The sequence below is a fragment of the Nonomuraea sp. NPDC050202 genome, from assembly GCF_040656115.1.
GTDB lineage: Bacteria > Actinomycetota > Actinomycetes > Streptosporangiales > Streptosporangiaceae > Nonomuraea.
This window is the reverse complement of the sequence record NZ_JBFALF010000044.1, coordinates 1-57,671: the sequence shown is the minus strand read 5'-3', so window position 1 is coordinate 57,671 and position 57,671 is coordinate 1. Positions and strand designations below refer to the sequence as shown.

Annotated in this window: 36 protein-coding genes and 3 pseudogenes (1 of these 39 running past the window's edge); 23 read left to right on the top strand and 16 right to left on the bottom strand. The window is 66.0% G+C overall.

Going from position 1 to position 57,671, the window contains the following annotated elements:
- Window positions 1–2,249, top strand: the 3' portion of a protein-coding gene (locus AB0I79_RS54435) for an RICIN domain-containing protein (protein ID WP_357892275.1). Its footprint begins 85 nt before the window's first position; only the last 2,249 of its 2,334 coding nucleotides appear in the window; its start codon lies beyond the left edge, outside the window; the stop codon is at window positions 2,247–2,249.
- 545 nt (window positions 2,250–2,794) lie between these two features.
- On the opposite strand, the gene AB0I79_RS54430 is transcribed toward AB0I79_RS54435, so the two are convergent.
- From AB0I79_RS54430 to AB0I79_RS54410, 5 genes are all read right to left on the bottom strand, one after another.
- The gene (locus AB0I79_RS54430; RefSeq protein ID WP_357892272.1) at window positions 2,795–3,892 is read right to left on the bottom strand and encodes a LacI family DNA-binding transcriptional regulator; all 1,098 of its coding nucleotides are present in this window, start codon (window positions 3,890–3,892) and stop codon (window positions 2,795–2,797) included.
- A 289-nt stretch (window positions 3,893–4,181) separates the two neighbouring features.
- The gene (locus AB0I79_RS54425) at window positions 4,182–5,159 is read right to left on the bottom strand and encodes a LacI family DNA-binding transcriptional regulator (RefSeq protein ID WP_357892268.1); all 978 of its coding nucleotides are present in this window, start codon (window positions 5,157–5,159) and stop codon (window positions 4,182–4,184) included.
- Window positions 5,160–5,242: 83 nt separating this feature from the next.
- Complete coding sequence (locus tag AB0I79_RS54420) at window positions 5,243–6,055, bottom strand: ATP-binding cassette domain-containing protein (protein WP_357892265.1); 813 nt, start codon at window positions 6,053–6,055, stop codon at window positions 5,243–5,245.
- On the bottom strand, window positions 6,052–7,059 hold the full coding sequence (locus AB0I79_RS54415) for an ABC transporter permease (RefSeq protein ID WP_357892262.1): 1,008 nt from the start codon (window positions 7,057–7,059) through the stop codon (window positions 6,052–6,054). The genes AB0I79_RS54420 and AB0I79_RS54415 overlap by 4 nt, the downstream gene beginning before the upstream one ends.
- 74 nt (window positions 7,060–7,133) lie before the next feature.
- Window positions 7,134–8,246: a sugar ABC transporter substrate-binding protein gene (locus tag AB0I79_RS54410; protein WP_357892259.1), complete on the bottom strand. Its 1,113-nt coding sequence runs from the start codon at window positions 8,244–8,246 to the stop codon at window positions 7,134–7,136.
- A 68-nt stretch (window positions 8,247–8,314) separates the two neighbouring features.
- On the opposite strand from AB0I79_RS54410, the gene AB0I79_RS54405 reads away from it, so the two are divergent.
- From AB0I79_RS54405 to AB0I79_RS54390, 4 genes are all read left to right on the top strand, one after another.
- Window positions 8,315–9,271, top strand: coding sequence for a carbohydrate kinase (locus AB0I79_RS54405; RefSeq protein WP_357892256.1), 957 nt, complete (start codon window positions 8,315–8,317; stop codon window positions 9,269–9,271).
- Window positions 9,272–9,844: 573 nt separating this feature from the next.
- Window positions 9,845–11,806, top strand: coding sequence for a ricin-type beta-trefoil lectin domain protein (locus tag AB0I79_RS54400; RefSeq protein WP_357892253.1), 1,962 nt, complete (start codon window positions 9,845–9,847; stop codon window positions 11,804–11,806).
- Between the two features lie 1,166 nt (window positions 11,807–12,972).
- Complete coding sequence (locus AB0I79_RS54395; RefSeq protein ID WP_357892250.1) at window positions 12,973–13,626, top strand: integrase core domain-containing protein; 654 nt, start codon at window positions 12,973–12,975, stop codon at window positions 13,624–13,626.
- A 1,258-nt stretch (window positions 13,627–14,884) separates the two neighbouring features.
- Window positions 14,885–17,146, top strand: coding sequence for a tetratricopeptide repeat protein (locus tag AB0I79_RS54390; protein ID WP_357892247.1), 2,262 nt, complete (start codon window positions 14,885–14,887; stop codon window positions 17,144–17,146).
- A gap of 177 nt (window positions 17,147–17,323) precedes the next feature.
- On the opposite strand, the gene AB0I79_RS54385 is transcribed toward AB0I79_RS54390, so the two are convergent.
- From AB0I79_RS54385 to AB0I79_RS54375, 3 genes are all read right to left on the bottom strand, one after another.
- On the bottom strand, window positions 17,324–18,460 hold the full coding sequence (locus AB0I79_RS54385; protein WP_357892244.1) for a hypothetical protein: 1,137 nt from the start codon (window positions 18,458–18,460) through the stop codon (window positions 17,324–17,326).
- Window positions 18,461–18,699: 239 nt separating this feature from the next.
- Complete coding sequence (locus tag AB0I79_RS54380; protein ID WP_357892241.1) at window positions 18,700–19,932, bottom strand: IS256 family transposase; 1,233 nt, start codon at window positions 19,930–19,932, stop codon at window positions 18,700–18,702.
- 965 nt (window positions 19,933–20,897) lie between these two features.
- Window positions 20,898–21,032, bottom strand: coding sequence for a hypothetical protein (locus AB0I79_RS54375; protein WP_357892238.1), 135 nt, complete (start codon window positions 21,030–21,032; stop codon window positions 20,898–20,900).
- A gap of 77 nt (window positions 21,033–21,109) precedes the next feature.
- Here AB0I79_RS54375 and AB0I79_RS54370 point away from each other — a divergent pair, with 77 nt between their 5' ends.
- From AB0I79_RS54370 to AB0I79_RS54350, 5 genes are all read left to right on the top strand, one after another.
- Window positions 21,110–21,346 carry a helix-turn-helix domain-containing protein gene (locus AB0I79_RS54370; protein WP_357892235.1) on the top strand — a complete coding sequence of 79 codons (237 nt, stop codon included), beginning with the start codon at window positions 21,110–21,112 and terminating at the stop codon, window positions 21,344–21,346.
- Entirely contained in the window at window positions 21,339–22,907 is a 1,569-nt protein-coding gene (locus AB0I79_RS54365) for a tyrosine-type recombinase/integrase (RefSeq protein WP_357892232.1), read from the top strand. Before AB0I79_RS54370 ends, AB0I79_RS54365 begins: the two co-directional genes overlap by 8 nt.
- A 1,129-nt stretch (window positions 22,908–24,036) precedes the next feature.
- Window positions 24,037–24,798 carry a hypothetical protein gene (locus AB0I79_RS54360; RefSeq protein WP_357892229.1) on the top strand — a complete coding sequence of 254 codons (762 nt, stop codon included), beginning with the start codon at window positions 24,037–24,039 and terminating at the stop codon, window positions 24,796–24,798.
- The gene (locus AB0I79_RS54355) at window positions 24,795–25,163 is read left to right on the top strand and encodes an integrase core domain-containing protein (protein ID WP_357892227.1); all 369 of its coding nucleotides are present in this window, start codon (window positions 24,795–24,797) and stop codon (window positions 25,161–25,163) included. Before AB0I79_RS54360 ends, AB0I79_RS54355 begins: the two co-directional genes overlap by 4 nt.
- Window positions 25,164–25,213: 50 nt before the next feature.
- Window positions 25,214–25,825: a hypothetical protein gene (locus AB0I79_RS54350; protein ID WP_357892224.1), complete on the top strand. Its 612-nt coding sequence runs from the start codon at window positions 25,214–25,216 to the stop codon at window positions 25,823–25,825.
- Window positions 25,826–25,980: 155 nt separating this feature from the next.
- Here AB0I79_RS54350 and AB0I79_RS54345 read toward each other — a convergent pair whose 3' ends face one another.
- The 3 genes from AB0I79_RS54345 to AB0I79_RS54335 all read right to left on the bottom strand — a co-directional run bounded on the left by AB0I79_RS54345 (window position 25,981) and on the right by AB0I79_RS54335 (window position 34,144).
- The gene (locus AB0I79_RS54345) at window positions 25,981–26,835 is read right to left on the bottom strand and encodes a hypothetical protein (protein WP_357892221.1); all 855 of its coding nucleotides are present in this window, start codon (window positions 26,833–26,835) and stop codon (window positions 25,981–25,983) included.
- Window positions 26,836–26,928: 93 nt separating this feature from the next.
- Window positions 26,929–32,619 (bottom strand): LamG-like jellyroll fold domain-containing protein, encoded by a 5,691-nt coding sequence (locus AB0I79_RS54340; RefSeq protein ID WP_357892219.1) that lies wholly within the window; start codon window positions 32,617–32,619, stop codon window positions 26,929–26,931.
- Between the two features lie 685 nt (window positions 32,620–33,304).
- Complete coding sequence (locus tag AB0I79_RS54335) at window positions 33,305–34,144, bottom strand: IS5 family transposase (RefSeq protein WP_357892216.1); 840 nt, start codon at window positions 34,142–34,144, stop codon at window positions 33,305–33,307.
- A gap of 503 nt (window positions 34,145–34,647) precedes the next feature.
- Here AB0I79_RS54335 and AB0I79_RS54330 point away from each other — a divergent pair.
- Window positions 34,648–35,432 (top strand): annotated as a pseudogene (locus AB0I79_RS54330) (IS5 family transposase).
- 273 nt (window positions 35,433–35,705) lie between these two features.
- Here AB0I79_RS54330 and AB0I79_RS54325 read toward each other — a convergent pair.
- Entirely contained in the window at window positions 35,706–37,883 is a 2,178-nt protein-coding gene (locus AB0I79_RS54325; protein ID WP_357892214.1) for a peptidase domain-containing ABC transporter, read from the bottom strand.
- Between the two features lie 225 nt (window positions 37,884–38,108).
- Window positions 38,109–39,131, bottom strand: a complete 1,023-nt coding sequence (locus AB0I79_RS54320) for an MFS transporter (protein WP_357892211.1) — start codon at window positions 39,129–39,131, stop codon at window positions 38,109–38,111.
- Window positions 39,132–39,619: 488 nt separating this feature from the next.
- On the opposite strand from AB0I79_RS54320, the gene AB0I79_RS54315 reads away from it, so the two are divergent.
- The 6 genes from AB0I79_RS54315 (at window position 39,620) to AB0I79_RS54290 (ending at window position 46,982) form a co-directional block, all read left to right on the top strand.
- Entirely contained in the window at window positions 39,620–39,982 is a 363-nt protein-coding gene (locus AB0I79_RS54315) for a hypothetical protein (RefSeq protein ID WP_357892208.1), read from the top strand.
- A 447-nt stretch (window positions 39,983–40,429) separates the two neighbouring features.
- Complete coding sequence (locus tag AB0I79_RS54310; RefSeq protein ID WP_357892205.1) at window positions 40,430–40,720, top strand: hypothetical protein; 291 nt, start codon at window positions 40,430–40,432, stop codon at window positions 40,718–40,720.
- Window positions 40,717–41,415, top strand: a complete 699-nt coding sequence (locus tag AB0I79_RS54305; RefSeq protein ID WP_357892202.1) for an NUDIX domain-containing protein — start codon at window positions 40,717–40,719, stop codon at window positions 41,413–41,415. Before AB0I79_RS54310 ends, AB0I79_RS54305 begins: the two co-directional genes overlap by 4 nt.
- Window positions 41,408–41,818, top strand: a complete 411-nt coding sequence (locus AB0I79_RS54300; protein WP_357892199.1) for an ATP-binding protein — start codon at window positions 41,408–41,410, stop codon at window positions 41,816–41,818. Before AB0I79_RS54305 ends, AB0I79_RS54300 begins: the two co-directional genes overlap by 8 nt.
- Window positions 41,819–41,900: 82 nt before the next feature.
- A complete protein-coding gene (locus AB0I79_RS54295; protein ID WP_357892196.1) occupies window positions 41,901–43,610 on the top strand; it encodes a hypothetical protein in 1,710 nt (569 codons plus the stop codon).
- Window positions 43,611–43,733: 123 nt separating this feature from the next.
- Entirely contained in the window at window positions 43,734–46,982 is a 3,249-nt protein-coding gene (locus AB0I79_RS54290) for a BTAD domain-containing putative transcriptional regulator (protein ID WP_357892193.1), read from the top strand.
- Window positions 46,983–47,215: 233 nt separating this feature from the next.
- Here AB0I79_RS54290 and AB0I79_RS54285 read toward each other — a convergent pair whose 3' ends face one another.
- Window positions 47,216–48,115 (bottom strand): SDR family oxidoreductase, encoded by a 900-nt coding sequence (locus AB0I79_RS54285; RefSeq protein WP_357892190.1) that lies wholly within the window; start codon window positions 48,113–48,115, stop codon window positions 47,216–47,218.
- 161 nt (window positions 48,116–48,276) lie between these two features.
- Between AB0I79_RS54285 and AB0I79_RS54280 the strand changes: the two are divergent.
- The 5 genes and pseudogenes from AB0I79_RS54280 to AB0I79_RS54260 all read left to right on the top strand — a co-directional run.
- Window positions 48,277–49,353 (top strand): annotated as a pseudogene (locus AB0I79_RS54280) (polyketide synthase); the annotation flags it as partial.
- Between the two features lie 136 nt (window positions 49,354–49,489).
- Complete coding sequence (locus tag AB0I79_RS54275) at window positions 49,490–53,575, top strand: type I polyketide synthase (protein WP_357892187.1); 4,086 nt, start codon at window positions 49,490–49,492, stop codon at window positions 53,573–53,575.
- A 286-nt stretch (window positions 53,576–53,861) separates the two neighbouring features.
- Entirely contained in the window at window positions 53,862–54,023 is a 162-nt protein-coding gene (locus tag AB0I79_RS54270; RefSeq protein ID WP_357892183.1) for a hypothetical protein, read from the top strand.
- Between the two features lie 65 nt (window positions 54,024–54,088).
- Window positions 54,089–55,066 carry an MvdC/MvdD family ATP grasp protein gene (locus AB0I79_RS54265; RefSeq protein ID WP_357892180.1) on the top strand — a complete coding sequence of 326 codons (978 nt, stop codon included), beginning with the start codon at window positions 54,089–54,091 and terminating at the stop codon, window positions 55,064–55,066.
- The gene (locus AB0I79_RS54260; protein WP_357892176.1) at window positions 55,063–56,034 is read left to right on the top strand and encodes a hypothetical protein; all 972 of its coding nucleotides are present in this window, start codon (window positions 55,063–55,065) and stop codon (window positions 56,032–56,034) included. Before AB0I79_RS54265 ends, AB0I79_RS54260 begins: the two co-directional genes overlap by 4 nt.
- 96 nt (window positions 56,035–56,130) lie before the next feature.
- On the opposite strand, the gene AB0I79_RS54255 is transcribed toward AB0I79_RS54260, so the two are convergent.
- Window positions 56,131–56,430, bottom strand: coding sequence for a hypothetical protein (locus tag AB0I79_RS54255; protein WP_357892172.1), 300 nt, complete (start codon window positions 56,428–56,430; stop codon window positions 56,131–56,133).
- Window positions 56,431–56,710: 280 nt separating this feature from the next.
- Between AB0I79_RS54255 and AB0I79_RS54250 the strand changes: the two genes are divergently transcribed.
- The gene (locus tag AB0I79_RS54250) at window positions 56,711–57,106 is read left to right on the top strand and encodes a helix-turn-helix domain-containing protein (protein ID WP_357892169.1); all 396 of its coding nucleotides are present in this window, start codon (window positions 56,711–56,713) and stop codon (window positions 57,104–57,106) included.
- Between the two features lie 187 nt (window positions 57,107–57,293).
- Here the strand turns inward: AB0I79_RS54250 and AB0I79_RS54245 are convergent.
- Window positions 57,294–57,671: pseudogene (locus AB0I79_RS54245) on the bottom strand (DeoR family transcriptional regulator); the annotation flags it as partial.

Sequence of the window (57,671 nt, the reverse complement as noted above, 5' to 3'; positions counted from 1 at the left end):
ACGCCACTGAGGCGCAGGCCGCCGTCGTCTCCCTGCGTTCGGGAAACTACGAGCTCGTCCTCACCTCCGGCGCGACCCCGCAACCGGTGGCGATACGCGATGTCACCAGCGGCGCGACGGTGCTCGCCGAACAGCAGCCGCTCCAAGTGATCGTCAAGAACGGCGACACACCAACCGACGCAAGCGGCCAGTACACGTCTGTCACACTCACCGACGGGCAACTGGTCGGCACCGGGGAAGTCCGCAGCCGCAACGGCAGCGTCTTCAGGTTCAGGGACGCCTACGCAGCCGCCTCCGCCGGCGGCTTCGGCGTGACCCGCACGGTCACCGTCGCGACCGCCAACGGCGCCGACCAGGGCTTCAACTCCCGCTTCACCATCGGTTCGACCAGCCCGCGCGCCATCCAGGACTACCAGTTCCTGGCTCCGGGCATCTGGTACGACCGCAACAGGAACGTCCCCGCCGGGGCGCTGGCCAGCACCTACAACGACAACTACTTCTACTTCCGCGAGATGCGGATGCCGCTGCCGTTCGTGATGATGCACGACCCCAACGGAGGCCTGGACGTGAGCCTGGCCCACCAGAACCCGCGCCCGGCCTCGCCGGTGGACGAGGGATCCGGCCAGTGGCTGGTCAACGGAGGCATCACCCACGCCGCCCTGGGCGCCCAGAAGATCCCCTCCACCAAGCTGGCCATCGTCTACCCCGGCATGGAAGGGGAGAAGAACTACGTCAACCGGGGCGCCGCGTGGGTGCGCCGCAGCAACCCGGTGACCACCGGGTTCACCCAGACCTACGAATTCCGGATCCGGGCCCATCGGACCGCGGACTTCGGGGCGGCGGTTCGTGACTCGTGGCGTTATCACTGGGACATGGCCAATCCGCAGGTCACCAAGGTCCCGGTCCAGCAGGTCTACCGCTCGTCCATCGACGTGCTGGCCTCCTACCAGTCGAATTGGGGCGGGGCGCCCGGGCTGCCGTTCAGCGCGCGCCTGCCGGGCGGTGAGGTGCACGAGGTCAGCTACCAGATGGGCTTCGTCGGCCAGCAGATCCCGGCGGCGTACCTGATGCTGCGCGACGGATACCTCAACAACCGTCCGGACAACGTCACCAAGGGGCGGCAGATCCTGGACTTCTGGGCGGCCAACTCCTCGGCACCGTCAGGTCTGCCGAGAACCTGGTACGACGTCAACCCGCCCGGCTGGCGCAGCTTCTACCCGACCTACCTGCGGATCGCCACCGACGGCATGGAGGGCATGCTCAAGGCGTCCCGGTTCATGCGCGGACGCGGCACGCCGGTCGCCTCCTGGGAGTCCTACGCAAGGCGATTCGGTGACTGGCTGGTCACCCACCAGAACGCGGACGGGTCCTATTACCGGTCCTACAACCTCGCGGGCACCGCGCCGGACAATCAGGCCAAGTACAACTCGCACAACGCGATCCCGTTCCTGCTGGAGCTGGCCGACCACACCGGCGACAGCCGCTATCGCGCCGCGGCGTTGCGGACCGCGGAGTTCGCGTGGCAGACCGTGCACCTGCCGGCGACCTACGTCGGCGGCACACCGGACAACCCCAACGTGACGGACAAGGAAGCCGCCTCGCTCGCCCTGCGCGCCTTCCAGTCCCTCTACGATCACACCCGCGACCAGCGATGGCTGCAGGCCGCCACGCGCGCCGCGGACTTCGCCGAGACATGGCAGTACGCCTGGAACTACCCGGTACAGTCCAGCCGCCCGGCCTACGCGCGCTATGGCGTACGAGGGCAGAGCATCATCGCCACCGGACACTCGGGGATGGACACCTGGCAGTCGGGGATGCTCTACGACTACTACCGCCTCTACCGGGCCACCGACGACCCCCACTACCTGCAACAGGCCCGGCTGCTGGCCAACGAGACCAAGCTGACCACCCAATATCCCGGCAACGCGCTGGGGTACGCCCGGGACGGGCTGGTCGAGGAGGCCATCGGCCTGTCCGACATGCGCTACGGCGGCGTCAACCTCTGGCTGCCGTGGAACTCCGTCGCGCACGCCGAGTCGCTGGCCCAGCTACAGGACACCTACGGGAACATGGACATCGACGCCCTGTCGAACGACCCCGACCCAGAACCCGCCTACGCGCGGATCCGCAACCGACACAGCAACCTGTGCCTGGACGACTACAACCGGGTGACCACGCCCGGAGCCGAAGTACGCCAATGGACCTGCAACGGCCTGGCCACCCAGCAATGGAGCATCATCGAGACCTGACCGGTAACGCCCGCGGAACCGATCAGCGGCCGGGACCCGAGCGGCGCTTCGCACGAAGATCGAAGGCGTGCGCTCTCTTCCCTGATCGTCCTGATCGTGTGTCATCGAGGCGGCAGCGAGCGCCGTCGCCGGGTAACGAGCGCAGGTGAGGGCCTGGGGCAGACCGAGCACGTCCTTGGGGATCGCTTGCCGCAGGCGCGGCAATCGGTCCAGGACGTACTCGGCCGGCTCGGCCGGCAGGTCGGTGAGCGAACAGAGCACGCACCGACGCACGGAAGCGCTTGCCGAGAGCCACCTGCCCATCCCCGGAGTGGCCCGTGGCGATGAGGCCCTCCCCGCGTACGCCATACTTGGCGTACGCCTCTCGATGGGCCTTCACCTTGTAGTTCCAGGCATGGGGCAGGGTCTCAGCGAAGCTGCTCGTTCAGCTGATTCGACCCACTTCTCGTCGCCGGTCGCCTGATGCAGGCGCAGGAACGCCCCGAGCGTGAGCGCGGCAGCCTCTGTCGACCCTGTCGCCCCCTCCTTAGTGGACCGAGGCCTCATCAGCGACCGGAAGCGGCGTCGAGTGGAGTGACGGTGGGGTCGGCTTCGAGCGGGGGCGAGACGGCCTCGGCGCCGCCAGGAGATCGCTGTCGCCCGACCGTTGACTCGCGCACCTCAAGGGTGAAGTCGGCGTAGATCTCCCGCTGTCCGGCCGGCCCTGTGCCGCCGACCCTCTCGGCCAACAAGTCCACGGCGGTGCGGGCAATCTGCAGCCGTCCGGGCTCGACCGACGTCAGGGGCGGCATGGAGAATCTGGTTTCCTCGATGTTGTCGAACCCGACCACCGCGACATCCTCCGGAACCCGTCGGCCACTCCAGAGCAGCACGTGCAGGGCGCCCAGGGCAAGGGTGTCGTTGAAGCCGAACACAGCGTCGAACCGGATGTCGGCGTCGAGCAGTCGCTGCATCGCCTGTGCGCCCTCGGTGCGATGCCACCAGGGCCCGGGCGACGTGATCAGAGTGTCGTCCCGCTCGATGCCTGCGGCCTCGAGGGCGGCGAGGTAGCCGTTGAGTCGCACCGTTGCGGTGCCCATCTGCTCGCCGGGAAAGGCCCCGATGACCGCGATGCGCCGGCGTCCGAGGTCGAGCAGGTGCTGGGTGGCCGCACGCGACGCCTCCACGTTGTTCATGGTCACGTGATCGACCGGGCCGTGCGGGATCCGCTCGCCGAGCAGGACCAAGGGGAAATCCACGCGGAGGTGGTCGGCGTCGTCCGGACCGAGCGCGAGGGGAGAGAAGATCACACCGTCGACGAGGTGGCGTCGCGCTCCGGACAGCACCTCGAGCTCTCGTTCTCGTACGCCTCCGGTCGGCTCTATCACCACCGTCCAGCCCTTGGTGGCTGCGGCCTCGATGACCGCGTCGGAGAGTTGGGCGAAGTAGGGCAAGCTGAGCTCGGGAATGGCGAGCGCGATGATGCCGGTGCGGCCGGCCCGCAGATTCCGTGCTGAGATGTTCATCTGGTAGCCGAGTTCATCGATCGCGGCCATAACCCTCGCCCGGGTCGACTCCTTGATGTACGGGTAGCCGTTGAGCACGTTGGACACCGTCTTGGCCGAGACTCCTGCGCGCCGCGCAACATCTTGCATGGTGGCCATTGGCCCCTCCGCTTCCTGTCTGTGGCATCGACAGCGTTACCACTTCGTACCGGTGCGTTGCTGGCGCTTTCTACATCGATGTAGATCGTATCCCTTACATCGACGTAGAAGGCGGATCAGGATCGCCCCGCCAGTGGGACACATCCGAACGCGCCACGGCCATGCGGGCCGGCGCTCTGTGAGTCAACGCAGAAGGTGAGGGGCTCGTGGGAATGACGCGCGTCCTGCGCCTGGCGCTCGCCGCGACAGTAGGCGTGAGCCTTCTGTCTTCCTTACAGCCACGACGAGGTCACGGGGGCAGTTCTCCAGAGCCGCGGACGATCAGCCGCGTCGGCACCACCACCGTCTTCGCCTTGGAACGCTCGCCGTCCAGCCGGGCCATCAGCAGTTCGGCGGCGGCGTGCCCGATGGCCACTGCGTCCTGCGCGATCACGGTCAGAGCGGGCTCGAGCACCTCGGCGAGCGGCAGGTCGTCGAACCCGACGAGGGCCACATCCCGGCGGCCGAGCCTCGACATGCCCAGCACCGCACCCGTCGCGGCGAAGTTGTTGGCCGCGAACACAGCCGTCGCCGGGTCCTTCCGGGTGAGCAACCGGGTGACGGCCGCGGCGGCGGCCTCGTAGTCGTGCCCGGTCTCCACCAGTCGCCGGTCGAACGGGATCCCGGCGTCGGCCAGCGCGTCCCGGTAGCCTTGAAGGCGCTCCTTGCGGGTGTGCAGGGTGGGCGAGTCGCCGATGAAGGCGATCCTGCGGTGCCCGTGCGCGATGAGGTGCGCCACTCCAGATCGCGCACCCTCTCGGTGGGAACTGGCCACGCAGTCAGTGGTGAGCCCCCGTGCGGGCCGGTCGATGAAGACCAGCGGCAGGCCCGCGGACCGTTGGACGCGCAACGAGCGATGGTCGCTGTCGGACGACGGCACGATGAGCAGGCCGGCCACCCGCCTGGCCAGGAACGTGGTGACCAGCGACCCCTCGCCGTCGGCCGTCTCCTCCGACGACCCGACGATGAGGGTGAGCCCGCGTTTGCGCATCGCGCTCTCGATCCCGCCCGCGACCGTGCCGAAGAACGGGTTGCCCAGGTCAGGGATGATCAGGCCGACGGTGGAGTCAGGACCGCCGGTGCGCATGTTCCGCGCCATCAGATTGGGCTGGTAACCCAGCCTGCTCATGGCGTCCAGCACCCGCGCCCGCGTCTGCGCCGACACAGATCCTTCCTCGTTGATGACCCGGGAGACGGTCTTCGCGGTGACGCCTACCTCCCGGGCCACGTCGCTCAGGGTCGCGCGGCGCGCCTGGGACATGGACCACCGTTCTTCGCTCATTACACGACAAACCAGGTAAATGGTACCGATCAAGAACTGCTGATCGCCTCCGCCGCGTCCTCGTCCACCACCACCGCCTTGCCGTCGGAGATCCGCATCGCGCCGGTCATGATGGAAACGACCTCGGCCATGCTGTGGTCGCCAGGCTTGATCTGTGCGACGCGCCTGCCCAGCCGCTGGACGTGGATACGGTCGGCGATCTCGAAGACGTGCGGCATGTTGTGGCTGATCAGCACCACCGGCAGGCCGCGGTCGCGGACCCGCCTGATCATGTCGAGCACCTGGCCGGACTCCTTCACGCCGAGCGCGGCCGTGGGCTCGTCCATGACCACCACGTGCGAGGCCCAGGCCACCGCCCTGGCCACGGCGACGCCCTGCCGCTGACCTCCGGACAACGACTCCACCGGCTGCGTCAGCGAGCGCAGGCCGATCTTGAGCGCGGCCATGTGCTCGGCCGACTCCTCCCGCATGCGCTTCTTGTCCAGCATGCGGAAGACCTGGCCGAGCAGGCCGGGCTTGCGCACCTCCCGGCCCAGGAACATGTTCGTGGCGATGTCCAGGGAGGCCGCGACGGCGAGGTCCTGGTAGACGGTCTCGATGCCCTGCCTGCGCGCGTCGAGCGGGTCGCGGAAGCGCACGGGCTCGCCGTCGAGGCGGATCTCGCCTTCGTCCGGCTGGAGCGCGCCGGTCAGTGCCTTGATCAGGCTGGTCTTGCCGGCGCCGTTGTCGCCGATGACGGCCAGCACCTCGCCCGGCATCAGGTCGAAGTCCGCACCGTCCAGCGCGGTGACGTGTCCGTAGCGCTTGACCAGGCCGCGAGCCTGCAGAACTGGAGTGGTCATCGGGTCCTCCGGCGGGAGAGCTGGTCGACGGTGACGGCGAGGATCACCAGCACGCCGGTGATGAGCGTCTGGTAGATGGACGGCACGCCCATGAGCTGCAGGCCATTGCGGAACACGCCGACGATGAGCGCGCCGACCAGGGTGCCCAGTATCAGTCCGCGCCCGCCGAACAGGCTGGTGCCCCCGAGCACGACCGCCGTGATGCTGTCCAGGTTGTCGGTCTGACCGGCCTGCGGGTCCCCGACTCCGGTACGGGAGACCAGCAGCAACGCGGCGATGCCGTACACGAGCCCGGCCAGGGTGTAGACGCCGATGGTGAGCCGCTGCGTGCGGATGCCGGTCAGCCTGGCCACCTCCGGGCTGTTGCCCAGCGCGTAGACGTGCCGGCCCCACGCCGTCGAGCCGAGCAGGTACGCGAACAGCAGGAACACCGCGATCGTCAGCACCGAGCCGTAAGTCACGGCGGTGCCCCCGAGCTGGAAGGTACGCCCGAGGAAGGTCAGCTCGTCCGGCAGGCCGGTGACGGTCTGGTCCTGGGAGTAGATGTGGGTGAGCGCGAAGACCACGTTCAGCATGCCGAGCGTCACGATGAAAGGCGGCAGCGAGATCCGCGTCACCAGCAGACCGTTGGCCAGCCCGAACGCGGCACAGACCGCGAGGCCCGCGACGATCGCCAGAACCGGCGGCAGGCCGCTGCCGACGGCCAGCTTCGTCATCACGATGCCGCCGAACGCCATGATGGCGCCGTTGGACAGGTCGATTCCGGCGGTCAGGATGATCAGCGTCTGCCCGATGGCGAGCATGCCGACCACCATCACCTGCTGGATGATCAGCGAGAAGTTGCCTCCGCTGAGGAACTGCTCGGTGTTGAACGAGAAGAAGACGCAGGCCAAAAGCAGTGCGGCCAGCGGCCCCGCGGTCGGTGTGGCGAGCAGCCTGCGTGCCGCCGACGGCTCGGCGGCCTTGGGCGACTGCGCCCTGGTGGGGACGGTGGGTACGGTCATCGGAATCCTTGGTGAGTGGTCACGGCCGGGCCTGGGAACGCCGGGAATGTCACGCGACCCGGTCTGCTCCTGCGTCAGCCCCAGCAGTTGGCCAGGCCGAAGGCGGTGTCCTTGCCGTCGACTCCGGTCGCGGCCTTGTCGGTGATGAGCGTGACGCCGGTGTCGGTGTAGCCGGAGGGCTTGCTGCCGCCCTTCGCGTAGTCGATGGTGGCCTGCACGCCCTGCTCGGCCATCTTCAGCGGGTACTGCTGCGAGGTCGCGGCGATCTGTCCGCTCTGCACCGCCTTGGTGCCGGTGCAGCCGCCGTCCACCGACACGATCAGCACGTCCTTCTCACGGCCCTTGGCCTTCAACGCGGTGTACGCGCCCAACGCGGCCGGTTCGTTGATGGTGTAAACGACGTTGATGTCGGGGGCCTTCTGCAGGCAGTTTTCCATCGCGGTCTGGCCCTTGGCCTGGTCACCGCCGGTGTCCTGGGAGCAGACGATGGACGGGTCGCCTTCCGCGATGCCGTAGCCCTTCAGAAAGCCGTCGTGGCGCAGCTGTCCGACCGCGACACCTGGGGCTAGGTCCAGCGTGGCGATCTTGGCGGGCTTGCCGGCCATGGTGGCCTTGGCGTACTGGCCGATCAGCTCGCCGGCCTTGAAGTTGTCGGTGGCGAACAACGCGTCGGTGGCGTCCTGCGGCTCGGTCGGGCTGTCGAGCGCGATGACCAGCACACCCGCGTCCCGGGCCTTCTTGATCGCTGGAACGATGGCCTTGGAATCGCTGGGCGTGATGAGGATGCCCTTCACCCCGGCGGCGACCATGTTCTCGATAGCGGTGATCTGGCCGGCGTTGTCGCCGTCGAACTTGCCCGCCGCGGTCATCAGCTCGGCGCCCTGCGCCTTGGCCGCCTTCTCGGCGCCTTCCTTCATCTTGACGAAGAAGGGGTTGGTCTCTGTCTTGGTGATGAGCCCGACCTTCACCGCGCCCGTGGCGGCGGATGAAGGGGCGGAGGCTCCGTCGCCACTCCCCCCGCAGGCCGTCAATGCCATGGCGGCGACGGCGAGCGCACCGACGATCCGAGTGCTACGAGACATGAATACTCCCTGGTCCTTCGGGGGGCGGGGGATGTCAACGTTGTCATATGTCAACGTTGACATCCGCTGGGAAGTGATGATGAACTCTCGGCGACGAAACGTCAATGCCTACTACGGGTAACAAGCGCGCAACGTTGCCGAGCGCCTTCCCCTGCACTGTGAAAGGCCCCGCCATGCCCGAATCTCAGATCGCCGTGCTCGGTGAGTGCGTCGCCGACGCCTTCACCACCGGGAGCCCGGAGGAGGGCGAACTGGCCTTACGAGTGCTGCCCGGCGGTGGCCCGGCCAACACCGCGGTGGCGCTGGCCAGGCTCGGAACCCCGACAAGGTTCCTTGGACGGATCTCCGGCGATGTGTTCGGCGGGTTGTTCCGCGCCCGGCTCGGCGCGTCCGGGGTGAACCTGAGCGGATGCGTGCCCGCGTCCGAGCCCAGCACCCTCGCCGTGGCCACGCTCGACGCCGAAGGGCAGGCGAGGTACTCCTTCCACGCCGACGGCACGGCCGACTGGCAGTGGCGGCGGGAGGAACTGGATCCGGCGCGGCTGGGGGGAGCGTCCTGCCTGCACGCTGGATCGCTGACCCTCGTACGACCGCCGGGAGCCGCGCGGGTGGAGGAGTTCCTGGAGGCGGCCGGCCGGATGGCCACGATCTCCATCGACCCGAACGTACGGGCGGCGCTGGTGGATCCGGCCGTTTACCAGGAGCGGATGCTCCGCTGGTGTGCTCTGGCCGATGTGGTCAAGCTCAGTGACGACGATCTGGCGCACATCCATCCAGATCAGGATGTGCAGCGGGTCTGCGACACCTGGCACGGGGCGGGGGTGCGGCTGGTGGTGGTGACCCGGGGCTCGCTTGGGGCACTCGTGTCGGTGGACGGCGCACGGGCCGAGGTACCCGCGTCCGCCGCGGACGTGGTGGACACCGTGGGCGCCGGAGACTCGTTCACGGCGGGCGTGTTGCACCTGCTGGGCGAGCGTGGGCTGCTCGGCGGGCGGCTGGACGCGCTCGACCTGGAGGCTGCGGTGGACGCTGCGCTCTTCGCGGCCAGGGTCGCGGCGCGCACCTGCTCGGTCGCGGGGGCCAACCCGCCCTGGGCGCACGAACTGAGCAGAGAGGACCTGGCCGTGTAACTGGCACTGACGCAGCGGGTGCGCCGCCGGATCGTTCACGCCTTGTTCCATGGGGCAGGCATGGCAACGATGGCCGGTATCGCACATCAGGGCTGGGTTTCGGCCAACGGAGTCCCAGTTGCCGGTTTGTTACAGCGGCAAGCCATTGACGTATCGTCCCGTCGAGTCCATCATCACTGCAACCGATGTCAACGTTGACATATGTCATCGTTGACATATGGCCCTCCCTTGGACAAAGGAGTACTTCCATGCCTCCTAGCAGTCCGGATCACCGGCCCGATCGCCGCCTGCGCGGCCGTGGCCGCCAGGGCTCGGACCGTTAAGATCTCGACCCGCCTGATCGGCCGCGGCTCTGGGAGAACCGCTGCCCGCCGCCCAGCAGAGCGCGGTCGGCTGCTCGTCTTCCCATCCTCACCGCTGGATGATCTGGCAGTCGAAAGACCTGCCGGTATCACCAGCACCCGTTGGCGCACCTGCACGCCAAGTTGCGCCCTACCTCGTTCCCCAAGCCGCAAGGGGCGCCATAACGCGCACGTGTCACAGGTGAGCAACCACGCCCTGTCCAGCGGCCACGTGGGGCGCGTGCCCCGCGATCGAGGCCGCGATTCCCTCCCGTCGTCAACGAAAGGTGTGCTCGTGATGCGGATACTCGCTCGACCAAAACGCCATGTCGTTTCGGCGATCCTCGCCTTCGCGATGGCCGTGGCCGGCCTCGTCACCATCCCCGCCGGGACGGCGCAGGCAGGAGAGGTCGCCGACTATCCCGAGTACCCGTACGCCCCCACCGACTACAACGAACCGTTCCGCGGCCAGTTCCACTTCAGCTCGCAAGGTGGCTGGATGAACGACGTGAACGCGCCGCTGTACTACCGCGGCCTGTATCACCTGTTCTACCAGCACAACCCGCACGGCCTGAACTGGGACACCATGCACTGGGGGCACGCGACCAGCCCCGACCTCGTGCACTGGACGCAACAGCCGATCGCCCTGGAACCGGGAGTGCACAACGCCACCCTGTGGTCGGGCGGCGGCTGGGTCGACACCCGCAACGCGACCGGCCTGAAGAACGGGGATCACGACCCGATCCTGCTGTTCACCAACACCAACGGCGTCTCCATCGCCTACAGCACGGACGGAGGCCACCGCTTCCAGATGTACAACGGCGGGGCGAAGGTCATCTCGACGCCGTACGAGAGCCGTGACCCCAAGGTCTTCTGGGACGCCGCACGGAACCGCTGGGGCCTGGTGCTCTGGGGCAACGACAACGGCAACACCCTGAAGTTCTACAGCTCGACGAACCTGCTCTCGTGGACGTATCGGGGTGACTACCGCGCCGACTGGGCGTTCGAGTGCCCGGACATCTACCAGTTACCCGTCGACGGCAACACCGGCAATCAACGATGGGTCCTGAACGACGCCCAGGGCGAATACGTGATCGGCACCCTCAACAACAACGGGGTGTTCGTCCCGGACCCCGGATTCCCCGCGCCACAGCGCCTGGACCAGGGACGCGCCGCCTTCGACGGCTCGGTCTACGCAGGCCTCACCTTCACCAACCTGCCGACCGACCGGGTCGTCCAGATGTTCTGGCAACCCGGCAACCGCGGCTCCACATGGACCGGCAACGCGTCCTTCCCCGCACAGCTCTCACTGCGCAGCTTCCCCGAAGGTCTGCGGGTGACCCGCCTACCCGTCAGCGAGATCTCCACGATCCGCCAGCCGGCACAGACATGGGGCGCCCGGACGATCACACCGAGCGACACCACGGATCCGCTGAACGGCATCACCGCGGACACCTACGAGCTGATCTCGGAATGGGACCTCACCGGAGCCACGGCGTCGGAGTTCGGCTTCCGGCTGCACCAGCGCGCGGACGGGACCAGTGACCGCACCATCGCCTACAACCGGCCCCTGCAGCAGATGGAATGGAAGCCGCTCGCGCCGGTCGACAACCGGATCAAAATGCGCGTACTGGTGGACCGCGGGCAGGTCGAAGCGTTCGGCAACGACGGGAGGCTCTCCTACACGGAGAACACCAACTTCGACTCATCGCCCGGCAGCTTGGGCATCTCCGCCTACGCGCTCGACGGCAACGTCAGGTTGGTGTCGCTGACCCTTCACCGACTCAACAAGGCCTGGACGCCCGCGCCGGGCGGAACGGGCGAGATGCGCTGGAACGGGACGAACAAATGCATCGACATGGACCCGGCGTCCGTCAACGCCGCAGCCGTCCGCATCTGGGACTGCTGGGGCGGACCGAACCAGCAGTGGACGCACAACGTGAACGGGTCACTCAGCATCGGAGGAATGTGTCTCGACCAGCCCGCTGAAGTCATCGGCAACGGAGCTCCCCTCCAGGTATGGGCATGTAACGGGTTGGCCCAGCAACGCTGGACCCGGGTTGGACATACATATCGCAACGCCTGGTCCGGCCGGTGCATAGATCTCCCCTTCGGCGACACCGCCAACGGCCGTCGGCTCCAGGCATGGGATTGCGTCGGCGGCATCAACCAGTCGTGGGGCTTTCCGATATAGGTCGGCTGCATTCAAGAGGTCGTGACGGAGGATGTGCGGGGACGCACCTCGGCAGACTCCACCACTCCAGGACGACGCCGCTCCTCTCGCCCATGCGGTGCACAACTCGTCCATGGTGTCTGGCCTGGGCTTCTAATCCTTAGCTCTCGTGTTCCTACGCCTCTTTATCTGCTGACAGTCCGGTTGTTCGGCTGGTTGACGCTTCTCGCGCGGGGTGACACTCCAAGGGAGGTGGAGATCTTGGTGCTGCGGCATGAGGTCGCCGTCCCGCGTCGCAGGTCTCTCGGCCACGACCGGACTGGGCTGACCGGGCGCTGCTTGGCGGCACTGACGCGACTGCTGCCCACACGGCTTCGCCTTCATCGGATCGTGGCACTGGGCACGTTGCTGGCCCGGCACCGCTGGCCGGTCAGCCAACACTGGACTAACCCAAACACAGACGGACGTCCACCGATCCCGGATGAACTACGCGCTCTGGTGATCCGGTTGGCCAGAGAGAATCCCGATGGGGGCATCGGCGGATCCGGGGTGAACTGCTCGGCCTCGGCCATCGGATCGGCGAATGCACCATCCGCCGAATCCTCGCCGCATTGGCGACAGTTCCTCTGCGCCTGCCGATAACCACATCCGCCCAGGTCATAACTCTGCGATGGCTTCGCGTGGCGACGCGAGCTCCAGCCACCAGGAAGGGCAAGCGAGTACGGCATGATGATCGGCTGTGCTCCTTCGCCTGGCCTACCTCACCGTCACGAACACGTTCGCCGCGCTGCGGTTGCTGCCAGGGGCGATCGGGACAAGGACATCGAGATCCTCGCCCTGCGCCACCAGATCATTGCCCTCGAACGCCAACTTGACGCCGACACCAGAGTCAGATTCCCTCCCAAGGACCGGGCCTTTTCTCGCCGCGCTCCTGATTTCACTGCCGTGCGAGGTCCTGCGCCGGCTGCGGCTCCTCGTCCGCCCGGACACGGTCCTGCGCTGGCACCGCGATCTGATGAAACGACGTCACGCCCGAACCTGCCGACCGAAGTGGCCTGGCCGTCCACCCACCGTCCAGTCCATCCGCGCTCTCATCCTGCGTCTGGTCCAGGAGAACCCCGGCTGGGGTTACCGGCGGGTGCACGGTGAACTCTCCACACTCGGTATCAAGGTCGCGCCGTCCCACGGTGTGGGAGATCCTCAAGCAGGAAGGTCTTGATCCGGCGCCCGAGCGGGCTTCCATCACCTGGGCCGACTTCCTGCGCTCGCAAGCCGACGCCCTGCTGGGTGCCGATTTCTTCGAGACAATCACCTTGAACGGGCAGCGCCAGTACATCCTGACCGTCATCGAACACGCCACCAGGCGCGTCCGCGTGCTCGGCACCACCGCGCACCCGAGCGCGAGCTGGGTCACCCAGGCGATGAAGAATCTGGTGATGGACCTGGACGATGCGGGCTGCCGGGCGCGCTTTCTGCTCCGAGACAGGGATGGAAAGTTCCCGGCCCTCACGGATGCGATTCTCGCCGAGGCCGGCATCAAGACGGTGCTCACCGGTATCCGGATGCCGCGGATGAACTCGATCATGGAGCGGTGGGTGCAGTCGTGTCGCCATGAGCTTCTCGACCGCTGCCTCGTATGGAACGAACGGCACCTGCGACACGCCCTGCGCGAGTATGAACGGTTCTACAACCAGCACCGGGCCCACCAAGCCCTGAACCAAGCCGCCCCACTGCGTCCCGCCCCGGACGCGATCACGGATCCCGAGCGAATCACCGACCTGAACATACGTAGGAGAGACCGGCTCGGCGGCGTCCTCCACGAGTACTCACCTGCCGCTTGACCTGCATGGGTGGAATTTTCGGCAGGCGCACTGCCGGGTCGCGCTCCTGCGCTCGTAGAGGCCGGCAAAACTGCACGCTTCCGGTACGTCCCGCGGCAGCGGGGTCACATGCGGTATCGACGCCCGGGAGAGCGGATGGCTGTGTTTGAATCACAATTACAATGGCCTGCCACAGAGTCCTCGAGGGGCCCGGCTTCTACAGAGCACCCGCATCTGAAGAGCGGGAATGCCTTTCGCTCCTCCCGCCATGGATATCGGTCTGAACAGGTGAAAAAGGCACTCAAGCGATACAGGACTGGAAGTCATTGTTGAGGAGATGATACGCACTGATCGGGAACCATATCACCCTTAACAAGACATACTGGACGCTGAACGGCTCCCGCTATCCTAAAGCGGGTGCCGCAGGTTCGAATCCTGCCAGGGGCACTCACCTAGATCGGCATTTCAAGCCCCTGACCTGCGGTTTCTCAGCCGCAGGTCTTTTGTTTTGCGCCCTTGATAGGCAGCAGGCGGTGCCCGCATGCAGCCGTAAGACCATGATCAGGGGACATGCGCGGGATGATCTTGATGACGTTTCCCCAGGTCGGACCGCATTTTAGGCCCGCCACGTTCGCCGGTACCCGCTTCCAGCCGCGCGGCACGGGGCGAACACAGCCAGCCTGATCGTGCCGAATACGTGCGTAACCTCCGCTTAAGTCCACACTCACCGGCCCAGCACGCGGGCCGCTCCGGCGACAATGGCGGTCGCCAGCACCCAGCCAGCCGCGATCAGCCCGTAAGAGAGCCACTGCGTCGCTCCTACCGGGTTGAACGCCGACTGCTGGCCCAGATCGAAGCCCCGAGGGAGCCGATGGACACGCGGTCGCGTGTCAGGCAAGGACCATCCTCATTACGCGGTCCGCGCCCGTCAGGCGCAGGTTTGCATCCAGCCGAGCGCCGACCAGTCGGATCTCGCCAGCGGCCGCGAACTCCTTCCATGCACCAGACGCCGCCGTTCACGGCCAGTCCCCCCACCGCTCAGTGTCGCGCCGATGCGGCGGTCCAGTCTGGCGCTGTTCAGCCTGAGGCTGGCACCGATGTGGGCGTTCATCAGGTGCATACCGCCGTCGACTCGCAGCCGGTCAGCGACCCCGCAGGGCTGCTGGAGGAGGTCCGTCGTCGGAAATGTTCTGTCTGAGAGCGGCCTCGTCGATACGGTGATGTTAACTACACACAACCATCCCCTGGTTCGGTGAGGTGTAGCGGGATGCCACGCTGGATGAAACTCACGCTTGCCGCCGGGGCACCAAGCGTGCTCGGCGGCGCGATCTGGTTCTTCGGCGAACTGAGTGGCGTGGATCTTGATCGTGTAGGCATCCTGGTTGGTCTGGCGGGTGGTCCTGTCGGTTTTGTCCTGGGCTGGTGGATCTCGGCAGATGGTGAGCGGCAGAGGTCGGCGGCATCGGCGGAGCCGCTTGTGAACTCCCTCCCAACGCCAGCCGCTGCACAGACGAGTTCTGTGCCAGTGGAGATTGGGGACGTGCCGAGGGAGCCTAAGGCGTTTCAGCGACGCCCGAAGTTGTACGCCAAGATCGAGGAGATCTTTGAGGCAGGGCGGGCCGCCATGGTGTGCTCGTTGGCAGGCGCGAAGGGCGTGGGTAAAACCCATCTCGCCGCGGAGTATGCCAGGAGCAGGATGCGACAGGGCGGGCCCGTTGCATGGCTCAACGCGGAGACTGCTGAGCAGCTCCGGAGCAGTCTTGACCTGATGGCGGACGCCATCGGGGTGCGTAACGAAGATGACGATGCGGACATGGTTGCCCGCAAGATCAAGCGATGGCTGGCAGAGCGCCAAGAGCCGTACCTCGTGGTCTTCGACAACGCCGAGGACCCTGACGCCATAGCGCCACTCCTGCCCGCCAGAGGTGCCGTCCAGGTGCTGATCACCACGAACGACCACGCCTTCGAAAGGCTGGCCGTGCCCGTAGAAGTCGATCGGTTCACCAGTGCCGAGGCCTTGGCTTACCTCAAGGAGCGAGTCAGACGTACAGATGTCGCCGGCGCGAGACGGCTTGTCGCCGACCTTGATCGGCTCCCCCTCGCCTTGTCGATCGCTTCCGCCCAGCTCATGGGTCCGCCCTCGATAACCTACGACGCTTACCGAGATGCCCTACGCGACACCCCACTGGAGCAAATTCTCGATCGGCCCGCAGGCGAAAGGTACCCGAGGGGCGTGGCGCAGGCTGTTCTGCACGCTCTCGCCGGGATCTCCCCTGACGCCGAAAGACTGCTGGGGGAATTGTCGGTGATCTCCCCGTCGGGCGTAGCGACGGATCTGCTTGGAGCTGACGCGGTGCCGGCGCTTCGGGAACTGGGTCAAAAATCTCTGATAGCTGTCAGTCGTGACGGGAGGACGGCCGTTGCCCACCGGCTCGTTCAACGCGTGGTCCGTGAAAGAGCGACACAACGAGGTGTGCTCAGCACTCTGGTCGAAGGCGCAGCAGCACGGCTACACCGCGCATCCCTTGAAGTGCCGCAAGCCGAATCAGACGCGCCCATCCTCACCGACCACGCAAGAGCACTTCGGGAGCATCTCAACAGTCTGACGATCGGAGAATCCATATCTGAGGACAGCTTCCGCACTGTGGAGTTGAGCATCGCGACCCTTCGAGAGGTGGTAGCCAACAATCTCAATGAGAGGTCCGATGGGTTGGCGGCAATGCCGCTCGCAGAGGAGGTCGTCAGCATCCGGGTCCGCATTCTGGGCAACGACCATCCCGATACTTTGTACGCGCGGTGGTCTCTCGGTGCCGCGATGCGACTCGCGGGAAGGTCAGCTGAGGCGATTGAGTTGCTGCAGGAGACCGCAAGGGCGTGCCATGAGGTCCTTGGCGAGAGCGAGGACGAAGGGCTCACGCTGATTGTCCAGAACAACCTGGCGCTGGCGTACCAGGCGGCAGGGCGAATGGCAGAGGCGGTCGATATGTTCGAGCGGAACTTGGCTGCGGCGGAACGTGCCGGCATGGAGGGCATTACCCTCTTCGCTTTGAGAAATCTTGCGATTGCCTGGGCGAGCACCGGGCGAGCGGCAGAAGGAGTGGAATTGATCGAGGTGGCGTTACCCAGGACGGAACAGTATAGGGGGACACGCCATCCCGATACTCTCATTGCAGGTCGTGAAGCGGCATGGGTGTACAGGCTTGCGGGTCGGCCGGAAGAGGCTGTCTCTCTCATCACCAAAGTGTTAGAAGATCAGCGCCATCTACAAGGTGCTGATCATCCACAAACATTGATATCGCAGGGCGAGATGGCGCGCTGCCTTGAGGCGGCGGGACGGAGTTCTGAAGCTCACGATCTTCACGAGAAGACGCTTGAAGATATGAAGGCCACGATGGGCCCGGACCACCCATTGACGGCGAGGGCCGTAGAAGACCTCGATCGTGCGCGTCGCCTGAGACCTCAAGATCCCAACACCAAATCAGCGGACGAGGCGGCGTCAGCAGACGGACGCGGCCGCGAGAGTGAGGCTTTTCCAACCTGATCATGCTGGCCAGGAGGAGCGGAGTCGGGACCGGTTGGCATGAGACGAGGCTCTCGGCGAGAAAGCAGTTGACCAAGATCCGCAGCCTCTACCGGAGAGCCTTAATTGCTGTTGATTGGAGATCGTCTTGTCAAACGTCTATCGCGCGGGGGTCGGTAGCGGATCAACATGCGCCCCCTACCGGCCGCTTGTTAAAGCTCTGTCAATGCGGTGCAGGTAGGAAAATTGGTTGTCACGCCATCCTGCGTGGGTGCGATTAGTGGCAACGTTGACCCCGATGCCGGCAAGCACACCGAGCAGCCACTCCCATTCTTGGGATGCGTACGCAGCTGCGGCACCGCCTATGGCGACCATGACGGAGACGGAGCGGCGCATCCACTCCATCCCAACTGCGCGCCCGGCTTTGTCCATGTCTCGCTGCGCCTGGTCGAGCTCGAGGCGCGTGTCAAGCAACAGGTCCGCGAGGGTGCCGACCTCGCTGCCGTCTTCTGACTGGACAGGCTGCCGGTAGATTTCTCGGATGAGACGGTGCAGAGCGACGATGAGACGAAGGCGCTCGTCGTTGTAGCGGTTCCGAAAAGCGATCACGGCGTCGGTGGAGGCGCTTGGGCCTGGGGACGGCAGCAAACGTCCTACTTCGAACAGGAGTGCTTCGGTGCGGTTGGCCGTGCTTGAAGACCCGTCTGACGAGCTGGATCCCCTAGTTTCACCATGCACGAAGCGCCAGACCTCGGCGCGATCAGTGTGGGGGACAAGATTCGTGACCCTGCCCCGATCCCTCACGAGGTCCATGCCCACGTCCGCTTGGGCCGCGATCAGCTCAGCCTGCATGCCGAGGAGACATGTCTGCAGCGCTGAAGACACCACCAGACGCGGGATACCGGTGGCATCGTGCCAGCGGGCAAGTCCATCCTCCACGAGCGCATCGACTAGGACCGTAGACAATTTCATCGGCCACAGCAGCGCAGCCTCGCCGTCGGTCACCGTGCGAGGCGGCAGCAGGTCGTCGAGCGGCACGGACCGGCGCAACTCTCGAAGGACCTCAGCAGTGCGCGCTGGCTCGTCGTATGCGTCGCCGTCGCTTCCAAGGTGGCGATGACGGCCGCTGAACAGATCTCGAATCATCATCCGGTGGGAGCGGAAGGTGACGGGCCGGTACAGGCCCGCGTCGTCGACCTGCCTCAGCGGACGGTGCAAGTAGCGCTCGTAGGCCGTCTCGGGAACGATGGTAGCGATCTCATCCCAGTACAGGATGGCGTGGTGAAGCACGGCCAGCGGCGGGTTTATGAGTGGGTAGTACAGCATTCCAGCCATCGAGTTTCTCCCCTCAAACGACTCGAAGTGGTTCCCCCGCTAACGACATCGGCGCAGTGATCACACCCGCGTGCGCGATCTCGTGGTCGGCAGGGCTACGGTAGCCGAAACGTGTGTATCAGCGGTACAGGTTGTACCTGTGCCCATCAGACGAGGACCAGCGTGATCCCCACTGGACATCTGGTCATGTCCCGCGGAGTGGTGTAGTTCGGTTCTCGCGTGAGGCTCTGCTGGTTCGACTATGCCGTCATGAGTTCGGTGTGCGCCACCTCCTGTGGATTGGTGGTGGGTGGGGTGAGCAGGGCCATGGAGCTTTCGGACAAGTAGCGACGGTCGGCGACTTGCCATTCGTCGTGGGCTTCGACCAGCACCGCACCGGCCAGGCGGAGCAGCGCTTCTGGGTTGGGGAAGACGCCGACGACGTCGGTGCGGCGTTTGATCTCTTTATTCAGCCGTTCGAGAGGGTTGGTCGACCAGATCTTCTTCCAGTGCCCGGGCGGGAACGCGGCGAAGGCCAGAATGTCGTCGGCGGCCTCGTGCAGCATCGCCTGCACCTTGGGGAACTGGCGGCCGAGCATGCCCGCGATCACGCCGAGTTGGTCGCGCACCATGTCCGGGGTGGGCTGGGCGAAGATGGTGCGGATGGCGGCGGCGACCATCTCGGCCGACCCCTTCGGGACGGTCGCCAGGACATTTCGCAGGAAGTGCACGCGACACCTCTGCCAGGCCGCGCCGAGCAGCACTGCGCCGATGGAGGCGACCAGGCCGGCGTGCGCGTCGGAGATGACCAGCTGCACTCCGGCCAGGCCGCGCGCCTTGAGCGAGCGCAGGAACGCGGTCCAGAAGGCGCCGTCTTCGCTGTCACCCACGGCGAAGCCGATGACTTCGCGGCGGCCGTCGGCGCTGACGCCGGTGGCCACGATGACGGCCTGGGAGACCACCCGCCGGTTCACTCGCGCCTTGCAGTAGGTGGCGTCCAGGAACAGGTAGGGGAACCTCTGCTCGGCGAGCGAGCGGTCGCGGAAGGCGGATACTTCCTCGTCCAGGTCGGCGCAGATCCGTGAGACCTCGCTCTTGGAGATGCCGGTGTCGGCGCCGAGGGCTTTGACCAGGTCGTCGACCTTGCGGGTGGACACGCCGTGCAGGTAGGCCTCCATCACCACGGCGAACAAGGCCTGGTCCACGCGGCGGCGGCGTTCCAGCAGCGAGGGGAAGAACGAGCCGGTGCGCAGCTTGGGAACCTGCAGCTCCAGACCACCCGCGGTGGTGGTCAGCGTGCGGGGGCGGTGCCCGTTGCGCTGCGCCACCCGGGTCGGGGTGCGCTCGTTCGGGGCGGCGCCGATCACCGCGGTCAGCTCGGCCTCGATGAGGGCTTGGTAGATGGTCTCGGCGGCGTGCCGGATACGTTCGCTCGCCTCGGAGTTCTTCAGTACCGAAAGGACTTCTAACAGGGCAGACTGGTCCAGGGCCATCGTGTGCTTCTCCTCTGCGTGTCACTTGGCGGTTTCACACAGAGACTCACGCGATGGCCCTCTGTCGTTAAAGGCGACGCGCCGATGAGGGCCGGTTCTACACCACTCGGCGGGACGTGACCGAGGCAAGCTTCGTAGCCCTTACTTTGGCTCACGGATGGGGCATCGCCCTGCGTATATCGGCCGTGCGGCAGTCACTTGAGTCAACGCACCCGCATCTGAAGAGCGGTACCGCCGTGCAAGGCGCCCGCCGCGAGTATCGCTTTCACCAGTGCAAACACCCGCCCAGCGATGGACAGTGGGGAGGTCCTTGCTGAGGAGCCAATACAGGCCGAGCAACCATCACATATGGCCCATTAACAGAGAAACCGAACGCCGTTCGACTCGAGCTCTCCTAATGCGAGCCCTCTTATTAGAGGTCAATGGCGCTGCAAGTCGGACGCTCAACACGACGTGGACCAGGGGTGATCGAGGTCGTGACTCGCCTCCAGGTGTCAGTGAGTCAGACGCGTAGTCTCGCGCGGTAGCGGAGCGCATGGGCAGCAGCCTGGCCCGGAAGAAGTACACCCGGGTTACGGAGCGCGATCTTGCCTGTTCTTTGCCTGCCTTCATGTCCGAATTCGCGCCTGGAGGCAGGTATTTAGAAGGCGACAGGGACCAGGTGGCTCGGATGAGCGGGCCACATCGCCATGACAGGACCCAACCACATCACCCTTCGACGTCCGTCGTCCACTACGCCCATCAGACTCGACAGTCTCAGCGAGAAGGGGCCCTGGCATACGCCGCCGAGCGGCTTGTCTGGGCTGCCTCAACACGACCAAGGATCTGCTGAGCACCTCGCACCAGTGGCCGGCACCAGATCGGGCTCGCACTTGCTTGTCCGCCGTACACAACCCTTCCCGAACGCGCAACCTCCCAATCCACGTCGGCACCCCCGAAGGGCTGTCCAGCGGTGTCACGGCGCCTCACAGCGTCGCGCGATGCGTCGCTTCCGTAGCGGCGATCGAGTCGGGCTTGAGTGCTGGCGCCGAGGTGGGTGTCGATACGTCGTGCCCGGCACGGCGCTCGGGGCGGTCGGCGATGGCGCGCATCACGCTCACCCGACTTCCTGCACCGCGGTGGCCGTGCCAGGCGGGCTCACGGCAGTCACGCGTCCTTCCCAGCCGGGAGATCGGCGATGAGGCGCGCGCTGACGTGGGCCGAGATCCAGCAACTGCCGGCTGTGGTCGACGTGGTCACCGCGGGACGGGCGCTCGGATTGGGACGCACCACGGCCTACCAACTCGCCAGGGACGGCCAGTTCCCCTGCCGGATCATCCGCATCGGCAAGAGATACCTGGTGCCCACCGCCGCCCTGCTCGCGCTGCTCGGCGAGCACACCCTCATCGAGGAGGACAGGACAACCGATGGCTGAAGGCAGCACGTTCAAACGCTGCTCCTGCCGTAACGGCGACGGCAAGGAACTCGGGCAGAAGTGCCCCAAGCTGCGCCGCCCCGGCGGCGGCTGGAACCACCGGCACGGCATCTGGCACTACCAGATCGAATTGCCTCCCCGCCCTGACGGGAAGCGCCGTGGCCCGCTCCGGCGAGGTGGCTTCACCAGCCAAGACGATGCCGAGGCCGAACTCGCCCAGGTACGGGTCCTGCTGGCGTTGGCCGGGCCGGGCGAGCCCGCTACCCGCACTCAGATCGCCGATCTGATTAAGCGCACGCTGGCCGAAACCAAGACGCTGCCCGACATGGAGGCGGTCCGCCGCAAGATCAAAACCGGGCTGGACCTGACCCAGGAGATCACCGTCGAGCAGTGGCTGGAGGAGTTTCTCCAGCGCAAGCGGAAGATCGAGGAGAGCACCCGCCGCTCCTACGAGGGCCACATCCGCCTCTACCTGATCCCCTACCTCGGCCGGCTGGCGTTGGATCGGCTCAAGGTCAGCGACATCGCGGTGATGTTCGAGCAGATCGAAGAGTTCAACGACACCATCGTCGAACGCCGCGCCAGCCCCGACCCGAGCGTGCGGGCCAGCGTCAAATACCGGCGACCGATCAGCATCGCCACCATGCACAGCATCCGCGCCACCCTGCGACACGCCCTGAACATGGCCATCCGGCAAGACCGGCTGCTCGACTTCAATCCCGCCGCCGTACTGGAACTACCGGCCAAGGCCCGCCCTAAGGCGCTGGTGTGGACCGACGACCGGGTCCAGGACTGGCAAGCCGCCTTCCAGGAACGCCTGAATGCAGAAACGCGGCGCCGGGGCGGGCGGCGGGTGGATCCGGTCGACGCCTACACCAGCACGCCGCGCCCTTCCCGAGTGATGGTCTGGACCCCGGCCCATACCCGCCTGTTTCTGGAAGAGGCCCAGCGGGACCGCCTTTTCGCCCTGTACCGGTTGATCGCGCTGCGCGGGCTACGCCGGGGCGAGGCGTGCGGGCTGCGCTGGAAGGAGGTCAACCTCGAGGCCCAGACCATCACGATCAACTGGCAACTGGTGCAACTGGCCGGGCAGGTCCACGAAGGAACACCCAAGACCGACGCCTCGGTACGCAGCATCGCCCTGGACGCCGAAACCACCTCAACACTGCGCGCGCACCGGCAGCGGCAACTCCAGGAACGGCTGACCCTGGGCGAGGCGTGGACGGACACCGGGTTCGTCTTCACCCAACCCGAGGGGAGTCGGCTGCATCCCCAGAACGTCACCGAACAGTTCCTGTGGCTGGCCTACCTCGCCGGCCTGCCACCCATCCGTCTCCACGATCTCCGCCACGGCGCTGCCTCGCTGATGCTGGCGGCCGGGGTAGAGATGAAGGTCGTGCAGGAGACGCTGGGCCACACCTCCAGTTCCTTCACCGCCGACACCTACACCTCGGTCTTCCCCGAGGTGGCGATGGCGGCCGCGGAGAAGACCGCAGCGCTCCTGCTCGCCGAGGAGGAGAACCAGCAGAAGCCAGGAAAGGTGATCCCGCTGCGGGTCTGACCCGCCACAACTGCAACCGGCCCCGTGATCGCCGCGACCAGACGGCGGGACGGGGCCGTTCCTTGCCAAGACAGCCCCAGAACACCGATGCCGATCATGGTGTGGGCGATGTTGGCGCGCGCGAGTACGTACAGAGCACGCAACCACTAGACGAAAATTCTAGAACGAGTCCGATCCCGCATCACCGCAGGTCAGAACACTATCAAAGCGCGCCCTGCAGGATTCGAACCTGCGACCGTCGGATTAGAAGCAAGATCCTTTAGTGCCGCACAGTGCCGATTGATGGCAATTCGTGCCACCTCCGCGCACATTGCGTGTCAGACAGTACCGGGTCCTGACGGCGCGTGACGTGCCGTACGAGCACGCACCGAGCACGGCCGCCCTGTACAACCATTGCATCATAGCTTCCCGGAAATGGCTCCCGCACCCCAGCCATGCTGGCACCAGCTATTAGAGATCGGTCAGAGTGCTCGGCATGCGCTCCAACCCGTACACCACTCCCGTGGGCGCAACCTCAAGGCGGCGCGGATCTTGACGATCTCGTTCGGCGTAGCTTCGAACTCGATCGGTCCCAACGACTTGTACTCGCAAGACTCTTGGCTCCGTCGTGTCGTCCTTGGAACCATGTATTCGTAGAGATCGAAGAGATCTGTTCAGTCTTGTAGCCCGCCAGTTCCTGTTCGACGTCTGCCGTCTCGTGATCAACCCGCCGCCCTCGGCCATATTTGGAGCGAGCGGAGATCGGGCCTCGGGTCAGCGCTTGCGCCGCTGCTCCCTGTTGGGGAGCGCGAACCGAGCGCGGCCCAGCGCGGTGTCGCGCAAATGTGACGGCGCAGCACATGGTGACCACTGCGGTGAATGCCATGGTTCTTGGACAGCAGGGTGTTCATCTTCCCGGCTGTAGCGGCCGGGGCCGGCCCGCCGACACAAAGCGCCCTGTGACCATCTCGCTCGCGCAGGGCAGGCAACCTGCACGAGCGGGTGCGCGCCGACATTGCCCAGCAGACGGGCCGCCTCGCCAGTCTGGCCGACGAGCCAGCCGCATCGGGGACGCTGGGGTCGTCGAGGCGGCTCTTGATGCGGCTGGTGTCCTGCTCGAAAATACGGTCTCGTGCTGTGAACTGGGGTTTTGCTGCGCGTTCAGGGCAGCGACTGCGACCATCGCGAAGTGTTGTTGTCGCTGGTCTATCGATTGCTGAGGAACCTCTTCGGCCTGCTGACAATCCTGGTTCGCGCTGATCTGTCCAAGGACGTTGAGCTGCTGGTTCTTCGTCACGAAAACCAGGTGCTCCGCCGCCAACTCGCCGGCCGGCCGCAGTGGGACCACGCCGACCGGCTCCGGCTTGCAGCGCTATCGCGGCTGATCTGCCGCCACCAGCGGACGAAAATCTTCCCGGTCACTCCAGCGACGATCCTGCGTTGGCATCGTCACCTGGTATCCCGTAAGTGGGCCTTCACCAACAGGCGGTGCCCGGGACGGCCCCGCACCCGTCAACCCGTCAAGAGACTGATCGTTCGGATGGCGTGGGAGAACCCGACCTGGGGGCACCGGAGAATCCAAGGCGAGTTGGCGCGCCTGGGCTATCCGATCGCGGCCTCCACGGTGTGGGAGATCCTGCACATAGCCGGTATCGATCCGGCACCCCGCCGGGCCGGGCCGACCTGGCGACAGTTCCTGACCGCTCAAGCCCACGCGATCGTTGCCTGCGACTTCCTCGTGGTCGAGACGATGATGCTCAAACGCCTGTACGTGCTGGTCTTCATCGAGCACGGCACCCGGAGACTGCACCTTGCCGGAGTAGCCGCGCACCCAACCGGGGCATGGACAGTGCAGCAGGCCCGCAATCTCATGATGGATCTTGGTGACCGCTCTCCGGGCTGCGGTTCGTGATCCACGATCGAGACTCGCTCTTCACCTCCGCCTTCCGCGAGGTCTTCACTTCTGAAGGGCTGCGGGACATCACCACGCTGCCGCGGACGCCGAGAATAAACGCCATCTGCGAGCGCGTCATCGGCACCCTACGCCGCGAACTCCTCGACCGGATCCTGATCCTCAACGAACGCCACCTGGCCCTTGTGCTTCAGGAGTACCTGATCCACTACAACGGGCACCGGCCGCACCAGTCCAGGCACCAACGTCCCCCGGACATCGCAACCCAGCCCGCCCGCGACGTAACCGACCTCAACGACCAGCGGATCGTCCGCCGAAAACCCGTCGCCACAGGCACGATCAACGAATACCACCACGCCGCTTAACCGCAGCTCAGACCACGTAACTCAATATTCGAGCGGCACAGGAGAACCCAATGTGGGGGTTTCGGCGGGTACACGGTGAACTGGTTCGGCTCGGCTTGCAGGTCAGTGCGGCAACCGTGCGACGGATCCTGCGTTCACGCCGGCACAGTCCGACTCCCCGCAGCCTCGACACCTCCTGGCGGACCTTTCTACGCCTGCAAGCGAAAGCGCTGCTCGCCTGCGACTTCTTCCAGGTCGACACGATCTTCTTGAGACGCCTGTACGTGTTGTTCATGATGGAGGTGGTGACACGGCGCGTCCACATCCTGGGCGTGACCGCCAACCCCACCGGCGCGTGGACAGCCCAGCAGGCCCGCAACCTGCTCATGAACCTCGGGCGGAGGCCCGGCTCATTCAGATTTCTCATCCGTGATCGGGACGCCAAGTTCACCACCGTCTTCGATGAGATCTTCGCCGGAGAGGGCGTCACGGTGATGACGACGCCGCCGCGGACGCCCCGAGCCAACTGTTACGCCGAGCATTACAACGCGCACCGCCCGCACCGGTCCCGCCAACAACGCCCACCCGATCAAGACGAGCACGTTGTGGTGCCGCTGGAAGGCCGCATTCAGCGCCGAAAGGTGCTCAGCGGAGCGATCAATGAGTACCACCGAACAGCCTAGCCAACCCGAAGAAACACCAGCTCAGGCCACGTGTACAAATTTTGAAGCGGTACAGGTGAGCTCCTGGAGGCGGCGGTTGTTCATCGGGATCAAGGTGCGCAGGGTCGCGCAGGAACCAGCCGGTGATCCACAGGTCAATCGACACCTGTCATCCCTCACTCCTCCTCCACCCAATGCTCAACGATCTGGACTGTGCGGACTTCTGGCATCGCGAGAAGGTTGAGGACCTGGTCGCGACTGAACGTGTTGGCGATAAAGCCAAAGACTTGTCCCTGGGCGGCAGCGTCTCGCAAAGATTGCAGATCGAGGCCAAGCTCCGCAAGATTGTCTTGATCTTCATCGCTGAGGCGATGCACCCATTGACGGAACTGCGAGACGGCGGAGTGGTTGTCGCATCGAGGATCTACAAGAACCGTGGCACTACATCCACCTTTTCCAGGCCACCAATATACAGGCTTACCCGACAACGGCTGTGGACCTGACAGGAAGAAGCGCTTCCACTCCAGTACGCTGAAATCAGTCAACGCCTCCAGCTTGCCTTCGGAGAGCGGACTGGCGAGCTCAACGATCACTGTTGCTATTTCCCTGGATCTGAGCGCTTTTGCCTGCACAAAAGCCTCATTCTTAGCCTTCAGATCGCTTCCCCGCCCCCCCATAAACCCCTTCAAATGACGACCCATTGGACTTTGTGGAAGCGAGGTGAAGGTAATTCGACCTAACATATTTGTCGACACTTCGGAAGAGCTACCGACATTACCTTTCACCATCGAGGGTGAGTGCGAATCCACTTCAACTGTCGCCGAAATGTCGAAAAGCTGTCGACTGACATCACCTTTTGACCATATTTGATACTCTGGATGGCCCACCTGCAAGGCGTTGGTCCAGACATAGTTGAATTCCTGAAGGCGTGATGTGGGGTACGCTTGAGTCCATAAGACAGCGCCTATCGCCGCCACAACGATAGCGCCACCTGCCGTTAGAGAAATTGCCCTGCACCAGTTAAGTCTCATGGATTTTCCTATCTCGATAATGGAGGTCAGCACCTTCAGGGGTGGGGTGCCGCGCCTGCGGCACCCCACCCCTAAAGGATGGCTAACTATATGCTATCTGGAGAGTAACCCTCCTGCCGCTCTCCAGGGGGTCCAGCCCGTGGACTTTACTTCTCCCGTAGACGAGCGCGGGTCCTTTTTGTGCAGTCGTATCCGAAGGGCGATCTCAACTTCTAGCTGGACGTCCTTAAACCAGCACATCGCCAGGTGCGGAGAGCACTCCGCTATAAAGTTGTTGTTGCCGGTCTCCGGGTCGCGCCAGAAGTTTGATCCACGGTTGCTCTTCGAAATGCTTGAGACGCTCTCCCCCTGGATTCCGGGGGTAAAGCTGACACTGTCGTGGCTAAAGGAGACCTCCCCTCCCTGAGCCCGGAGCTTTGCCTTAGAGGTGACCGTCATCTCTAGATTGTCGAGAAGCCAGCTATTATAGGCTTTATATTCGGCCTTTTTGTGGAATTCGGAAGAGACGGAGACCTTTCCGATGGCGCTGAATATATTGGCGTGGAGTTGCTCATTTTTCAGGAAGCCTGCGTTGCGGATGGTCCAGCCCAGATTTCCCGTTCCGTAAACCTGGATACCTTTTGCAACCGCAGCCCCCTGGAACGGCGTCTCCAGCCAAAGTTCACAGTTGTCGCCCTCTCGGTTACTGCCAGGGAACTTGCAGTAGCACGACCATCTGCTGTATTGTCCTGGAATTGTACTGAATTGCGGCTTGATGTCTTTGTCGCCCCCGCAGATTACTTCGATCGGTCCATCGGCCGCAGCCTGTGCGGCCCGAACTGAGCTGCCGGAAATGAGTCCGCCGCAGGGATCAAGCCAGTCAGTGGAATCCTTTCCGGAATCTGCGGGAACATCGATGATTGAGAGCCCGCCGCAACGGTCATGCACAAAGACCGAAATGGTGGGAGTGCTGGGCTCGACTTCCCCGACAGTTGGCGCACTCCTCTTCGCGGCACTTCCCGCCGTGCCATCGGAAGACTTTTTTGTCCATGTGCGGGTGACAGAAGCAGTCACCCGCACCATTCCGTCGCTGTCTTGCTGCACTACCACGTGGTCCAGATCAACAGTGGTGTTCGAGAGTATAGTCCCTGCCCCCTCCAAGGACTCTCTGTCCTGTAGCAGAGTGTGATTAAGGAGGGAGAGTTTGGCGGTGTTGTTCGCATCCGGAGTGACGCCGGGCGCGTCCCAGATGCTTTCCGCCCGCCCTTGGAGAACTGCGTCCTGGGCCTCGAAATAGTCTCTAACTTGCTCGATGTATGCGTCGGCCCCGGACTCCGATGCGGGGGCCGTAACTGTCTTTGCAGCTGTTCCAGACGCTTCAAGGACACATGCTGTTGAGGTAGGTGGTGGTGGCGGCACTGCTTTGGTAGCGACTGAAGTGCTTTCCCATTCACTAACTCCATAGGCGGTTTTGGCCCGTACTTTGATCGTGTACGTGACGTCGTTGGTCAGGCCGCTGATGGCGGCCCATGGGTCCTTCACTTCAAGGGTTTTGAGCCTTGCCCCACCTTGTTCGACGACCTCCACGTCGTAGCCGTTCAAGAACGCTACGCTTCCGTTGGACTCCGGCAGTCCCCAGCTGGCCGTTGCACTGGCGTCACCGCCGGTGGCGCGCAGGTTGAGCACTTTACTTGGTGGGCCCGCTGGCAGATAGGTCAACGCCAGCGATGGCTGTTCTTCAGCGCTCGGCTGGGCAATGGTGATGACCTCATCCTTGTTATGGGTGAGTAGTAACCATTGTGCTTCGCTGCCCGCGATATCAGCTTCCATACTGTTGATTGGCAGGGAGAATGGGGTGATTGTCGGATCGGCATCATCAGCCAATTCGGATCCCTTAGTCTCCGCTGTGACGCTACTCTTGAGCGGCGTAGCGGTGATCACGGTGTCTGCCGGGCAAGTACCAGACGCACACGCCGGCTTGCCGAGTTTCAGTTCGGCATTCACCACTCCGGCACCGTCAGGAAGCTCGTCCAGTCGGAAACCTATAACGGTAACCGTCTTGTCTGTTCCAGTGCCGCCGATTTGTATGGTGTTTGAATTGATGGCGGTACAGGGCCCGCCGTAGCAAGCGGCCGGATCAGTCTTGGCCGTCTTGATGACGAAGCTGTCCTTCCCCAGCGTCACCTGCTGGACGTCCTCCTCCTGATCTGGCGGAGGCGTGCCGGGGGTGGTGAAGCTGATGGGCGCTGTCTTGGCCGTGCAGACCTCCGGCCCGTTGATGACTTCTTGCGTGGTTGCCGGACTCGTTGCAGTTGGGGTCTGTGCCGGGTTGGCGTAGAGGGTGCCGATTTCCTGGGTGGTAAGGGCTCTTTGGTAAAGGCGGACTTCGTCGATGCCGCCCTTGAGGTAGTAGTTGAGGGCCCCATTGACCTTGCTACGGCCGATCTGCACGTTGCTGGTGGCGTCCCAGTTGCTGGTGAAGGCGACGTCAGCGTTCAGGACTCCGTTGACGTACAGGCGGAGCCTGCCAGCAGTGGCGTCGTAGACGCCGACCAGATGGGTCCACTGATTGGCGGTCGCGTTCTGGGTGGATAGGGCCCTGACCGGGGTCGCGTTCGTGGTGTCGGACTGGTAGGTGATCATGCGCCACTTCTTGTCGCCCGGGGCGTAGCCGAGCTTGAAGGCGCTGTTCACCGCTCCATCCTGGCTGGCGAGAGTGTGGTCGGCTGTGGTGTTGTCGATGCGGGCCCAGCCCGAGACGGTGTAGCTGGCGTTGGTGTGAACCACCGGCCCATCCGTGACGCCGTAGCTGGAGGAGGTCCCGTTCAGCTGCACACCGGACTGGTCCTTGCCGGTTGCCCATGCCGCGCCGTTGAGCGTGACGGTGTGGTCATTGCCCGAGGCATCCGCCGCCGTCGTACCTGTTGCCTCGTCGAAGGACCAGCGGGCCTTCAGATCGGGGTTTGGGGTCGGAGTGGGGTCGGGCTCCGGGTCAGGGTCTGGCGCCGAGCTGACCTCGCCGACACAGGCTCTCATCTGCCAGGTGTAGGTGCTGCCAGGCTGCACAGTGTTCGTCGGAATCTGGAAGGAGGCCCGCTGTCCGCCGTTGACCGTTCTTATCCCGAGGGGTGCCGGGCCGACGGAAGTGCCGTTGTTGTCGTACAGGTAGTACTTGGCCGTCACTTGGCCACCAGACGGGCGATTGACCATGCCGGACAGAATCGGCTGGGTAGGGTCGGCCATGCCGGTCCCAGTGTCCGTCGGAAGCACGGGCGCGTCGCTGGTGATGCGGTAGGCGGGACTTTCGTTGCAGGAGGATGGGGTAACACCGCTGCGGCAAGCCTTGACCACAAACTTCAGGCTGGCCGGATTATGCAGGGCGAAGGTCTGCTCGACGACCTGGCCAGACGGCTTGGCGTTGTAGCTGGTCGCCGCCACCTCGCCGTAGAGGTCTTTGACCTCCTTGGCGGTCAGGGCTCGCCGGTAGAGACGCATGTCGTCGATCGCGCCCTGCAGGTACTGCAGACCGCTGTCGCCCTTCCTGGCACCGATGCGGAAGGGACCGCTGGTGACGGTGCCAGAGGGCTGGTAGTCGGCCTCGGCCGACAGGGCGCCGTCGACATAGAGCCGGATCTTGCCGGCGGAGGCGTCGTACAGCGCAACGAGGTGCGACCAGGCATCGGTTCTGACGGGCTGGGTGGTGTCGACCCAGACTCCGTAGCCGGTCGAGCCGCCAGCACCGGTGACCTGCAGCCGCCACTTCTGTGAGGTGCTCAGGTAGTACAGGGCCAGTCCGAACGGGTCTCCGTCCTGGCTGGCCACGTACTGGGTGGTGTCGCTGTTCTTCAGCTTGACCCAAGTGCTGATGGAGAAGCTGGAATTCTGGCTGAGCACCGCCTGGCTGGTGGCGGCGTAGGCGTCGGGGACGCAGCAGCCGTTGCTGCCGCTCATGTCGTTCAACTCGATGGCCGAGCCGAGTTTGCCTGTGACGCTTTTACGGCGGCTGCCGGAGTAAGTGGCGGTGTGGCCGTTGCCGCTGGCATCGGCCGCGCCGGCCGCACCGGTATCCTCGTCGAACTTCCAATGCGCCACATGGCCCGTCGGCGCCGTGGGCGGCGGAACCATGGTCGATTCGTTGACGGTGACGGTATAGCTGAGGTTGGTGACCTCGGGCACGCTGGAGGTGAAGCCAATCTTCACGTTCTGAGCCCGAGCGATCGCATCGGTGCCGTCTATGGAATCGATGGACTCGGCCGTCACAGTGGGAATCTCCGGCGGCAGCATGTAACTGACCGTCAGCTTAGGCGGCCGGCCCCCGGTCTTGTAGGAGGAGTCGAACTCGACCCAGCCCGGCGTGCCGGCCGAGGTGTCCTGGATCTCGTTCTCGCCGCGGATCTGCAGGCCGTAGTCGGTGGCTCCGGTCGCCCAGGCGTTGGCGATGTCCTTGATCTCCCAGGTCACCGCACGGGGAATCGAGCTGTAGGCCGGGCACACCTGCAGCTGCGAGCCGGCCTCGGCGACCTTCGGCTTGTTGGCCCAGTTACGCGTCGGGTTGGCTTCGGCGCCCGTGCCCCAGTCGGAGACGAGCCGCGACACCTTCAGCGCTCCGGTGTAGGAGCAGCCGTTATACATCCGCGAGGCGTACAACTCCAGCTGAGCCGAGCCGACCGCGCGCCCGACGATAGCGGTGGTATCGAAGTCCAGGTAGGTGCGCAGGTGGCTGACCGGCTGCGTGGCGGCGCAACTGGATTGCGAGCTACCCGCCCACAGCACGTTACCGCTCATGATGGAGCTGGTGCCGCAGCTGTAGTACAGGTAGAAGTTCGACTGCAACGTCAGTGTGGTGGTCGGATCCACCACGACCGGATACTGCGTGTCCGGGTCGGCCAACCACTTGGGATCGGGAGTGAGCACCAGCGTGCTCTTGCCCTTGCCTCCCTGCTCAACCCGGGTGGCGATCTCGACCGAAGACTGCGCCTGCGCCACCTGCCCTCCCCCAGTGACGGCAGCCGCGTTGGCAGCGGCGGGAGCTTCGGTCATGACGGGAGCGGGAGCCTGCGCGACCACGGCTCCGGACTCGTCGGCCAACTTCAGCATGCCGTCCTTGGACTTGCTGAAGCTGAGATTGTCCGTCTCGACCGGGATGCGGATCTCCACCGGCTTGGATGGACGCTCCCGCAGGATGACGTCATGCCGGAAACCGTCGGGCAGCGCGGTGAGGACGAGATCCGCGCCGGAGCCAGCCGCATCGACGTAGGTGGCGACATTGCCCTCTACCTTGGGCTGCGGCAGATCCTTCAGCCACGACAGCGCGAACCGCTGACCCTTATCCCGTTCCAGGGAAGCGAACGGAGCATCCCCACCCAGCGAGAACTGCACATCGGCCTTGGCCAGCTTGGGCTTCAGGACGCCATCCTTCTCCACCAGAGAAGTATCGATCCACGCCCACGAACCATCGCCTTGTTTGAGTTGCGACGGGCCCGCATATGACTGCACCGTCACATGCCCATCGGGATAGGCCCAGGTACGAGACGATTCGGTGTACACCTCTTCGACCGCAACCGGCTTATTCTGCTTCTTCGCTTCAGCGATCACCGCTCTGAGTGGCGCGTCAGGATCGGCAGGACGCGGGAACGTGGTCACCGCAGGAGTTGCCGGATTGGTGGGTTCTGGATCGGCCTGCGCTACGCCGGACGCACCCGCTACCAGTAGCGACGCCGCTACTGTGAGCGCTGTTCCTAAGGCGAGGTGGCGGCGGGTCGGCCTCGGTCGGCCCGCTGCGTTGACTAACTTGTACACTGACATCCTCAATATGTTGTGACACGAAACAACAAACAAGCTTTACCTTTCACCAAGATCGACAGGCAATATGAGAAACATCACGACAAAGGGTCGAGAGAACCTGTAACGATCCAGCCTGCATTTACGATGGCGGGGGCAAATGTGATTTGGTATTTGTCACTTCCTAAACGCGCACCGTGACCGGGGCGGTTCGCCCGTACATCCGCTGCGGCCCCAATCGGAATCGCGACGGCTGGGAGCTGCTACAGAGGTTGAAAGACTGCGGTATCTGGATGGTGGTGGTCTGACCCGGCAGCGCGAGTCAAGTGTGAACCCCTTGGAGGATGTCGCGCTGTTCGCTGCGGGCCTATCGCCGCCGCAGAGGGCGATTCGCGAGGTCATACCCGTGATGCCACAATGTGGTTGAGTGAATCTGTAGCGTTATGCCTGCCTGGTGGATGTGGGTGTGCCGGGATGACGGCGTGAGTGATCGCAAGCCATACGCGAGCGACTTATCCGATGACCGGTGAGCTCTGATCGACCCGGTCATCGCAGCCTGGAAGGCCGCGCACCCCTCGGTCAGCAGCCACCAGGGCAAGTACGAGATGCGGGAGATCGTCAACGCCCTGCTGTACCAAGGCCGCACTGGCTGCCGGTGGAACATGCGGCCTCAGTGGGCGTTTGTTTTGAGTAGATTGCGGCTTATGTCCTAGTAGGCGCCTCGCCAGGTTGGCGTTATTTCGCCCGTTATGCGCTTGGTCAAGTTGTTGATCGACGCGAGGTAGATCATGGCTTGGGAGCTCGTGGGAAGAGTTTCGTAATCGCGGGCTAAACGGCGGTATAGCATGAGCCAGCCCAGGCTTCTTTCGACGACCCAGCGGCGTTTGACGACTTGGAATCCGCGAGTGTCAGGTTTTCTTGAGACAACTTCGACGTCGATGCCTAACGTGGCTCCGTGTTCGATTGCGGTGTTCTTGAAGCCGGTGTCTACCCAGGTTTTTGATATCGACGGATAGGTGGTTTTGGTTTGGCTGAGTAGTTTCGTTCCGATCACGTTGTCGGACAGGCCGGCGGCGGCGACGGCCACGGCGAGGATGAGACCGAGTGTGTCGGTGACGATGCCGCGCTTGCGGCCGACGATCTTCTTCGCGGCGTCGGTTCCTTGGCTGGTGAGGGGCACGCTGGTGGAGGTCTTGATGCTCTGGGTGTCCATCACGCACGCGGTCGGTTCGGCCTGGCGGCCTTCCTTGACGCGGGCCAGGCCGGTCAACTCGTAATTGAGCTGCGCGAAAATTCCCTCATCGCGCCAGGCGGCGTAGTAGGCGTAGACGGTGTTGCATGGCGGGAAGTCGTGCGGCAGGTATTTCCAGGCGATTCCCGTGCGGTTGACATAGAGAATCGCGTTGAAGATGTCTCGCAGGTCGTGCGAGGCGGGTTGGCCGGTCGGCCGGCGGTCGAGTCTGGCCTGGCGCCAGGCGGTTAAGGTGGGCTCGATGAGAGCCCAGCGGGCAGCGGATATGTCGCTGAGATAGGGCTTTCGCTGGTTCATGGTGGAACCTCTACCCGATAATTGTGATCGGTAGTGGTCCCTGGCTGTTCGGGAGGCTCCGCCGCATTTTTAGACGAGACGCAATCCGTGGAGTATTTGGTAATTAAACGGGCGCTCGCACCGGCCGCGCTGACTAGACAAATCTACGCCCACCGGGCAAACAGCACAAAAGACCGTGAGCGCAGAGCGGGCATACTCTCATCAACCATACCTAAACGCCCACTTAGAGGGCGTTTAGGTATGTTCTGTGACAGCCTGCCCTGTTATGCCTGTCGAGCGATTCGCGCACTTTGCGGAGCATCCATGTATATGCAAGTCCGGGCGGGCTTCCTTGATGTCTGTTTCGTGAGACGAGCAGCTCCCGATTCCGTCTGGCGTAGACATGTCCTGGACACGCCATGTTTCGGCAGATGCCAGGCATTACGAAGGGTTGGGCGTAGGGCTCGGATATGAACCCCCGACGCCCGTACCGCTCCGACATCTCCGACGCCCGCTAGGCCTTAATCGAACCGACCCTCACCGCCTGGCGACAGGCCCGGCTCGACCGCCGTCCAACCGGCGCACCCGCGCCCACTGACTTGCGAGACATCTTCAACGCGATCTTGTATCTGAACCGGACCGGCGTCGCCTGGGCCTACTCCCGCACGACTTCCCACCCCACGGCACCGTCTACTCCTACTACGCCGCCTGGCGCGATGAGGGCATCTTCGCCCAGCTCAACTACGACCTCACTGGCCTGGCCCGCGTCAAGGAAGGACGCGACCCCCAACCCACCGCGGCCGTCATCGACACCCAGACGATCAAGACCTCTAACAACCCGCCGACCGCCTCACAGGGCACCGACGCCGCAAAGAAGATCGTCGGACGCGAGCGGAGCGTAGCCACCGATGCCCTCGGCCTACTCCTCGCCGTGGTCGTCTGCGCCGCCTCCGTCTCGGAAAACCAGGCCGGCATCCAGGTCCTCGACCAGGCCAAGGGCGCCTACCCCACTCTGGCTGCGACCTGGGTCGACACCGGTTTCAAGAATCAGTTCGCCGAACACGCCGCCACTCTCGGAGTCAACGCCGAGATTGTCCATCGCGACCCCGAAACCCGTGGCTTCCACGTCCTCAAGCGACGCTGGGTGATCGAGCGCACCTTCGGCTGGCTCATGCTCCACCGCCGCCTTGCCCGCGACTACGAGACCCTGCCCGCCAGCTCCGAGGCCATGATACACATAGCGATGATCGACAATGCCAGCAAGCGCATCACCGACGAATCCACCCCAACCTGGCGAGGAACGTACTAGGACGAACACCTACAAATCAAACGCCCACTTAGACTCCCAGGGCTTCACCGGCGGGAGCCCGCCGCTGATGCCGTTCAGCTGGCTCTCGTTCAGCTCCATGCCGAGGGCGGAGATGTCCCGCAGCAGAGTGCTCTGTGCACCATTCGTGAAAGGTCCTTCCTTCCGATCACCGGACTGCTTGCAGGGCAAGATCTTGGCGGGAGGGCGTTGTCACCGGCTTGTGAGACCTTGAAGTGATTTGTCCAACGCTGATCGATCTCTTGGACCGCCGCCTCACCCACCGCCGACCGGCCCTCGGACGCTCTGCACGGCGACAAGGCGCGCGTAGTACCCCTTACGGCTTGTGAGCTCTTCGCAGGTGCCGGCCTCGACGATCCGACCCTGATCCATGACGAGAACCAGGTCGGCATCCAAGATGGTACTCAGCCGGTGGGCGATGACGATCCTGGTCCGGTCGAACATCCGCAGGCTCGCCTCGATCGCTGCTTCGGTCACACTATCGAGTTGGCTGGTGGCCTCGTCCATGAGCAGGATTTTGGGGCGGGACACCAGCGCACGCGCCAGCGCCACCCGCTGGCGCTGCCCGCCGGACAACCCACTGCCGTCGGTCAGCCGTGTGTGGTAGCCCATGGGCATGGCGGCGATCTCGTCATGGATCAGGGCTGCCCTGGCCGCCTCGATCACCTCCGCCATCGAGGCGTCCGGCACGTTGAGCGCGATATTCTCGAAGATCGTCCCGGTGAACAGCACGGGCTCCTGGGGTACGACGCCGAACTGACGACGCAGTGCGCCCGCGTCGAAGCGGGACATCGGGATGCCGTCATAGCGGATCTCGCCCTCGCTCGGCGTGAGCAGCCCCAGAAGCAGCCGTCCCAGCGTGCTCTTGCCGGAGCCGGACGTTCCGACCACGGCCACTTTCTGCCCGGGCCGCACTTTGACGGTCACATGCCGTACCACCCACGGCGCATCGGGACCGTAGCGGAAGCCGATGTCGTCGAGTGTGATGCCGCCGGCCAGCACTTGAGTGACCGCGTCCGTGGGCATCGGCTCGGCCTCGACCTGCCAGATGTCGGCCAGGCGAGCGACATGAGGCCGGCTGACCTGCAGCGCCTGCACAGTGCCGGCCAGCGAGCCCAGCGGCGCCAGCGCTGCGGCGGCAAGCGCCTGAACGCCCAGCATCGCCCCCAATGTCATCTGCCCGGCGGCGACCTGCTGGACCCCCACCCACACCAACGCCAGCGGTGCGGCAAAGCGCAACGCACCGAGCAGTGTCTCCTGCCCGGCCCGTGCCAGGCCACCGCGCCTCGCATGACCTGCCTGAACCTCCAGTGCCGCCTCCCACCGCCGCCGGACCCGGGATTCCGCCCCGGATGCCTTGACGCTCTCGATCCCGCGGACGAACTCGATCAGCTGGTTCTGTGCCGTGCTGTGCGCGTCGGTCTCCCGATGCGACAGGTCCGAGATCCGCCGGCGAGTGAACATCAGCACGCCCACTTGCGCCAGGGCGAACGCGACCAACCAGGCCCCGATCAGCGGGCTCTGCAGGAAGACCGCGACCAGATAACCTGCCGCAAGAGGGCCGTCCAGCAACGAGAGCAGCACTTGTCCAGTGAGCACCTCTCTGATCAACGAACTCGCCAACACACGGTTGACCAGGTCCGTCGAGCCGCGTAGCGCGAAGAACCGGAACGGCGCCGCCAGCAACCGCTGGCCGGTGACGCTCATGAGAGTGACATCGGCTCGGACCTTGAGACTTACCATCGCCCGTCCGCGCAGCCACCCGCCCAAGAGGTGGGCGACGAACACCACCAGCACTCCCAGCCCCAGTGCCGTCACCAACTGCTCGTCCGCGCGCGGAAGCACCTGGTCGACCGCGAGTTCGGTGACGGCGGGAAGCACGAACCCCAGTGTCTGCAGCAGCACGCTCATCGTCACCAGCAGAGCGGCCGTCGACCGGCGACCCGCGAAAATCAACTTGGCGAACCGGCGCAGCCAGCGGCCCTCGCCTTCCACCTGCCCGTCCCCGCGCGCACGCCGGAATCCGGGACCGGGCTCGAAGACCAGCACTGTCCCGCTGAAGTCACGAGCGAACTCCGCCTCGGTGATCCTCCGGCGTCCGACGCCAGGATCGACGATGTCCACACTTTGGCGTCGCCGTCCTTCGATCACGACGTAATGCCTGTCCTGCCAGTACGCGATGGCAGGCAGCGGTACCCGCGGCAATGCGTCAGCCGGGATGGAGAAGGCCCGGGTGATCAAGCCGTGGCCGCGGGCCGCTCTGACCAAGCTCAACGCCGTCGTACCGTCGCGTCCTGCCCCCAACTCGTCGGCCAGCTCGCGTACGCTCACGTGACGTCCGTACGCACTCAGAATCATGGCCAGGCAGGCGGGACCACACTCGGTGGGGGTGTGTTGGAACCTGACGGGAACTCTCCCGCGACGTGATCTCATAATGCTCGTACTGTTGCGAACACCCCTTGGCGATGGCTTGTAGTGCCTGGCAACCATGACGCTCGCGGACCATGTGGCAACGCTTCTGACTGCGGCATTGCGACGTGGAGATCAATCCGCGCACAAGAAAAACTCTCAGGACGAGGTTGAACGACGTCGTCAACGCCAGACATCGCATGCAAGAACATGCAAATAGACTTCAGTAAGATCACGTATAAACATGCATTAATGTTCATACAGGGAGGCGCATCGTTCACCGGACAGGAGAGGTTGCGGAGGACCTGACGCTCCCCTCACCTCCTCAAACTCCGCGACCGGCGCGCTGATAGTCCTTGCTGCACGGCGACGCCAGAGTGGCGGTACGGCCAGCACCATGGCCATACCTCCCAGCCCGGCCACCGTGAACGCCCACTCAGGGCCGAGTCCGTCAATGACCACCCCGGAGATGGGCGCTGTGGCGGCGCCACCGATCAGGAGCGCCGTGCCATGGAAACCGATGGCCTCTCCCCTGGTCCGCGGGGGGACCAATTTGCTGATCATGTCCATGGTGGAGGCCAGCACCGGCGCCACAAGCATGCCGGACGGAAGGAGGGCGAGAAGTAGCCAACGCCAGTCGCCGCTCGCCAAGCCCACAGGCACAGTCAGCAGACCCATGACGGCGGTGAGGGTGAGGGGGGAGAAACCACGCCGCAGGCCGCCGTAGACGAACCCGCCGACCAGAGAGTACGCACACCAGATGGCGATCGCCAGGCCGGTCCACGCGGTCTGATGGGCGTGGGTCATCGTGGCGACCAGGGCCAGCTCAGTGGCGGTGAGGATGAACATGGCGGCCATCGCCGCGCCCAGCAAGGCTGCAAAAGCGGGGGTGAACCACTGCCGCCTGGGTGTGCTTCCGGCCCGTTCCCGGTGTTCGACCTCCTCGGCAGTGGAGCGGATGAGTGGGCTCAGCATGATCAGGGCCAGACCTGCGATGGCCAGGCTGCCTCCGATGATCATCATCGTCGCGCCGCTGCCCAACGTGGTCATGCTCGCCACGGCCAAGGCCGGGCCCGCCATGTAAGACAACTCGACAAGCATGGAGTCGAGCGTGAAACCGACATGCCGCTGCTGTTCAGGCACCATGGCGGCAAGGCACTGCCGGGTCACGCTGTAAACGGGCAGCCCCAGCAGCCCGGCCGTCGTGGCCGCTCCGGCCAGCGCGGGGAACGGCAGCCACCAGGCACATGCCCAATAGGTGGCCCGCGCCATCGCCGTAACGATGACAACAGGACGCAGACCGTACCTGTCCACAAGCCTTCCGAGACCGGCGACCCGATCGCGATGCCGATCGTGCTTGCCATGGTGATCAACCCCGCCTTGACGTAGCCAAGGTCGAGCGTCGTGGCCACGTGCAGAGTCAGCGTGACCGTCGTGGCTGTAGCCGGGATCCGGGCCAGCATGCCGACCAGCAGCAACGTGGCGACCCCTGGGATCTTGAGCAGTCGTCGGTATGAGCTGAGGACCATATTGTGGGCTTCTTTCGCGCGATTCTGCACGTTGTGCGAGTAGCCATGCCGAATCCCTGTTGGTAGTAGGGCGGCGAATCGGGAGGCCGCGTTGATCGCCTCAAGCTGGCCATAGCGCAGGTGACAGGCTTGGCAGGTATGAGACGCCTCAACAGCGGCCCAGGACCCCAAGAGGCCGACTGCACGTTTTTTCTTGTTTCTTCCGGCTAGTTCCTAGTATAGTTCGGCACCATGATGATTCTGATCGCCGGGCCCTACCGTTCCGGCACAAACGATGATCCGGAACTGATGGCGAACAACCTGGCCCGGTTGGAGGAGGCGGCATGGCCGATCTTCCGCAGCGGCCACGTCCCAATGATCGGGGAGTGGGTGGCTCTGCCCGTGCTGCGTGGCGCGGGTGGCACCGGGCCGGCCGATCCTGTGGCAGCGCAGATCATGTATCCCACCGCGGAGCGGCTGCTCCGGTACTGTGACGCGGTTCTTCGGCTGCCGGGCGAGTCCACCGGTGCCGACGAGGACGTACGGATCGCGACCGAACGCGGTCTGCCCGTCTACCATCGTGTCGAGGACATCCCGGGCTACTTGGCCGCCTGAGTCCAAACGCTCACCGTGGACACGACACCGTGCGAACCCGTCGATACCGCCGGGAAGTCGTCGACGGCCAGGCGTCACCTGTGGTGGATTCCGAACGCCCTCAGAGCGTTCCGCGCTTGAACGCGTACCCACGGTTAAGGGCCAGGACGGTCATGTCACCGAACCTGGAGGGCCTCCTTTGGGAGGTCGGCGTGCGCGCTCAACCGTGGCGATGGCAGGAATTTCAGCTTTTCAGTCGTTCCTGCTGCTTTTACCGCGTGCGGGGCTCTGGAACGCTGATGCCGCCGACCGCCCAGCGGGTCGGCGGGCCGACGTGGCCGCACTTAGCACTCTGTTCACCTTGGCACCTAGGCATCTCTCGTAAGCAACGCACCAGCCCTGTTCCGCCTCGACACCACGCCCTGAAGGCGATCACGGATCGGAGGCCCCGACGAAGAGGAATCTGTCATGAGCTTATTCATCACCGACCAACCGTCCAGACCTCGTGCGATCGACGACACGCCCGCCAGTGGCCCTGAGTCGATCAGTGCCGGCGCTGTGCGCCGGGCCAGGCTCGGGCCGACCGCCGGCACGCTGACAGGGGCGGTGACCAGCTTGATGGTGCGGGACCTGTGCCGGCCGCTGTCCATGCTCGGCATGGCCGCGATCAGCGTGAAGCTCGCCTTCGCCGCCCGCCGGCGCGGCGTCATCCGTTGGCGGCCACTGGTCGCCACCCGTCCGGAACCGGTCCGGTCATGACCGCGGGCATCGATATCCCGGACGCCCGCGGCCGTACCGGCCTGGATCGCGCCGGATGGGACCTCAAGGGAAACCCGCGCGTACGGATCCGCGAGGTGCGGGTGCTGTCATGTCACTGGTCGGTGCTGCGGACGACGACTTTCGACTACCGGCGCGCCGACGGCGACTGGAGCACCCAGCAGCGGGAGACCTACGACCGCGGCAACGGCGCTACCGTACTGCTCTACGACACCGATCGCGCGACCGTCCTGCTGACCCGCCAGTTCCGCTATCCGGCCTACGTCAACGGCCACCCGGACGGCATGCTGCTGGAGACGGCGGCCGGGCTCCTCGACGACGAGAGTCCGGAAGACGCCATCCGGCGGGAGGCCGCCGAGGAGACCGGCCACGTCATCGGGCCGGTACGGCACGTCTTCGACGTCTACATGAGCCCTGGCTCCGTCACCGAGCGCGTGCACTTCTACGCCGCCCCGTACAACCGCGACACTCGGCATGGCCCCGGAGGCGGGGTAGCGGCCGAGGACGAGGACATCCAGGTCGTCGAGCTGCCGTACGACCGTGCCCTTGACATGGTCCGCACCGGCGAGATCGCCGACGCTAAGACGATCATGCTGCTGCAGTGGGCCGCCCTGGACGGTCCCTTCGCCCCGGGAATCGCACACCAACGACCTCGGAAATGGCGCTCCCGTGCTTGAAGCAACACATTCACCGGCCGGGACGGCTGCTGCAGCGCTCCACTATCTGACCGATTGGTCCGGACGGACCAGAATCGGGCTCGAGATCTGGGCCCTGCCCCGCACGGATCTGTCGCTTCGCGCCACGAACTGCCTGACGACAGCACTGAGCGAGGCCCTTTCGAACGTCGAGCGCCACAGCGGAGCCAAGCTGGTGTCCATCGCGATCACCTACACCGCCGAGCATGTTCTACGCATGACGGTCAGCGACGACGGCACCGGATTCGACCGGGCGAAGGTGCCGACCGGCAGCGGGATCGCCCGGATGCGGGCTGCCTTCGCCGAGCTGGGCGGCGGCCTGTCGGTCCATAGCGTGCCCGGCGCCGGCACGACGATCAGTGCAGCCGCCAAGTGCTGGGGCTGAGCCCGATCATGACCACGTTCTCCTTCTTGTTCACCTCTCATGAAAGGAACCAATGAAACGGACAGCGTTGCTGCTGAGCACGGTGCTGCTCAGCGGGCTGCTGGCTGCTCCGCCCGCGCTCGCCGCCCCCACCGTCAAGGTCGCCGTGGCCAAGGTGAAGGCGAGTCCCGCCAAGCGCTCAGGTAGTTGCCCCACCACGGTCGGCTTCTCCGCCGTGGTGACGGCCAAGGGCAAGGGCACTGTTCGCTATCGGTGGGTACGCGGCGACGGCAGCAAGAGCGCCATCAAGAGCTTCCACGTCAACGGTGCTCGAAAGGTCGCCGTCAAGGACCGCCAGACCTTCGACCGGGACGCCTCTGGCTGGCAGGCCGTGCAGGTCCTGGGCGGGAAGGGGCTGTCGGCCAAGGCCCGCTTCCGGGTCTCGTGCACGGGGACCCCGCAGGTGTGGGACGACACGCGCCCACTGCCCTCCGAACCGGGCGAGCCGCTCGTCGCAGCGGCCGACGTGGACGTCACTCCGGCCACCTACAGCGGTGCCTGCCCCACCACCGCGACCTTCACCGGCACCATCCAGGTGTCGCGGACCCCGGCCAAGGTCGACTACCGCTGGATCGACAGCGCCACTGGTGAAGGACGGCGTGAGTCGATCTCCTTCGCCGCCGGAGGACCGCGCAGCCGCCTGATCACCCTGCCCATGGGTGTGGGGGCCTCCATCAGCGGTTGGAAGGCCATCGACCTCCTCAATCCCGGCAGTCATGACTCGGGCCGTGCCACATATCAGGTGACCTGCACGGGCTCCACTCCCCCGCCGTCCGAGCCGCCGCCTCCTCTGCCAGGGCAGATGCCGAAGGCGCGGATTCTGGAGCTCAACCCGGTCGATTACGCGGGTAGCTGCGCAGAACCGGTCCAGCACTGGGCCACCGGTGAGATCAGCCTCCCGCCGGGACCGGCGCAGAAGGTGACCTATTTCTGGAAGCTCGACAGCACTCAGTGGTCGTCCCAGGAACTCGATTTCCCCGCCGACACCCAGCCCCGCGTCCGCAATGTCGTGGTGAACTGGAAGTTCGCGGCGAAGGACGCCGGCACCCACGCGATCGTCCTCATGCCGCAGGGCGGCGCTCCCGCGGAGCGGAAGTTCACCTTCTCCTGCACCCCCGGCCCCGACCCGGATCCGGCCAATGTGCGGATCGCCTACACGCTGTCGCCCCTCTACCGCGGCCAGTGCGATCGCTCTGTCTCGCTCAACGCGGAGGCGATGGTCTTCAGCGACCAGGACACCGACCTGAGCTACCGCCTGGTCGTGGACGGAAAGCCGAACAGGACCAAGACCGTCAAGCTGACCCGCGGCAAAGGCCAGAAGATCGATGACTTCTGGACCTTCGATCCCAAGGCCAGCGGTACTGGCGTCCTACGGTTCGAGGTCCTCAACGCGAACAAGCCGATCAAGCATGCGGCCTACGTCTGGACCTGCGTCCCGCAGGACACTTCCGCTGGTCCGGTGCGCATCACCGAACTCACCTCCATGGCCTATCGCGGTGATTGTGACGTGCCGCCGTACACGACCGCCCACGCCGAACTCTCCGCTTCCCCGGGAACGGGGATCAGCTACCGGTGGGTGATCGACGGACGGCCGACGGCCACCTACACCACCACTACGGAAGGAAGCGGACGGGCGGGCGTACAGGCTGCCTACTGGCATCGGCCCGAGCGGAAGAGCGGGAACGTTGACCTTGAGGTACTCGACCACAACAAGCCGATCATGCAGGTCGGCTACCCCGTTACCTGCGAGTAGTGATTGAACCCGGGTGGCGGTGCTCCGAGCCCCGCCACCCGTTCCCCTCGAGATGGCACGCAGGCTTACCGGGACCGGCTCCGAGCTGATCTTGTTCCGGACGAGTCATAGGTGGAAGAAAGAGTGGATTTCCAAGTTCTGGGGCCTCTGAAGGTTCTCGCTGCTGACGGAACGCCGATCCGCCTCGGCGGGCCGCGGCCTCGAGCCCTGCTGGCTCGGCTGCTGCTGGCCCGCGGGATGGTGGTCTCCCTGGACACGCTGATCGAGGATCTGTACGGGGACGCCGCGCCGCCCAGTGCTCAGTCGACGCTCCTTTCGTTCGTGTCGAACTTGCGCCGCGCGATCGAGCCGGATCGCAGCAGAGGCGAACGGGCCAGCGTGCTGGTCGCCCGGCCCCCTGGTTACCTGTTGGCCGCATCGGAGGTAGACGCCGAACGCTTCACCAAGCTGGTGCACCAGGCGGAGTTTCTGGCGCCGCGAGAGGCGCTGGCCGCCTTGGACAAGGCATTGGGGATGTGGCGCGGATCACCGTACGAGGAGTTCAGCGACGAGCCGTGGGCGGTCGGTGAGGTAGGGCGCCTGCATGAGCTGCGGCTGGTGGCGGTGGAGCGGCGCGCCGGCGCCCTGTTGGACCTCGGCCGTCCCCAGAGCGTGATCGCCGAACTCACGGCCGAGACCGTCGCCCATCCACTACGCGAACGTCTATGGTGCCTGCTGGCACTCGCCCTGTACCGGACCGGCCGTCAAGGGGATGCGCTGGACATGCTGCGCAGGGCCGGTCAACATCTGGCTGACGAGCTCGGACTGGATCCCGGGCCGGAGCTTCGCGCCCTGGAAGAGGGCATCCTGCGCCAGATCGAGACGCTCGCGCCGGTCACCGACGCGGCCACGCTCCTGGCGGCCCAGTCCTCCCCGCTTCGCCTCCGCGGGCGCGACGCCCAGCTCGCGGCGCTCCTGGCCCTGCCCATGCAGTCCACCCGCACAGGGCTGACGGTCGGGGTGATCGAGGGCGAGCCCGGCATCGGCAAGACGCGCCTGCTGGAGGCGTTCGACGAACACTGCGGGATGCGGCTCGACCAGTTGGTGCTGTGGGGGCGATGCTACGACGCGGCGGGCACCCCCGCCCTCTGGCCGTGGACGCAGGTGTTCGAGGCACTCGAACGCCACCACGCGCCGCCGGATGGACAGTCCCTTGCCGGGCTGCTCGATGGCGCACGTCTGGACGGCGCGGCCGAAGCGCTGCTCCTGCGCCGCAATCAGGCCATCGCCGGTTGGCTCGCCGCTGCATCGAGCGAACGCCCGCTCGTCATCATCCTGGATGATCTGCAGTGGGCTGACCAGGCCTCCCTGGACCTGCTCAGAGACTTGGTCATGCTGGTGAGGGGCGGCGCCGTCACGCTACTGGCCGCTTGCAGGAACGGGATGGGCGATGCGCTCGGCCAGGTGGCCCGCTACGACATGACGCGCATCCGCCTGACCGGGCTCGCCCCGGCTGCGGTACGGGAGCTCGCAGCCGATCTGGGCGTGCACCTTGACGAGGAGTCAGCGCTGCGGATGATCGACCGCACCGGAGGCAACCCGTTCTTTCTCAGGGAGACGCTGAAGTCGTTCACCGAGGACGCGGACGAGGTGCCCGAGGCGGTGACCAGCCTGGTGCGGATGCGGCTGGAAGCTCTGGGAGAGGTGCGGCGGGCGCTGGCGGTGGCCGCGACAATCGGCAGGGAATTCGACCCGGCGGTGGTGGCCGAGGTGATCGGCGAAGAGGCCTTCGACCTGCTCGACCGGGCCGTTCAGGCTGGGTTGCTGCTGGCCAGGAACGGCCGGCTCGCCTTCATTCATGACCTGGTGCGCGAAGCGGTCGTCCGCGACCTGCCGGAGCTGCGCAGGGCCGCGATCCACCGCGACGTGGCCATGGCCCTGTCCACGCGGCCGGGAACCGACGTGGCCGTCATCGCCCACCATGCGGTGCAGGCCGGGCCGGCCGCGTACAGGGAGGCAGTGCGCTGGGCAGTGGCCGCTGCCGAACAGGCCGAGCGGCGCCTGGCCTACTCCGAGTCGGCCAGGTGGCTGGGCCACGCTATCGAGGCGCACGACGCGTCTCGCGGGAACCCGGCCGAGCATGTGGCGCTGCTGCTGCGGAGGGTACGGGCGCTGCTCGCGGCCGGCGATCCCGCGGGCGCGCGCCAGGCCAGGGCGGCCGCCATCCGCACGGCCGACCGCGCCGAAGGCGGCTCCGAGGTGCTGGTCCAAGCGCTCACAGCGTTGGACACGGCGGCCGTCTGGACGTTGCGCGACCCGTATGAGGCGGTCGAACTCCGCCTGGTGCACCGCTTCGAGACCGCACTGCGCGAGCTGCCCAGGACCGACAGTCCCGAACGCGCCCTGCTGCTGACCGGACTGGCCCAGGAGTTGTATGACGGTACCGGCGACGCGCGGGCGGACACCTTATCCGCCGAGGCTGTCGCCATGGCCCGCCGCCTGGGTGACCCCGGCCTGCTGCTGCGCGCGCTCAACGGGAGGTATCTCGCGCTGCCCCAGCCGCTCCGGGTGCCGGAGCTGATGCGGATCGCCGCCGAGATCCACGGGCTGTCGGCCGACGCTCCTGCCTTCGAGCTGCTGGCCTGCATGCTGGACGCGCAGAACTTCCTGGAAATGTTCGACGTGGCCGGCGCCGATGAAGCCGCCGCTCACTGCGACGCCCTCCTGGAACGTCTTCCGCTCCCCTGGCCACGTTTTCAGCACACGCTGTGGCGCGCCAACCGGGTCGCGCTCGATGGTCGTTTCGATGCGGCCGACGCCTTGTACGCCGATGCCGAAACCCAGGCGGCAGACCTGAAGATGTGGCACGCCGCCAAAACGGTCCACACGGGCCGCATCGCCTTGGCCTACCACCGGGGGGCGATCACCGAGGCCGCACCGATCATCGAGGCCATGCAGGGGGTGCATCCTACGCTCGAGCATGATGCCCGCATCCTCCAGCTCTGCGCCCAGGGCCACCTGACCGAAGCCCGTGCCCTGCAGGCCGGCCTCCAAGCACAGCCGCCGGTCGACTGGTCATGGCTGTCGGCGACCTGCCTGCGCGCCGCCGCCATGGCCGCGCTCGGCCACCAGTCCGAATGCCACACCCTGTACCGAACCCTCCTGCCCTACTGTGGACGCATCTCCGGAGTGTCGGGCATCATCTGCACCGGTCCAGTGGACTGGTACCTAGCTCTGCTGGCCACCGCTACCGATCACCACGAGTCCGCCACCGAACACCTCGTCACGCTGCAACGGCTGGCCATCGAGAACAACCTGACCTGGTGGCACGACCGTGCCACCGAGGCCCTGCGCCGTCCTGCCCTCCTGCGCCCGCACCCGACCGCCAGATAGGTGTGCCTCATCGAGGCAGGACAGCTCACATGCCCCGCTCGGATGCCCGTCCGCCCAACCGGCGACCTCACCCTTTTCGCTGATGTCGTCGGTCGGCGTTCTCGTGACGCCGGGGACTTCCAGCTCGTCCCGGTTGAGGTCGATGGCCTCGCCATCGGAATCATGCGAATAACAGCTTCAAAGAATTCCTCCATGGCTACGGATGCGATTTCAGCACAGCGCCGAACCGCGATTCAGGCGTTATAGCCGCCGTCCACGTTGAGGACGGCCCCGGTGATATAGGAAGCACCAGGGCCGGCCAGGAAGGCGACGGCGGCGGCAATCTCCTCGGGCCGGGCATAACGTGCCAGCGGCACGGAGGCGAGGAAGGTGGGGGCCAGGTCGCTGTCGGCCGGGTTCATGTCCGTGTCCACGCAGCCGGCCTGGACCACGTTGACGGTGATCCCTCGTGGCGCGAGATCCCGGGCAGCGGCCTTGGAGTAGCCGATGACCCCGGTCTTGGTGGCCACATAGTCCGCCAGCCCGGGCCAGCCCACTCGCGTACCGGTCCCGGAGCCGACCGAGATGATCCGGCCGCCCTCCTCCATCACAGCAGCCGCGGCCCGGATCGTGGTCACCACCCCGCTGAAGTTGACCGCGTGCTGGCGGGCGAACCCGGCCAGATCGTTGTCAGGGTTGTCGATCGCGCCGACGCGCCAGATCGCGGCGTTGTTCACCAGGATGCCGAGCGGCCCGAAGTCCTCGACGACCGCGTGGACCAGGCCGGTGACCTCTTCCGGGCTTCCCTGATCGGCTTTGTACGCCTTGGCGCGCACCCCCTTGCCCACCAGGTCACCCACGACGGCTTCCGCCTTGTCCGCCGAGGACACGAAGCTGATGGCCACATCCGCTCCCTCATCGGCGAGCGCGCGCGCCGTGGCCGCGCCGATGCCGCGGGACCCGCCGGTGACCAGCGCCACCTTGCCCGCGAGCTGTTTTGCCATGGTCATGCTCCATTCGTCGTTCCTGCTCCGCTGGAGAGTCCGCACAAGGTCGTCTCGCCCGCGGGCCACGGTGTCAGCCAGAGTTGTATTCGGCTTGTCCCCGAGAGCGGCATGGACACGACCTGCGTCCGGACGACGCAATGCGCTCATGATCAACGGCAATGGCCGGTGGTCATCTTGGCCTCGTCCGGAGGCGCGCCCTGACCAGGGCCACGCACTCCGTCCGTCCTGGCCTCTGCTCCGCTTGGCGACAGATCGCCTGAAGCGGGTGCGGGGCCTTCGCACAGCGGCAATGACGGGGAGATGTCACCATGAGTTCTGACCACGAAGCCCAACCCGCAGCCCAACCCGTGCAGGAGCCGATCGCCGTGGTGGGCATGGCCTGTCGGCTGCCTGGCGCCTCCCGTTATGAGGAGTTGTGGGGGTTGCTGTGCCGTGGAGGCAACGCGATCTCCGAGATCCCTGCCGAGCGGTTTCGCCTTGATGAGGTCCACCATCCCGCCTCCGGAGTGCCGGGCAAGCTCGCGTCCAGGTACGGCGGCTTCCTGCGGGGCATCGACGAGTTCGATGCGGGGTTCTTCGGCATCTCCCCTCGCGAAGCGGCCGCGATGGACCCGCAGCACCGCATCGTGATGGAAACGGCCTGGGAAGCCTTCGAGGACGCCGGACTGGTGCTCGGCGACATGCCGAATGTCACCGGCGCCGTCTTCATGGGTGTGATCACCAGCGACTACTGGGACCGCCAGTCCGGGGTCATCGAGGAACTCGATGTGCACACCGTCGCGGGCAGTACACGCGGCGGCAACGCGGGACGGGTCTCTTACGCGCTGAACCTGAACGGCATGAGCGTGGCGCTCGACGCCGCCTGCTCGTCCTCCCTGGTCGCCGTCCAGCTTGCCGTGCAGTCACTGCGCGCAGGATCGTGCGACGTGGCCTTCGCCGGCGGTGTCAACGCCATCCTCACCCCCGATCACGGCATCGGGTTCTCCCAGGGCTCGATGATGGCCCTCGACGGCCAGTGCAAGACCTTCGACGCCCGCGCCGACGGTTATGTGCGGAGCGAGGGCGTCGGCATCGTCGTGCTGAAGACGCTGTCGCGGGCGCTGGCCGACGGGGACAGGATCCATGCGGTGATCCGCGGCGCCGCCGCCAGCAATGACGGGAGTTCCGATGGTTTTATGGCGCCGCAGGTTCCCGGGCAGCAGGCGGCGTTGCGGGCGGCCTATCGCGATGCCGGTATTGACCCGGCCGGCGTCGCGTACGTGGAAGCCCACGGCACCGGCACCAGCACCGGAGACCAGGTGGAGATCGCCGCGCTGGATGGAGTGCTCGGAGAGGGACGGCCTGCCGACCGGCCGCTGCTCGTGGGCTCGGTGAAGACCAACCTCGGCCACACCGAGGGCGCCGCGGGCGTCACCGGCTTGATCAAGGCCATCTTGTGTGTGAAAATATGGCTGGCTTCCGGCGAGTCTGAATTTCCAGACGCCCAATCCGGCGATCCCTTGGGAACGCCTGCGCGTACGCGTGTGCGACCGCGGACAGGCATGGCCGGAAGGGAGTCTGCCTCGGCGGGCGGGGGTGAGCAGCTTCGGCATCACGGGCACGAACGTCCACATCATCGTCGAAGAGCCGCCCGAGAGGTCCCTGCCAGAGTCTCCGGCGCGAACCGGCGAGCGAGCGGTGCTGCTGCCGATCTCCGCCCGCGCCACCGGCGCGCTCACCGCGCTCGCCGCACCGTACCGGGACCTGCTGCGCACGGCCCCGCTGCAGCAGGTCGCCGCCGCGGCCGGAGTACGGCGCAGCCGCCACGATCAGCGGCTGGCGATCGTGGCCGCCACCCCGGAGGAGGCCGCGGCCAAGCTGGATGCCTTCACTCGCGGCGACCTGCAGGAAGGGATACACCTCGGCGAGGCGGACGAGACGCGGACGCACCGCACCGCATGGGTGTTCCCCGGGCAGGGCGCCCAATGGGCGGGAATGGGCCGTGACCTGCTGGAGCGCGAGCCGAATTTCGCGGCTGCGATCGCCGCGTGCGAGGAGGCCATGCGTCCCTACGTCCCCTGGTCCCTGACCGGCGAGCTCACCGCCGGACCGGGTGTCTCTCGCTTCGCGGAGATCGATGTCATCCAGCCGACGATCTTCGCCGTACAGGTGGCGCTCGCGGCCCTGTGGCGATCATGGGGGTGCGAAGCGGACGCCGTCATCGGGCACTCGATGGGAGAAGTGGCGGCGGCCCACGTGGCTGGGGTGCTCGACCTCGACGATGCCGCGCGCATCATCTGTGGTCGCAGCCGGCTCGTCAAGTCGGCCAGCGGACGCGGGGCGATGGCCGCCGTCGAACTGCCGGCCGGGCAGGCAGAGGCATTGATCGCGGAGCGGGGCGGATGCGCAGTGGTGGCGGTGCACAACGCCCCCTCCTCCTGCGTGCTCGCCGGCGAGCCCGGGGAAATCGACGACATCCTGCGTGATCTGGAAGCCGAGGGGATCTTCGGGCGCCGGGTCCAGGTCGACATCGCCTCCCACAGCCCGCATATGGACCCACTCCGCGAACCGCTTCTGGAACTCCTCTCCCCTCTGCGTCCTCGACAGGGCGATGTCCCGCTGTGCTCCACGGTCACCGGCCGCTTCGTCACCGGCTCCGACATGGACGCGGCCTACTGGGCGGACAACCTTCGCCTGCCGGTGTTGTTCTCCGAGGTCGTTCAACGGTTGGCGGACGACGGGTTCGACACCTTCGTGGAGTTCAGCCCCAATCCGCTGCTCGCCCGTGCCGTGCAGCAGAACCTCCGGCACACCGGCCGCGACGGCGTTGTGGTCACCACACTCGCTCGTGACCTGCCCGGCGGCACCACCATGATCGAGGCCGCGGCGGAGCTGTACGTCAACGGGCGAGAGATCGACTTCTCGCGGCTGCAACCGTACGGGCGGCACGAGATCGCCCTTCCTTCCTACCCATGGCAGCGAGGGCGACATTGGAAGGAGCCCAGCCGCGCGAACAGGGCGAAGCAGCCCCAGGAAGGCCACCCGATCATCGGCATGGCACTGGCCTTGGCACCTGGGGACGACTTGGTGTGGAGCTTCACTGTGGACACCGAGCGGCTGCCGTACCTCGACCACCATCGCGTGCACCAGATGCCCATGCTGTCCGGCACGACCTACCACGAGTTGGCCCTGGCCACCGGTGAGGAAGCATACGGCGGTCTCGGCTTCGTGGTCGAGGAGCTCCGTCTGGAGCGTGCGCTGTTCCTGACTCCCGGCACGTCCCACCGTCTTCAGGTCCGCCTCGGCGCGGCCGAGGCGGACGGGATCCGTCGCTGGGAGTGCTACAGCACCGACGACGAGGCGGCACAGTGGTCACGCATCGCCATCGCGATCTTGCGTGCCTGCTCGACGCCGGAGGGCCAGGCCGCGCTTCCCTCCCTGAGGGACTATCCGGAGACGGTCGACGCCACCCAGCACTACGCCGCCCTGCGCCGCCGGGGCATCGAGCAGACCGGCCCCTTCCGATCCGTCGTCGCCCTGCACCGTACGGATGGGGCCGTGGCCGCCCGGCTGCGTGCCGACGACGCCATCGCGGCCGATCTCCACCGTTACCTGTGCCACCCGGCGCTGTTCGACTCCGCCCTCCAGCCCGTCATGACGCTGCTCACGGACCACCAGAACGCGCACGACACCTATGTTCCTGTACGTACCGGGCGCTGCCGGGTACACGCACGACCGGCATCAGGCAGCACCCTGTGGTCCACCGCCGTGCGAACCTCACCGTCAGATGAGCAGGACACGATCGAATTCGACGTTCTGCTCAGCGACGACCAGGACCGCCTGCTGGTGTCCGTCGAAGGCTTCCAGATCCAGCGGCTGGCCGCCGAACTGCCCGAGGTCGTCGAACACCGGGCTCGCCGGCTGCTGTACGGCGTTGAATGGTCGGCTCTGGAGCCCCTCGCCGCACCCGAGCCGGACCCGGCTCCCTGGCTCGTGATCGCGGACTCCCCTCTCGGCCCCGAGCTGTGTGCTGACCTGTACGCTCGCGGCAGCGCACCAACACTCATCCAGCCCGGTTCCACCTATCGCAGGCTCGGCGTCGGCCACTACAGGCTGGACCTCGCCCTCGAAGACGACTGGAAGCGGCTGATCAAAGACCTGGCCGCAGAGGAGGCATGGCCCCCGAAAGCAGTCGTCCGCATGTCCGGGCTGGACGACTGCTACGACGTGCTGCCCCTGGTCAAGGCCCTGACCGAGAACAGCCAGAACGCCCCCCGCCTGTGGCTTGTCACGATCGCGGCCCAGGCGCCTGACGGTACCGGGGATGTCGATCCCGCCCAGAGCGCCGTGTGGGGGCTCGGCCGCGTGGTCCCTTACGAGCATCCGGAGCTGCGCTGCTCACTGATCGACCTGCCGGCGAGCGTGGATCCCGCAACGTTCGACGCTCTTCTCGCCGAGCTTACGAGCGACGGGCCCGAAACTGAGATCGCTCTGCGAGACGGCCGCAGGTACGCCGCTCGCCTGCGGCATCGGCAACTCCCGCAAGCCCGCCCCGTCCCCGTACGACCTGACGGGACCTACGTGATCGCCGGCGGTTACGGCGGCGTTGGGCTGCTCACCGCCGAATGGCTCGTCCGGCGCGGCGCCCGCCACGTAGTTCTGGTCGGCCGCAACGGCCCTCCCGGCAGCTCCGTGAACCGGATCGCCGCCATGCGGGCGGAGGGCGCTGAGATCCACCTCGCCACCGCCGACATTTCTTCACGGCAGCAGGTCGCCGACCTCTTGGAGGACGTCGCCCACCGCCTGCCGCCGCTGCGCGGCATCGTCAACTCCGCCGTCATCCTCGACGACGCGACCCTGTCGCAACTGAACCGTCAACGATTCCTCACACCCATGCCGCCCAAGGTCGACGGGTCACGGCATCTGCATGAACTCACCCGCCGGTTCCCCCTTGACTTCTTCCTGCTCTTCTCCTCGGCGGCTTCGGTGATCGGATCGCCAGGACAGGGCAATTACTCCGCCGCGAACGGCTTCCTTGACGGGCTCGCCTGGCACCGGCGCGCCCACGGGCTGCCGGCACTCAGCATCAACTGGGGGCAGTGGGCCGACACCGGACAGGTCGCCAAGGCCGACAAGGACCTTCACCTCGACGAGCGCGGTTTCGCCGGATTCACGCCCGCCGAGGGCCTGGCGATCCTGGACCGCCTGCTCGGCGACCCGCCTGCCCAAGCCTGTGTCATGTCGTTCGATGCCACCGCCTGGACGCGTCACTTCCCAGCCGTCGGCGCCTCGTCCCTGCTGCGCGACCTGGCGCGGGAGGCTTCTCAAGTGAGGACGGCGACCGTCGAGCTGACCGGGCCCATGCTCGCCGGGCTGGCGTGCGAAGAAGCAGAATGGCGGCTCAGCGACTACTTGTGCTCGCAAATCGCGGCCATCGTCCAGCTTCCCCCGGACAAGGTCGAAGCCACCCAGCTCCCGCACCGCCTCGGGCTGGACTCTCTGATGGCAGTCCAGCTCCGCAACCGGATCACGGCCGACCTGGGTATCAACCTGCCGATCGCGGTGCTCCTGCAACGCCGCACGATCGCAGGTCTCGCCGCCGTCCTGGCGGAAGCCGCGTCCGGGTGAGGTGGGTTCCGCAGACCGCCACAGCCTCGTCCAGATGACGGCGCGGCCGTCCCCATCCCGGCTGCGGGGGCTCCGAACGGTGCGCACCCAGTACACCGCCCCCGCCACCCGACCACGATGAGGAGGGATGGCACCGTCAGAGAGCCGGATCAAACGTGTCCAAGGGTTTCGTCCTTCCTTCAAGTCACTTCAAGTCAGCTCCAATCCCCTGCTGATGTGCTTTGACACGAGTCGCGGACTCCCGCAGAGGGGCTCGCGGCTCTCACATCGAAGGGAGGGAAGAAAGATGAACAAGAAGATCGTGAACCTGGACGATCTCAGTGCCGAGCTGCCGGTGATCGACGAGAGCGATCTCGGCCTCATTTCCGGCGGTCGCCCGATGGAGCGCTGCCACCACACCTCCGGCACGGGCGGCCAGCCGTCCGACGGCTGGGTGTCGGACTACTAAGACACTCGGGCTGCTAAAGCGCGTGGGAGAGGCTGGTGCTCCTCCCACGCGCCTGAGGGGGACACATGCTACTGATTCTCAGCGAACCCGGCGACACCACCGTCCGGATGGTCCTGCCCAAGCTGAAGGCCAGGGGCGCCGCGGTCGTCTGGTGGGATCCCGCCCAGTACCCGGCCGCCGCCCGCCTGACCGCCCGGTTCCCGGCCGGCGGGACCGAGCTCACGCTGGTCACCAGCGGAGAGACCGTCGATCTGTCCAGGACGACGGCCGTGTGGAACCGGCGCCCCGGGCAGCCCGCCGCCGCGGCGAGCGTCACGGCGGGAGATCTCCGGGAGAGAGCGGAGGAGCTCTCGGAGTGGTTCCTGGAAGGCTTCTGGGACCTGCTGGACGCGCGATGGCTGCCGGCCAGGCACCCGGTGCTGCGCAGGGCGCACAACAAGCTGGTCCACCTGGCCCTGGCCCAGCGGCTGGGCTTCACCGTGCCCCATACGGTGATCACCAACGATCCGGCCGAGCTGGTGCCCGCCTACGAGCACGCGGGCGGGCGGCTGATCGCGAAACCGATCGAGTACGCCCCGTTCGAGCTCGACGGCGCGCGGCACACCGTCTACACGACCGTGGTGCAGCGCAGGGACCTGGCGGGCCGCGCGCGGCTGGTCCACGAGCCGACCATCCTGCAGCCGTACGTCCGCAAGGCCGTGGAGCTGCGGGTCACCGTCGTCGGGCGGCAGGTCTTCGCCGCGGAGATCGCCTCGCAGGACTCGCCGCGCACCCGGGACGACTGGCGCCACTACGACCACGACCGGGCCCGCCACAGCGTGCACCACCTGCCCGGCGACGTCGCCCGCCGCTGCGCCGACCTGGTCGCCGCGCTCGGCGTGACGTTCGGCGCGATCGACCTCATCCTGACCCCGGACGGGGAGTACGTGTTCCTCGAGATCAACCCCAACGGCCAGTGGGGCTGGATCGAAGACCTGACCGGCCTGCCCATCGGCGACGCCATCGCCGACTGGCTCACCACCGCAGAAACGGACGCGCCATGACCACCGAATCGTCCCTCGGCCCGGCCCTCGAAAGCGGCGTGCACCTGCTTCGCGGATTGATCCGCCGGCGCTCGGCGGTGGAGGAGGCCCGCCGCGCCGCCGGCGCCTGGGCCGAGTCACACCCTTCGCTCGCCCCTCAGCTCGTGGCCAACCCGCGCCCCGGCTCGCCAGTCGTCGACTACGACCTGCTGATCGACGACCCCTCGGGCGGCACGATCATGCTCGGTGTACAGCCGGACGACGGCGCGTCCTGGCTGGTCGACCATTCGACGCACTGGGCCGCCGGCAACCTGCTGACCGTGGACGGGACGCCCATCTCCACGTCGGAGGCGATGCTCATGCTCCGCTCGCTCACGCGTGCCGGGCTGTCGCCGCAGGAGGAGCTGGCCCGGTTCTGCGTTCTGCGCAACGCCGCCGCCAAGGAGGAAACCGACCTGGCCGACATCCAGGCGGCCGCGGACGCTTTCCGCAGGCGGCGCGGCCTCACCGGCGGGAACACGATGCTGGAGTGGCTGGAGCGTATCGGCCTGACCGCCGAGGCGTTCCACGACCACATGGCCGCCAACGCCCGGGAGCGCAAGTTCCGCGCCAGGAAGCGCGACGAGCTGGCGTCTGAGCATCTGGCCCGTCATCGTGACCAGTTCGCGAAGGTGTGGGCGACCTGGGTGTCGTCGGAGGACCGGATCGACGTCGCCGAACTCCATGGCCCGCTCGACCACCACTGGGAGCTGCGGCTGACCAAGGCCCGGACCTGGTCGGGCGAGCTGCCCGCGCCCCTGCGGGACGTACCGGCCGGGGAAGGCACCGGCCCGGTGCCGTTCGAGGGGCGCTTCCTGACGGGCGTGGTGCACAAGCGGGAGGAGGCCGTAGCGGACGCCGACACGCTGAAGGCGGCCGGAGAGGCCGCCTTCGAACTATGGCTGGCCGGCGCCGTCCAGCAGGCGCAGATCACTTGGCACTGGTTGTGAGCGACGCGTACGGGAGGCTCACGCCGAGCGCCGCCACCTCGTCGTAGAGCGGCGCGTCACCGGGAAACAGCAACCTCATGCCCGACGTGGCTCCCGTCACCCTCGTCGCCGCGGGAACTCGGGCGCAAATGCGTTGAAGACGTCCCGTAACTCGACCAAGGCGGGCTGGCCGGTGGGGCGACGGTTCAGGAACGTCCCCAACATGGACGGGGCGCGGACACCGCCGAACGCGGTGGGCATCGCACCGTGCCGCCGGACGTCCAGGTCGTCGATGCTGACCGAGCCCACGACCATCCCGCCCACGATGCTGGTTTCCTTGGCGTCCGCCGCCGCACCCACGCCGTTCTTCGCCCGGTCAGCTTCGCCTTCCCCGCGATCAGCCGCGACAGCCCGCACCGCTCGGCCAGCCGCATCACCGGGACCCGCCCGGCATGCGCGATCGGATTCGCGTCATCGAACGCAGCGGAGACCGCCGCCGGAGTGTGGGCAACTTTCATTCACGAAGGTGCCTTGCCGAGGGTGCGTGAGGGTTGTGCGGCAACTCCCGTCTTCGCAGGTAAGCAGGAACTTCCGGGCCCCGGGCTCGTCGGGGGCACGGACGCATTGGCTTCACCTGCACGATGCGCTCCATCAATGCCGGGACCCAGTCCACGTACTCGACCTCTGCGCCACCGGGATGGCGCGCGTACTGGAACCGACCGGTGACGCTGGCGCAGGAACAGCGACGTTCCGCAGGCGCCCCTGTGATGACGAGGAAGTCACCGATCGCTGCGAGTTCGACGGAATCGAAGGCGAAGCGGAGATCGGGCTCTGCGCCGATCAGTTCACGCAGACGCTGCGCGGCCTCGAACGCGATGGGCTCGTCGAGCGCACCCTCTACCCGACCGTGCCGCCGCGCGTGGAATACGCGCTCACGGGCGGCGGGTCAGCGCTGCGGCACACCGTCTACGGCATGTGCGCATGGACGCGCCGGTACCTCGAACACATCGAGGAAACCCGCGAGCGATTCGACCGAGCGCCACAGACCGCGGCCACGCCCGTCAAGAGCCGACCGGCGTCAGCCGGTCGCTGATGGTGCGAACCGCGCTCTCGTGACCGCCTCGACCAGCCGGGCCCGCTCCGCCGGACAGACCACCGGGACGAGACCGGCGTCCGCCACCAGGTTCAACCCATAGAACACGGTGGGACTGGCCAAACCATGGCCGCAGGGGCTCGACAACACTCGATGCAGGGACAGACGACGAAAGCCGCCTCAAACGTCAGGCGGCGTGGATGATGGGCATGCTGAGCGCCCGCACGGTGGCGTTCTCGCTGCCGGCATCGGTGACGATCCCGGCAACGTCCGCCAAGGGCAGAACGGTGAACCGGGAGGCCGCGCCGATCTTCTCCGAGCTGGCCAGCACGTAGGTGTCGGCGGCCTGGCGAGCCAGGGCGCGCTTCATCGCCGCCTCGTCGGCGTCGTCCGTGGTCAGCCCCGCCTCGGGATGCACGCCGGTCACGCCGAGCAGGAAGAGGTCGGCGTGCAGACCGCGGGCGGCTTCAACCGCGGCGGCACCGCAGGCGACCATCGAATGCTTGAACAGCCGTCCGCCGATCAGGTACACCTCCACATCCTGATGGCCGGCCAGCGCGCTGGC

Coding starts and splice junctions, on each gene's coding strand:
- AB0I79_RS54365 (WP_357892232.1), top strand. CDS start 21,339: ATGGCTGAAGGCAGCACGTTCAAACGCTGCTCCTGCCGTAACGGCGAC.
- AB0I79_RS54415 (WP_357892262.1), bottom strand. CDS start 7,059: ATGACCGTACCCACCGTCCCCACCAGGGCGCAGTCGCCCAAGGCCGCC.
- AB0I79_RS54345 (WP_357892221.1), bottom strand. CDS start 26,835: ATGAGACTTAACTGGTGCAGGGCAATTTCTCTAACGGCAGGTGGCGCT.
- AB0I79_RS54335 (WP_357892216.1), bottom strand. CDS start 34,144: ATGAACCAGCGAAAGCCCTATCTCAGCGACATATCCGCTGCCCGCTGG.
- AB0I79_RS54315 (WP_357892208.1), top strand. CDS start 39,620: ATGATGATTCTGATCGCCGGGCCCTACCGTTCCGGCACAAACGATGAT.
- AB0I79_RS54265 (WP_357892180.1), top strand. CDS start 54,089: ATGCTACTGATTCTCAGCGAACCCGGCGACACCACCGTCCGGATGGTC.
- AB0I79_RS54260 (WP_357892176.1), top strand. CDS start 55,063: ATGACCACCGAATCGTCCCTCGGCCCGGCCCTCGAAAGCGGCGTGCAC.
- AB0I79_RS54370 (WP_357892235.1), top strand. CDS start 21,110: ATGAGGCGCGCGCTGACGTGGGCCGAGATCCAGCAACTGCCGGCTGTG.
- AB0I79_RS54420 (WP_357892265.1), bottom strand. CDS start 6,055: ATGACCACTCCAGTTCTGCAGGCTCGCGGCCTGGTCAAGCGCTACGGA.
- AB0I79_RS54325 (WP_357892214.1), bottom strand. CDS start 37,883: ATGAGATCACGTCGCGGGAGAGTTCCCGTCAGGTTCCAACACACCCCC.
- AB0I79_RS54390 (WP_357892247.1), top strand. CDS start 14,885: ATGAAACTCACGCTTGCCGCCGGGGCACCAAGCGTGCTCGGCGGCGCG.
- AB0I79_RS54380 (WP_357892241.1), bottom strand. CDS start 19,932: ATGGCCCTGGACCAGTCTGCCCTGTTAGAAGTCCTTTCGGTACTGAAG.
- AB0I79_RS54320 (WP_357892211.1), bottom strand. CDS start 39,131: ATGGCGCGGGCCACCTATTGGGCATGTGCCTGGTGGCTGCCGTTCCCC.
- AB0I79_RS54270 (WP_357892183.1), top strand. CDS start 53,862: ATGAACAAGAAGATCGTGAACCTGGACGATCTCAGTGCCGAGCTGCCG.
- AB0I79_RS54385 (WP_357892244.1), bottom strand. CDS start 18,460: ATGGCTGGAATGCTGTACTACCCACTCATAAACCCGCCGCTGGCCGTG.
- AB0I79_RS54310 (WP_357892205.1), top strand. CDS start 40,430: ATGAGCTTATTCATCACCGACCAACCGTCCAGACCTCGTGCGATCGAC.
- AB0I79_RS54340 (WP_357892219.1), bottom strand. CDS start 32,619: ATGTCAGTGTACAAGTTAGTCAACGCAGCGGGCCGACCGAGGCCGACC.
- AB0I79_RS54305 (WP_357892202.1), top strand. CDS start 40,717: ATGACCGCGGGCATCGATATCCCGGACGCCCGCGGCCGTACCGGCCTG.
- AB0I79_RS54430 (WP_357892272.1), bottom strand. CDS start 3,892: ATGGCCACCATGCAAGATGTTGCGCGGCGCGCAGGAGTCTCGGCCAAG.
- AB0I79_RS54350 (WP_357892224.1), top strand. CDS start 25,214: ATGTGGGGGTTTCGGCGGGTACACGGTGAACTGGTTCGGCTCGGCTTG.
- AB0I79_RS54250 (WP_357892169.1), top strand. CDS start 56,711: ATGGCGCGCGTACTGGAACCGACCGGTGACGCTGGCGCAGGAACAGCG.
- AB0I79_RS54285 (WP_357892190.1), bottom strand. CDS start 48,115: ATGAGCGCATTGCGTCGTCCGGACGCAGGTCGTGTCCATGCCGCTCTC.
- AB0I79_RS54405 (WP_357892256.1), top strand. CDS start 8,315: ATGCCCGAATCTCAGATCGCCGTGCTCGGTGAGTGCGTCGCCGACGCC.